Origin of the sequence: Variovorax sp. PBS-H4, assembly GCF_901827205.1 — a bacterium.
Classification (GTDB): domain Bacteria; phylum Pseudomonadota; class Gammaproteobacteria; order Burkholderiales; family Burkholderiaceae_C; genus Variovorax.
The window spans coordinates 4,428,254-4,484,310 of record NZ_LR594675.1; the positions used below are offsets into that span (position 1 = coordinate 4,428,254).

Annotated in this window: 51 protein-coding genes and 3 pseudogenes (2 of these 54 running past the window's edge); 22 read left to right on the forward strand and 32 right to left on the reverse strand. The window is 66.6% G+C overall.

The genetic code is table 11. The features are described from left to right. From trbJ to E5CHR_RS21025, 9 genes and pseudogenes are all read right to left on the reverse strand, one after another. Positions 1-703, reverse strand: partial view of a P-type conjugative transfer protein TrbJ gene (gene trbJ, locus E5CHR_RS20985; protein ID WP_162581640.1) — the 5' portion only. The gene continues 62 nt to the left of window position 1, outside the view; 703 of the gene's 765 nt are visible here — the first part of the coding sequence; the start codon lies at positions 701-703; its stop codon lies beyond the left edge, outside the window. Then, positions 700-3,207 carry a conjugal transfer protein TrbE gene (gene trbE / locus E5CHR_RS20990; RefSeq protein WP_162581641.1) on the reverse strand — a complete coding sequence of 836 codons (2,508 nt, stop codon included), beginning with the start codon at positions 3,205-3,207 and terminating at the stop codon, positions 700-702. The genes trbJ and trbE overlap by 4 nt, the downstream gene beginning before the upstream one ends. Positions 3,208-3,229: 22 nt before the next feature. Then, entirely contained in the window at positions 3,230-3,514 is a 285-nt protein-coding gene (locus E5CHR_RS20995; RefSeq protein WP_162581642.1) for a VirB3 family type IV secretion system protein, read from the reverse strand. Further along, entirely contained in the window at positions 3,511-3,843 is a 333-nt protein-coding gene (locus tag E5CHR_RS21000; protein WP_162581643.1) for a TrbC/VirB2 family protein, read from the reverse strand. Before E5CHR_RS21000 ends, E5CHR_RS20995 begins: the two co-directional genes overlap by 4 nt. Next, on the reverse strand, positions 3,840-4,898 hold the full coding sequence (gene trbB / locus E5CHR_RS21005) for a P-type conjugative transfer ATPase TrbB (RefSeq protein WP_443083087.1): 1,059 nt from the start codon (positions 4,896-4,898) through the stop codon (positions 3,840-3,842). The genes E5CHR_RS21000 and trbB overlap by 4 nt, the downstream gene beginning before the upstream one ends. Continuing rightward, positions 4,882-5,352 carry a CopG family transcriptional regulator gene (locus E5CHR_RS21010; RefSeq protein ID WP_162581644.1) on the reverse strand — a complete coding sequence of 157 codons (471 nt, stop codon included), beginning with the start codon at positions 5,350-5,352 and terminating at the stop codon, positions 4,882-4,884. Before E5CHR_RS21010 ends, trbB begins: the two co-directional genes overlap by 17 nt. Further along, positions 5,349-7,349 (reverse strand): conjugal transfer protein TraG, encoded by a 2,001-nt coding sequence (locus E5CHR_RS21015; protein WP_162581645.1) that lies wholly within the window; start codon positions 7,347-7,349, stop codon positions 5,349-5,351. The genes E5CHR_RS21010 and E5CHR_RS21015 overlap by 4 nt, the downstream gene beginning before the upstream one ends. Before the next feature lie 262 nt (positions 7,350-7,611). After that, positions 7,612-8,508 carry a LysR substrate-binding domain-containing protein gene (locus tag E5CHR_RS21020; RefSeq protein WP_162581646.1) on the reverse strand — a complete coding sequence of 299 codons (897 nt, stop codon included), beginning with the start codon at positions 8,506-8,508 and terminating at the stop codon, positions 7,612-7,614. Between the two features lie 267 nt (positions 8,509-8,775). Next, a pseudogene (locus E5CHR_RS21025) lies at positions 8,776-9,199 on the reverse strand (transposase); the annotation flags it as partial. A gap of 200 nt (positions 9,200-9,399) precedes the next feature. Between E5CHR_RS21025 and E5CHR_RS21030 the strand changes: the two are divergent. The 6 genes from E5CHR_RS21030 to E5CHR_RS21055 are packed head-to-tail and all read left to right on the forward strand — an operon-like array spanning position 9,400 to position 16,453. Continuing rightward, a complete protein-coding gene (locus tag E5CHR_RS21030; RefSeq protein WP_162581648.1) occupies positions 9,400-10,584 on the forward strand; it encodes an alpha/beta hydrolase family protein in 1,185 nt (394 codons plus the stop codon). Positions 10,585-10,611: 27 nt separating this feature from the next. After that, positions 10,612-12,207 (forward strand): ABC transporter substrate-binding protein, encoded by a 1,596-nt coding sequence (locus tag E5CHR_RS21035; protein WP_162581649.1) that lies wholly within the window; start codon positions 10,612-10,614, stop codon positions 12,205-12,207. 22 nt (positions 12,208-12,229) lie between these two features. Then, entirely contained in the window at positions 12,230-13,216 is a 987-nt protein-coding gene (locus E5CHR_RS21040; RefSeq protein WP_162581650.1) for an ABC transporter permease, read from the forward strand. Beyond that, the gene (locus tag E5CHR_RS21045; protein WP_162581651.1) at positions 13,213-14,043 is read left to right on the forward strand and encodes an ABC transporter permease; all 831 of its coding nucleotides are present in this window, start codon (positions 13,213-13,215) and stop codon (positions 14,041-14,043) included. Before E5CHR_RS21040 ends, E5CHR_RS21045 begins: the two co-directional genes overlap by 4 nt. 8 nt (positions 14,044-14,051) lie before the next feature. Then, positions 14,052-15,701, forward strand: coding sequence for an ABC transporter ATP-binding protein (locus E5CHR_RS21050; RefSeq protein ID WP_162581652.1), 1,650 nt, complete (start codon positions 14,052-14,054; stop codon positions 15,699-15,701). A 14-nt stretch (positions 15,702-15,715) separates the two neighbouring features. Then, positions 15,716-16,453, forward strand: coding sequence for a class II aldolase/adducin family protein (locus tag E5CHR_RS21055; protein WP_162581653.1), 738 nt, complete (start codon positions 15,716-15,718; stop codon positions 16,451-16,453). Here E5CHR_RS21055 and E5CHR_RS21060 read toward each other — a convergent pair whose 3' ends face one another. The 4 genes from E5CHR_RS21060 to E5CHR_RS21075 are packed head-to-tail and all read right to left on the reverse strand — an operon-like array spanning position 16,454 to position 20,261. Continuing rightward, positions 16,454-17,017 carry a peptide deformylase gene (locus E5CHR_RS21060; protein WP_162581654.1) on the reverse strand — a complete coding sequence of 188 codons (564 nt, stop codon included), beginning with the start codon at positions 17,015-17,017 and terminating at the stop codon, positions 16,454-16,456. It lies immediately after the preceding gene. Positions 17,018-17,026: 9 nt separating this feature from the next. After that, a complete protein-coding gene (locus tag E5CHR_RS21065) occupies positions 17,027-18,070 on the reverse strand; it encodes a hypothetical protein (protein ID WP_162581655.1) in 1,044 nt (347 codons plus the stop codon). A gap of 48 nt (positions 18,071-18,118) precedes the next feature. Then, positions 18,119-19,078, reverse strand: coding sequence for a PDR/VanB family oxidoreductase (locus E5CHR_RS21070; RefSeq protein WP_162581656.1), 960 nt, complete (start codon positions 19,076-19,078; stop codon positions 18,119-18,121). A gap of 40 nt (positions 19,079-19,118) precedes the next feature. Next, complete coding sequence (locus E5CHR_RS21075) at positions 19,119-20,261, reverse strand: aromatic ring-hydroxylating oxygenase subunit alpha (RefSeq protein ID WP_162581657.1); 1,143 nt, start codon at positions 20,259-20,261, stop codon at positions 19,119-19,121. 144 nt (positions 20,262-20,405) lie between these two features. On the opposite strand from E5CHR_RS21075, the gene E5CHR_RS21080 reads away from it, so the two are divergent. Further along, the gene (locus tag E5CHR_RS21080; RefSeq protein WP_162581658.1) at positions 20,406-21,056 is read left to right on the forward strand and encodes a TetR/AcrR family transcriptional regulator; all 651 of its coding nucleotides are present in this window, start codon (positions 20,406-20,408) and stop codon (positions 21,054-21,056) included. Between the two features lies 1 nt (position 21,057). Here E5CHR_RS21080 and E5CHR_RS21085 read toward each other — a convergent pair whose 3' ends face one another. Together E5CHR_RS21085 and gabT are read right to left on the reverse strand one after the other, a co-directional pair. After that, positions 21,058-22,542, reverse strand: a complete 1,485-nt coding sequence (locus tag E5CHR_RS21085) for an NAD-dependent succinate-semialdehyde dehydrogenase (RefSeq protein ID WP_162581659.1) — start codon at positions 22,540-22,542, stop codon at positions 21,058-21,060. Further along, the gene (gene gabT, locus E5CHR_RS21090) at positions 22,539-23,807 is read right to left on the reverse strand and encodes a 4-aminobutyrate--2-oxoglutarate transaminase (protein ID WP_162581660.1); all 1,269 of its coding nucleotides are present in this window, start codon (positions 23,805-23,807) and stop codon (positions 22,539-22,541) included. Before gabT ends, E5CHR_RS21085 begins: the two co-directional genes overlap by 4 nt. Positions 23,808-23,908: 101 nt before the next feature. On the opposite strand from gabT, the gene pdxR reads away from it, so the two are divergent. Beyond that, complete coding sequence (gene pdxR, locus E5CHR_RS21095; RefSeq protein ID WP_162581661.1) at positions 23,909-25,453, forward strand: MocR-like pyridoxine biosynthesis transcription factor PdxR; 1,545 nt, start codon at positions 23,909-23,911, stop codon at positions 25,451-25,453. On the opposite strand, the gene E5CHR_RS21100 is transcribed toward pdxR, so the two are convergent. From E5CHR_RS21100 to E5CHR_RS21145, 10 genes are all read right to left on the reverse strand, one after another. Beyond that, positions 25,425-26,354: a 2-hydroxyacid dehydrogenase gene (locus tag E5CHR_RS21100; RefSeq protein ID WP_162581662.1), complete on the reverse strand. Its 930-nt coding sequence runs from the start codon at positions 26,352-26,354 to the stop codon at positions 25,425-25,427. The two genes, pdxR and E5CHR_RS21100, sit on opposite strands and share 29 nt — an antisense overlap. Continuing rightward, the gene (locus E5CHR_RS21105; RefSeq protein ID WP_162581663.1) at positions 26,351-27,160 is read right to left on the reverse strand and encodes a class II aldolase/adducin family protein; all 810 of its coding nucleotides are present in this window, start codon (positions 27,158-27,160) and stop codon (positions 26,351-26,353) included. Before E5CHR_RS21105 ends, E5CHR_RS21100 begins: the two co-directional genes overlap by 4 nt. 5 nt (positions 27,161-27,165) lie before the next feature. Then, positions 27,166-27,849: an FMN-binding negative transcriptional regulator gene (locus tag E5CHR_RS21110; protein WP_162581664.1), complete on the reverse strand. Its 684-nt coding sequence runs from the start codon at positions 27,847-27,849 to the stop codon at positions 27,166-27,168. A gap of 5 nt (positions 27,850-27,854) precedes the next feature. After that, entirely contained in the window at positions 27,855-29,558 is a 1,704-nt protein-coding gene (locus tag E5CHR_RS21115) for a hydantoinase B/oxoprolinase family protein (protein ID WP_162581665.1), read from the reverse strand. Positions 29,559-29,584: 26 nt separating this feature from the next. After that, positions 29,585-30,547 (reverse strand): Bug family tripartite tricarboxylate transporter substrate binding protein, encoded by a 963-nt coding sequence (locus E5CHR_RS21120; RefSeq protein ID WP_162581666.1) that lies wholly within the window; start codon positions 30,545-30,547, stop codon positions 29,585-29,587. Next, positions 30,544-32,271 (reverse strand): hydantoinase B/oxoprolinase family protein, encoded by a 1,728-nt coding sequence (locus tag E5CHR_RS21125; RefSeq protein ID WP_162581667.1) that lies wholly within the window; start codon positions 32,269-32,271, stop codon positions 30,544-30,546. Before E5CHR_RS21125 ends, E5CHR_RS21120 begins: the two co-directional genes overlap by 4 nt. After that, positions 32,268-34,265: a hydantoinase/oxoprolinase family protein gene (locus E5CHR_RS21130; RefSeq protein ID WP_162581668.1), complete on the reverse strand. Its 1,998-nt coding sequence runs from the start codon at positions 34,263-34,265 to the stop codon at positions 32,268-32,270. Before E5CHR_RS21130 ends, E5CHR_RS21125 begins: the two co-directional genes overlap by 4 nt. 61 nt (positions 34,266-34,326) lie before the next feature. Continuing rightward, positions 34,327-35,319, reverse strand: a complete 993-nt coding sequence (locus E5CHR_RS21135; RefSeq protein ID WP_162581669.1) for a Bug family tripartite tricarboxylate transporter substrate binding protein — start codon at positions 35,317-35,319, stop codon at positions 34,327-34,329. Continuing rightward, a complete protein-coding gene (locus E5CHR_RS21140) occupies positions 35,316-35,777 on the reverse strand; it encodes an AtuA-related protein (RefSeq protein WP_232062140.1) in 462 nt (153 codons plus the stop codon). Before E5CHR_RS21140 ends, E5CHR_RS21135 begins: the two co-directional genes overlap by 4 nt. Next, positions 35,774-37,168 (reverse strand): acyclic terpene utilization AtuA family protein, encoded by a 1,395-nt coding sequence (locus tag E5CHR_RS21145; protein ID WP_162581670.1) that lies wholly within the window; start codon positions 37,166-37,168, stop codon positions 35,774-35,776. The genes E5CHR_RS21140 and E5CHR_RS21145 overlap by 4 nt, the downstream gene beginning before the upstream one ends. 94 nt (positions 37,169-37,262) lie before the next feature. Between E5CHR_RS21145 and E5CHR_RS21150 the strand changes: the two genes are divergently transcribed. Together E5CHR_RS21150 and E5CHR_RS21155 are read left to right on the forward strand one after the other, a co-directional pair. Next, positions 37,263-38,195, forward strand: coding sequence for a LysR family transcriptional regulator (locus E5CHR_RS21150; RefSeq protein ID WP_162581671.1), 933 nt, complete (start codon positions 37,263-37,265; stop codon positions 38,193-38,195). Between the two features lie 38 nt (positions 38,196-38,233). After that, positions 38,234-38,758, forward strand: a complete 525-nt coding sequence (locus E5CHR_RS21155) for a hypothetical protein (RefSeq protein ID WP_162581672.1) — start codon at positions 38,234-38,236, stop codon at positions 38,756-38,758. 23 nt (positions 38,759-38,781) lie between these two features. On the opposite strand, the gene E5CHR_RS21160 is transcribed toward E5CHR_RS21155, so the two are convergent. From E5CHR_RS21160 to E5CHR_RS21180, 5 genes are read right to left on the reverse strand one after another with little or no spacing between them, the layout of a single operon-like run. Further along, entirely contained in the window at positions 38,782-39,777 is a 996-nt protein-coding gene (locus E5CHR_RS21160; RefSeq protein WP_162581673.1) for a Bug family tripartite tricarboxylate transporter substrate binding protein, read from the reverse strand. Between the two features lie 13 nt (positions 39,778-39,790). Continuing rightward, positions 39,791-40,666 carry an alpha/beta fold hydrolase gene (locus tag E5CHR_RS21165; RefSeq protein ID WP_162581674.1) on the reverse strand — a complete coding sequence of 292 codons (876 nt, stop codon included), beginning with the start codon at positions 40,664-40,666 and terminating at the stop codon, positions 39,791-39,793. Further along, positions 40,660-41,820, reverse strand: coding sequence for an aromatic ring-hydroxylating oxygenase subunit alpha (locus tag E5CHR_RS21170; RefSeq protein WP_162581675.1), 1,161 nt, complete (start codon positions 41,818-41,820; stop codon positions 40,660-40,662). Before E5CHR_RS21170 ends, E5CHR_RS21165 begins: the two co-directional genes overlap by 7 nt. After that, positions 41,817-42,872 (reverse strand): hypothetical protein, encoded by a 1,056-nt coding sequence (locus tag E5CHR_RS21175; protein ID WP_162581676.1) that lies wholly within the window; start codon positions 42,870-42,872, stop codon positions 41,817-41,819. The genes E5CHR_RS21170 and E5CHR_RS21175 overlap by 4 nt, the downstream gene beginning before the upstream one ends. Continuing rightward, positions 42,869-44,035 carry a M20 family metallopeptidase gene (locus E5CHR_RS21180; RefSeq protein ID WP_162581677.1) on the reverse strand — a complete coding sequence of 389 codons (1,167 nt, stop codon included), beginning with the start codon at positions 44,033-44,035 and terminating at the stop codon, positions 42,869-42,871. The genes E5CHR_RS21175 and E5CHR_RS21180 overlap by 4 nt, the downstream gene beginning before the upstream one ends. Before the next feature lie 77 nt (positions 44,036-44,112). Between E5CHR_RS21180 and E5CHR_RS21185 the strand changes: the two genes are divergently transcribed. From E5CHR_RS21185 to E5CHR_RS21235, 11 genes are all read left to right on the forward strand, one after another. Then, the gene (locus tag E5CHR_RS21185) at positions 44,113-44,712 is read left to right on the forward strand and encodes a cupin domain-containing protein (protein ID WP_162581678.1); all 600 of its coding nucleotides are present in this window, start codon (positions 44,113-44,115) and stop codon (positions 44,710-44,712) included. 127 nt (positions 44,713-44,839) lie between these two features. Further along, the gene (locus E5CHR_RS21190; RefSeq protein WP_162581679.1) at positions 44,840-45,796 is read left to right on the forward strand and encodes a helix-turn-helix domain-containing protein; all 957 of its coding nucleotides are present in this window, start codon (positions 44,840-44,842) and stop codon (positions 45,794-45,796) included. Positions 45,797-45,977: 181 nt separating this feature from the next. Then, the gene (locus E5CHR_RS21195; RefSeq protein ID WP_162581680.1) at positions 45,978-47,231 is read left to right on the forward strand and encodes an SRPBCC family protein; all 1,254 of its coding nucleotides are present in this window, start codon (positions 45,978-45,980) and stop codon (positions 47,229-47,231) included. A 34-nt stretch (positions 47,232-47,265) separates the two neighbouring features. Beyond that, positions 47,266-47,658 carry a hypothetical protein gene (locus E5CHR_RS21200; RefSeq protein ID WP_162581681.1) on the forward strand — a complete coding sequence of 131 codons (393 nt, stop codon included), beginning with the start codon at positions 47,266-47,268 and terminating at the stop codon, positions 47,656-47,658. A 42-nt stretch (positions 47,659-47,700) separates the two neighbouring features. After that, positions 47,701-48,144, forward strand: coding sequence for a nuclear transport factor 2 family protein (locus tag E5CHR_RS21205; protein WP_162581682.1), 444 nt, complete (start codon positions 47,701-47,703; stop codon positions 48,142-48,144). Between the two features lie 46 nt (positions 48,145-48,190). Next, on the forward strand, positions 48,191-49,444 hold the full coding sequence (locus E5CHR_RS21210) for an NADH-ubiquinone oxidoreductase-F iron-sulfur binding region domain-containing protein (protein ID WP_162581683.1): 1,254 nt from the start codon (positions 48,191-48,193) through the stop codon (positions 49,442-49,444). 16 nt (positions 49,445-49,460) lie between these two features. Further along, the gene (locus E5CHR_RS21215) at positions 49,461-51,113 is read left to right on the forward strand and encodes a purine-cytosine permease family protein (protein WP_162581684.1); all 1,653 of its coding nucleotides are present in this window, start codon (positions 49,461-49,463) and stop codon (positions 51,111-51,113) included. A gap of 32 nt (positions 51,114-51,145) precedes the next feature. Then, complete coding sequence (locus tag E5CHR_RS21220; protein WP_162581685.1) at positions 51,146-51,484, forward strand: (2Fe-2S) ferredoxin domain-containing protein; 339 nt, start codon at positions 51,146-51,148, stop codon at positions 51,482-51,484. Positions 51,485-51,492: 8 nt separating this feature from the next. Next, complete coding sequence (locus E5CHR_RS21225) at positions 51,493-52,311, forward strand: alpha/beta fold hydrolase (protein WP_162581686.1); 819 nt, start codon at positions 51,493-51,495, stop codon at positions 52,309-52,311. A gap of 10 nt (positions 52,312-52,321) precedes the next feature. Then, a complete protein-coding gene (locus E5CHR_RS21230; protein WP_162581687.1) occupies positions 52,322-53,365 on the forward strand; it encodes a 2,5-dihydroxypyridine 5,6-dioxygenase in 1,044 nt (347 codons plus the stop codon). Beyond that, positions 53,362-53,979, forward strand: a complete 618-nt coding sequence (locus tag E5CHR_RS21235; protein ID WP_162581688.1) for an isochorismatase family protein — start codon at positions 53,362-53,364, stop codon at positions 53,977-53,979. The genes E5CHR_RS21230 and E5CHR_RS21235 overlap by 4 nt, the downstream gene beginning before the upstream one ends. 938 nt (positions 53,980-54,917) lie before the next feature. Here the strand turns inward: E5CHR_RS21235 and E5CHR_RS32155 are convergent. Further along, positions 54,918-55,107 (reverse strand): annotated as a pseudogene (locus E5CHR_RS32155) (IS91 family transposase); the annotation flags it as partial. 178 nt (positions 55,108-55,285) lie between these two features. Between E5CHR_RS32155 and E5CHR_RS31850 the strand changes: the two are divergent. Next, positions 55,286-55,438, forward strand: a complete 153-nt coding sequence (locus tag E5CHR_RS31850; RefSeq protein ID WP_443083120.1) for a LuxR C-terminal-related transcriptional regulator — start codon at positions 55,286-55,288, stop codon at positions 55,436-55,438. A gap of 52 nt (positions 55,439-55,490) precedes the next feature. On the opposite strand, the pseudogene E5CHR_RS21245 reads toward E5CHR_RS31850, so the two are convergent. Then, positions 55,491-56,057 (reverse strand): annotated as a pseudogene (locus tag E5CHR_RS21245) (TrbI/VirB10 family protein); its annotated part runs 139 nt beyond the window's last position; the annotation flags it as partial.

Below are 56,057 nucleotides of genomic sequence, written 5' to 3' on the forward strand. Positions count from 1 at the left end.
GGCGCACCTCGCGCGCACGCTCCTGCACGACGACCTGCCGCGCCTGTTCCAGCGCTGCAGCGCGGTCCTGCGTGATCTGCAGCTGCTGCGCCTGGATCGCCTGGCGCGACTGCAGCGCCAGCAACTGATTGGTCGCCTGCATCGCCTGCAAGGCGCCCGCGGCCGACTGGCTGCGGTTCACGAGATCGGTGAGCGCCCGCTCGTCGGAGGCGAAGTTCTGCATCGCCTGCGACTGCACCTGCGTCGCCGTGCGAAGGGCTTCCAGCGAGTTGCGCCAGCGCTGCCGCGCATCGCCGGCCATCTGCGCGCCGGACATCCCCGCCGAAAAGGACTCGGGATAGAGCCGTTTGAACTCCGCCTCCATGCGCGAGACGTTGAAGGCCAGCCCCTGCGCCTGCTGGATCAGATGGTTCGTCGCCGCCAGCGTCGACTTGAGCTCGGACAGCGCACTGAAGTCCAGCCCCTGAAGGTTCCTCGCCTGGTTGCGCAGCATCTGCGCCTCGTTCTGCAACTGCTCGACCTGGTTGTTGATCTGCTCCAGCGCGCGGGCCGCCGTCAGCATGTTCTGGATGAAGTTGGACGCATCGAACACGGTGTCGCCGACGCCGAAGATGGCATGCGCCGGTGGGGCCACACCGAAGGCGATCGCAGTGACCGCGACCAGCCCGGCGATCCGGGGCTTGAAGGAAGACTGGAGATTCATGGCATTTGCTCCTGTGGGGTTGAAGAAAGAGTTGGAGATGCAGATGGAAACGACGGAATGAGGTCGGCCGCCCAGCCGAGACCGCGATGGCGCAGCCAGGCGGCCGCGAAAACCGAAGGCATGCGCGCGAACGGCGACGCCTCGACCGAGGCCTGCACGCGGTCGATCTCGCGCTGGTCCTCGGGCGACGCCGCGCCCGCAAACGCCAGCGCCACCGGTCCGAGCCCGAGCTCGAAGACCCGGTTGCCCAGGCGCGACTGGTAGTAGTACTCGCGCTTGGGCTGCGCCGTGGCGACGATCTCGATCTGCCGGCAGTTGAGCCCGAAGCCCTCGTAGATCACGCGGATCTGCGGCTCCGTGGCCTGCGGGTTGGGCAGGAAGATCCGGCTCGCGCAACTCTCCACGATGGCAGGGGCAATGCTGGAGTTCTGGATGTCGGCCAGGCTCTGCGTCGAGAAGATCACCGAGACGTTCTTCTTGCGCAGCGTCTTGAGCCACTGGCGGATGCGCGCGGCGAACACCGGGTCGTCGAGGAACAGCCAGGCCTCGTCCAGGATCAGCAGCGTCGGCGCGCCGTCGAAGCGTTCGTCGAAGCGCGCGAACAGGTAGCCGAGCACGGCCAGCACGGCCGCCTTGCTGTGCATCAGCTCCTCCATCTCGAAACACTGGATGGAGGACGCCCCCAGCCGGTCCCGGTCTGCGTCCAGCAGCCGCCCGTGCGCACCGCCGAGCACGTAGGGCGCCAGCGCCTGGCGCAGGGCATTCGACTGCAGCAGCACCGCCACCCCAGTCATCGTGCGCTGTTCGGGCGGCGCAGTGGCGAGGCTGGCCAGTGCCGACCACACCATCTCCCGCTCGGCCGGCCCGACCTCGAGACCTTCCTGGCGAAGCCGTCCTTCCACCCACTCCGCCGCCCAGGCGCGGTAGCCGTCCTGGTCGATGCGCGCCAGCGGCTGAAACGCGATTGCGCCGTCCGAGCCGAGGTCATAGTGCTCGCCGGCCAGCCCCAGGATCGAGGCCCGCAGCGAGCGCCCCATGTCGAAGGCGAGGATGCGCGAGCCGGGATAGCGGCGGAACTGCAGCGCGAGCGTGGCGAGCAGGACCGACTTGCCCATGCCGGTCGGCCCGACCACCAGCGTGTGCCCGACGTCGCCGATGTGCGTGACCAGCCGGAACGGCGTGGCGCCATCGGTGCGCGCGACGATCAGCGGCGCGCCATCGAGATGTGCATTGCGCTCGGGGCCCGCCCACACGGCCGACACCGGCATCATGTGCGCGAGGTTCAAGGTCGAGACGATCGGCTGGCGCACGTTCGCGTAGGCATGGCCCGGGATCGATGAGAGCCAGGCCTCGACCGCATTGAGCGTCTCGGGGATCGTCACGAAGCCCCGGCCCTGGATCGCGCGCTCGACCGCGCGCAGCTTCTCGTCGGCCGCCGCCGCATCGGCGTCGAGCACGGTCACGGTGGCGGTCACATAGCCGAAGGCCACCTGGTCGCTGCCGAGCTCCTGCAGCGCCGCGTCGGCATCCGCCGCCTTGTTCGAGGCGTCCGAGTCGACCAGCGCGCTCTCCTGCTGGAAGATGGTCTCGCGCAACAGTGCGACGATGTTCTTGCGCTTGGCGAACCACTGGCGACGCAGGCGCACGAGCTCCTTCTCGGCCTGGGCCTTGTCCAGGCACAGGAAGCGCGTGCTCCAGCGGTAGGCGAAGCCCAGCCGATTCAGATCGTCCAGCAGGCCTGGCCAGGTCGAGGTCGGAAAACCCCGCACCGACAGTACCCGCAGATGCCGGTCGCCGAGCATCGGCGCCAGCCCGCCCGTCAGCGGCTCGTCGGCCAGCAGCGCATCAAGATGCATCGGCACCTCGGGCACCGTGACGGCCTGCCGGCGCGTCGACACGCAGCCATGCAGGTGGGTCAGCGTCTGCGCATCGTCCAGCCACTCGACCTCTGGCATCACGCCTTCGAGCAGGCCCAGGAGGCGTTCGGTCTCGGCCACGAAGGAATCCAGCCGTGCTCGCCAGTCCGCCCCGTTCGATTCCTCCGATCCGCCCTTCCCATCCTTGCTCTCAACCCCGGCGTTCTCATAGAGCAGCCCCACGGCTCGCGCCTTCGACTCGTCGGGCGGCAGGTACAGCAAGGTCAGGTGGTAGCCGCTCTCAAAGTGGCTGGCGTCCTCCTCGAAGGCGGCGCGGCGCTCCTCGTCTACCAGCCAGGACAGCGCCTCGGGGAACGACGACTCGGGATAGCCGGCCGCCTCGCACCGCCCGGCTTCCACGAACAGCGCCCAGCCCGAGCCGAGCCTGCGCAGCGCGTTGTTCAGCCGCGCCGACGTGGCGATGAGTTCGCCCTGCGTGGCGCTGTCCAGGTCCGGCCCGCGGAACCGCGCCGTCCGCTGGAACGCGCCGTCCTTGTTGAGCACGACCCCGGGGGCGACCAGCCCGGCCCAGGGCAACCAATCGGCCATCAGCGCCGGGCGCTTGCGGTATTCGGCGAGGTTCAGCATGGCATGCTCTCCATGACTCGCCTCAGATGTCCAGCAGCGAACGCTGCTTGATGTGCCGCGCAAAGACCTGCATGAACTGCGGGTCCAGGCGCGCGCCCCAGACCGCCAGCGCATGGCCGACGACCCAAAGCGCGAGGCCGGGCAGCCAGAGCTGCAGCCCGAGGCCGACCGCGGCGGCCAGCGTGCCGTTGGCGATCGCCACGGTGCGCGGCGCGCCGCCCAGCAGCATCGGCTCGGTGAGGGATCGGTGCAGTGGAATCTCGAAGCCGGGTGCGAGGGCGGTTGAGAAAGCAGTCGACTCACTCATGCCAGCACCGCCCCACCCGAGAAGCTGAAGAAGGTCAGGAAGAAGCTGGAGGCGGCGAACGCGATCGACAGGCCGAACACAATCTGGATCAGACGGCGGAAGCCCCCGCTGGTGTCGCCGAAGGCCAGCGTCAGGCCGGTGACGATGATGATGATCACCGCGACGATCTTGGCCACCGGGCCCTGGATCGAGTCGAGGATCGACTGCAGCGGTGCCTCCCAGGGCATGTTGGAGCCGGCCGCCTGCGCGGGCAGCGCGACGGCGAGCAAGAGCATTGCCGCGACAGCCGCGAGAAGAAGCAGCTTTGCGGAACTGCGTGAAATCGTCATGACGGTTCTCCAGAAGACGACGTGATGGAAGGGGCAGGACGAGATGAAGAGAGCAACGGGAAACCAGGCACCGCCGAGGTATCGAGCTGGTAGCCCTTGCTGTCGTGACCAATGACGCGCGCGATCTCGCGCACCTGCCGGGCGCGGCCACGCCCGGCGATGAAGACGATGACGTGGACCGCTTCGGCGATCAGGGCGCGCGGCACGGTCACCGAGACTTCCTGCACCAATTGCTCCAGCCGCGTGAGCGCGCCCAGCGCGGAGCCGGCATGCACGGTGGCAATCCCTCCTGGATGTCCGGTGCCCCAGGCCTTGAGCAGGTCCAATGCCTCGGCACCGCGCACCTCGCCGACCACGATGCGGTCGGGGCGCAGCCGCAAGGTGGCGCGCACCAGGTCGGCCATGGTGGTCACGCCCGGTTCGGTGCGCATGCTCACGTGGTCGTCGGAGCGGCATTGCAGCTCCACCGTGTCCTCGAGAATCAGCACCCGGTCTCGCGTCTCGGCGATTTCGTCGAGCAGCGCATTCGCGAGCGTCGTCTTACCCGTGCTGGTGCCACCGGCCACCACGATGTTCAGGCGTTCGCGCACCGCCTGCCGCAGGAACCCCGCCTGGTCCTCGGTCAGGATGCCGTCGGCCACGTACTGCGCCAGGCTCATGATGCGCAGCGCCCGCTTGCGGATCGCGAACGAGGGGGCGCGCACCACCGGCGGCAGCACACCCAGGAAACGCTCGCCGGTCTCGGGAAGCTCGGCCGAGAGGATCGGCGTACCGGCATGCACCTCGGCGCGCACGTGCGTGGCGACGAGGCGGATGATGCGTTCGGCCACCGGTGGCGGCAGCTCCGCGCCGGTCGGCGCGCGGCCGCTGCCGAGCCGGTCCACCCACAGCGAGCCATCGGGATTGAGCAGCACCTCCACGACCTCCGGATCCGCGAGGGCTGCCGCGATCTCCGGCCCCATGGCCGTGCGCAGCATCCGGATGCGCCGGGCCAGCGCGCTGTCCGCGGCAGCGTCGGTCGTCGAACCGGAAGAACGATCAGACGGCTGGACCATCAGCGGCCTCCTCCGGTTCTCCCTGCCCTGCGTGCGTTGGCGCCGCTTCGGGCTCGATCTCCTCATGAACCTCGCGTATCAGACTGCGCCCGCGCTGCAGGTGCCGCCCGAGCTGCTCGATGAACTGCACATAGCGGGCCCGCCCCTGCGCCCGTGCGGCGTCCTGCTGGCCTTCGGGCACCGGGATCGAGACGGTGAGGAAGTAGCGGACGTACAGCGCCACCGTTTCGATCAAGATGTTCTGGTCGCGCTCGAGCCGGTCGAACTGGCGCGAGAGCCGGTCCAGGCGCTTGGCGATCGCCGCCTCGCGGTGGTCGCCTCCATCCGGCGACAGGAACGAAGCCAGCGCGGCAGCGATCACGGCAGACTTCGACACACCCTTGTGCACCGCCAGCCGATCCAGCCGTTTGGCGTGCTCCGGCTCGATGAAGATGTTCAGGCGAGTCCGGCTCATAGCGCGATCCCGTCGCCAGGGTCCAGCGCGGCGAGGCGCGCCGTACGCGTGAGCTGACGGTCCACGTCGCGCGGCCGCAGGGGCACGTCGTCCTCGTCATCGAGCACCAGCAGGCCATCGTCCTCGGGCAGCGCCGGCGTGTCGCGCACGACCTCCAGTTCGGGCTTGAGCTGGTGGCCGCCCTCGTCGGCGAAGCCACCCGCATCGGCTGACGACAAAGACTCGGGAGCGATCAGCGGCGCCAGTCCGCTCCAATCGTCGGGCCGCGCCATCGGCCGGTCCGCGTAAGAGCCCGCAGCCAGCGCCGGTGGTGCCAGCACACGCCGCGTGAAGTTGCGGTCCTGGTAGTAGCGCAGCTTCCTGGCCTTGATCGGCGGATGGCCCGAGACCATCACCACCGCCTCGTCGGGCGGCAACTGCATCACCTCGCCCGGCGTGAGCAGCGGCCGCGCCGTCTCCTGGCGTGAGACCATCAGATGGCCCAGCCAAGGCGCGAGCCGGTGCCCGGCGTAGTTGCGCTGCGCACGCAACTCGGTGGCCGTTCCCAGCGCCTCCGAGATCCGCTTGGCGGTGCGCTCGTCGTTGGTGGCGAACGCGATGCGCACATGGCAGTTGTCGAGGATCGAGTGATTCGGGCCATAGGCCTTGTCGACCTGATTGAGAGACTGCGCGATTAGGAAGGCGCGAAGCTCGTAGCCGGCCATGAACGCCAGCGCGGACTCGAAGAAGTCCAGCCGTCCCAGTGCCGGGAACTCGTCGAGCATCAGCAGCAGCTTGTGGAGGCGCGCGATGCCGTCGGACCCGTCGAGCGATTCGGTGAGGCGCCGGCCGATCTGGTTGAGGATCAAGCGGATCAGCGGCTTGGTGCGGCTGATGTCCGAAGGCGGGACCACGAGATACAGCGACACCGGGTGTTCGGCAGAGATCAGATCGGCGATGCGCCAGTCGCAGCGCGAGGTGACCTCGGCCACCGTAGGGTCGCGGTACAGGCCCAGGAAACTCATCGCGGTGGACAGCACCCCGGAGCGCTCGTTGTCGCTCTTGTTGAGCACCTCGCGCGCGGCCGAGGCGACGACCGGATGGATGTCCTGGCCCAGGTGCCGTGTCGTCATCATCCGGTGCAGCGTCACCTCGAAGGGGCATGCGGGATCGGACAGGAAGTTGGCGACGCCACGCAGCGTCTTGTCCTCGCCGGCGTACAGAACGTGCAGGATCGCACCGACCAACAGCGCATGGCTGGTCTTCTCCCAGTGGTTGCGGCGCTCCAGCGCACCCTCGGGATCAACCAGAATGTCCGCGATGTTCTGCACGTCGCGTACCTCGTGTGCGCCGAGCCGTACTTCGAGCAGCGGGTTGTAGGCAGCCGAGCGCGCATCGGTCGGATTGAACAGCAGGCAGTGCGAGAAGCGCGCACGCCAGCCGGCCGTGAGATTCCAGTTCTCTCCCTTGATGTCGTGAATCACGGCCGAGGCGGGCCAGGACAGGAGCGTGGGTACCACGAGCCCGACGCCCTTGCCGGACCGTGTGGGCGCGAAGGCCATTACATGCTCGGGCCCATCGTGACGCAGGTAGCCGCGGCTCTCGTCCGAGGTCTCGCCGAGGAAGACGCCGGACGGTCTCGTCAGACCAGTCCGGGCGAGCTCTTCGACTTCGGCCCAGCGGGCGGAGCCATATGTTGTAATTCGGCTGGCCAACCGCGAGCGCCACACAGCCATGGCAATCGCTATGCCTGCCGCCAACAGCCCGCTCGATGCCGCGATGGTCCCACCGCGCAAGAAAATGTCAGGCGCGTACGCATCAAAGCAATACCACCACTCGAAAATCTTCCAGGGCATGTAGACGGGCACGCCCAACGACTCGGACCAGGGTGCTCCGAGCCGCTGCTGATAGTCCAGCGCGTGCGCTGTCCACTGCGTGGCCGCCCATACGCCAGCAATCGCGACGCTCGGCACCGCAAAAATCTGTCCAAACAGGATGCCATTGGCTCCTCTCGGCATTGGTCACCTCCGTGTTCATTCCAGTGCGCGTGCCGAAGCGGCACTGCGATATGAAGTCTGAAATCATTGAGCCGCAGCGCACACCCACCGCAGCGAGGTGGCGAGTACGTGGGCGCATGTGTTGTTCCGGCTTTGAGCCGGTCGATGGCTAAGCGCGAGGATCGCGGCGCCACGCGGCGGGGTAGCATTTCAAAGGATCGACGGCCTGTCCAACGCCGTTGGCGCGACGCAGCATCGCGCCAGCGGCAAAACGCCGTATCGATCAGCGCAGCGTTCTGGCGTGTAGCAGAAAACGTTGCAGCGCTTTGTGCGTTCCGTGGCTCTGACGCTTGTGCAACACGCAGGTCGTGATGTGTATGCTCTCGGCCAGCGGCACGATGACAATATCGGCGCGGCGCAACGTCGCCATATGGCCGGCGTCGGCGACTCCGACGCCCAGGCCCGTCGCCACGCGGGTGACGTACCCGGCGAGCGTCCGGGCTTCGCCTGCGATGACGGGTCTTTCTGCGTACTGCCGACGCACAGCATCCATCTGCAGGCGAAGCCCAGGCAAGCGACCAAGTTCACATGCGATCATTGGGGAGGCAAGGAGCTCGGAAATCGGCAGTACCTCGCGCGTTGCCAGTTCATGCTCTAGCGGCAGCAGCGCCACCAATGGATAGGACCAAGCGGCTTCCTGCACGATCGCGTGGTCGTCCGGAACGCCGAAAGAAAACCCGAGATCGACTTCCTCGCGCCTCAAAGCGGCCACCAGTTCAGCCGCGCGCATCTCCGTGAGCTCGAGCGGGATGTTGGGTGCCTGCGCGCGCCAGTTGGCGAAGCACTCCGAGAGCTTGGGCTGAGCGATGCCGTCGGCCACGCCGATGCGAAGCGGCTCCCTGTGGCGACCATCGATTTCACGCACAACGCGCTTGATCCGCTGCAGCCTGATGAAGAGCTTTCTCGCCTCTTCAAGCAACTTCTCACCAGAGGGCGTCAGAACCAGCTTGCGCGACGGCCGCTCGAACAGCACGACGCCCAGTTTGTTTTCCAAATCGCGAATAGTGCGCGAGAGTGGTGTCTGGTCGATGTGAACCCGCTCAGCGGCACGACGAAAATTCAGTTCCTCTGCGACGGCGACAAAGTAGCGTAGATGACGTAGCTCGGTTCCAGTATCCACGAGTCCGATCTCCAATTGTCGAATGCCGGTGATAGTTCAAGCACGTAGCGGACCTCCTGACTGGAAGCACCAGAGAGCGCTCGGCGCTAGCATGCCGTCAAGCTCTAAAATTGCAAACAACCTACGTCGTATCTTGCGGAACACCGGCGCGCCAGTCACGGACTGAGACGATACGCTGCAGTACGTGACGCGCCTGCAGTGCTGTGACTGTTGATTTCCATCTAGGAAGTGGCGCCACTGGGGTGCGGATAAAAACTTGGGCTGGTTTTATGCCGTAGATCCAAGACTCCCTCGGTATTCGATGGGGGCTGAGAGAGCCAAGGGATATCTTGATCCGCTGTTCGTTGTACCAACGGATGTAGGAGTCCACGGCCTGTATGAACTGCTCAATGGTTGTGGACTGCCAATTGCGAGGATAGAACAGCTCGGCTTTCAACCGACCGAAGAAGCTTTCGCATGCCGCATTGTCAGGCGAGTACCCCTTGCGCGACATCGAGCGAATGAGCATCGCATCAGCGATACGCGAGAGCCAGCCCGGCCAGCGATAGTGGGCACCACGATCGGAGTGAACGACAGGCCGGTCTTCGTTATCGACCACCGTCTCGATGGCCGCATCCAGCATCGTGTTGACGAGCTCAGCGTCCGGGCGCGTACCGAACGACCAGCTGGCGACCATGCCGTCGAAGCCGTCGAAGCCGTCGAAGCCGTCGAAGCCGTCGATCATGAGAGACACCCATCAAATTCGCTTGCGTTTTTGACACCGTTCGGACATCATTCTTTTATACGACCGTATAGAGTTTGAAGTCAATAGGGTTTCCGGCCCGACTTCGACAACCCCGATGCACTGACACGCAAGGACGCTCGAAAGCGTCAAAGTTAAAGGAACGATCGATGACCGAAACCCGCCACGCGGTGAGCTCCACATGGATGCATATCCATTTCAAGGGGTCTCGTGCGTTCACTGAAACCTACGGCTTCGCCGGGAATCAGGGCTCGGTCAATCTCGAGGCGGTGTTGCTGCGGCCCGAGGGCGTTCCGTCGAAGACGCTGATGGTCTTCATGCACCCCGCATCCACCCTGCAGCTGCTGCCCGTGCCCAACGAAATGGCCGCGCTCGGCGTGCACGTGCTGTGCGCCGCGAGCCGCTATGCCAAGAACGATTCGGCCCTGATCATGGAGAACGTGATCGTCGACCTCGGCGCGCACATTCGCCATGCGAAGGAGAAGCTCGGCTACGAACGCGTCGTGCTCGCGGGCTGGAGCGGCGGCGGATCGTTGTCGCTCTTCTATCAATCGCAGGCCGAGCGGCCGACCATCGAGCAGACGCCCGCCGGCGATCCGGTCGATATCCGCGGCGCCGGGCTGATCCCGGCCGATGCAGTGGTTTGCCAGGCGGCGCATCTGTCGCGCGCCGTGATGCTGCGCGACATGATCGATCCGTCGGTCGTCGATGAACTCGATCCCGACGCCCCGCGCACGCTCGAACTCGACATCTACCATCCCGCGAATCCGAACCAGCCACCCTACTCGGCGGACTACGTCGCGCATTACCGCACGGCCCAACTGGCGCGGGTGCGGCGCATCACGCAACGCGTGCAGGAAACGCTCGACCATCTGCGCAAGAAGGGCACGGGCGAGGTCGAACACGGCTTCGTGACGCACCGCACGCTGGCCGATCCCCGCTACCTCGACACCGCGCTCGAACCCAACGGACGGCGCGCGCGCTGGTGCTATCTCGGCAATCCGGAAACGGTCAACACCGGGCCGGTGGGCCTGGCGCGCTTTTCGATGCTGCGCTCGTGGCTGTCGCAATGGTCGATCGATCACAGCCGCGCTGACGGGCTCCAGTGCGCGGCGCAGATCAGCGTGCCTTTTCTCGCGATCGAGAACGCGGCCGACGACTGCGTGCCGCAGCAGCATGCACGGCTTTTGCACGACGCCTGCGCGAGCCAGGACAAGACGATGAAGGTCATCCACGGCGCGACGCACTACTACGCCGGACAGCCCGAGCTGCTCACCGAATCGACCCTGCTCATCAAGGACTGGCTGCGCTCGCGCAAGCTGCTCTCAGACTGATTATTTGTTTCTATCCGAGGATTCCCCATGAAGAAGAGAGAGTTCCACAAGCTCGTGCTGGCCTCCGGCGCGCTCGGCCTGGCGCAGTTCCCGTTCGGCATCGGCAGCGCGCAGGCGCAGACCAAGGGCGGCACGCTCAACGCGATCCTGCAGCCCGAGCCGCCGATGCTCAACATCGGCGTCAACCAGCAGACGCCGACGCAGACCGCGGCCAGCAAGATCTTCCTGAGCCTGCTCACCTACGACTTCAATCTGAAGCCGCTGCCGAGCCTCGCGAAGACGTGGACCATCTCGCCCGATGGCAAGACGTACACCTTCAACCTCGAACGCGACGTGAAATGGCACGACGGTAAGCCGCTCACCGCCGAGGACGTGGTCTACACGGTGACCACATTTTTGCCGCAGACGCACCCGCGCGCTAAAGCGATCTTCGCGCGCTGCGAGTCGGTCACGGCGACCGATCCTTACACGGTGGTCTTCAAGCTCAAGGAGCCCTTCGGCGCCTTCATCAATGCGTTCGACATCTCGAACCTGCCGGTGATGCCCAAGCACGTCTACGCGGGCACCGACATCATGAAGAACCCGGCCAACACCAAGCCGATCGGCTCTGGGCCCTTCAAGTTCAAGGAATGGGTGCGCGGCTCGCACATCCACCTGGTGCGCAACGACGAGTACTTCAAGCCCGGGTTGCCGCACCTGGACGCGATCATCTATCGCATCGTGCCCGACGGCGCCTCGCGCGCGCTCGCGATGGAAAACGGCACTGCCCAGTTGTCGCAGTGGACCGACCTCGAACTGTTCGATGCGCAGCGCCTGTCGAAGATGCCCAAGTTCGGCATGACGACCAAGGGCTACGAAATGTTCGCGCCGATCATGTACCTGGAGATGAACAACCGCACGGCGCCGATGAACGACAAGCGCTTCCGCCAGGCGGTGTCGCATGCGATCGACCGCAACTTCATCAAGGACAAGATCCTCTACGGCTTCGGCAAGCTCTCGACCGGCCCGGTATCGTCCAAAACGCGCTTCTACGAACCCAACACGCGCCAGTACGAGTTCGCGCTGGCCAAGGCCACGGCGCTGCTCGACGAGATGGGCCTCAAGCCCGACGACAAGGGCATCCGCGCCCGCCTGAACCTGCCGGTCGCGCCCTACGGCGAAATGCCGATGCGGGTGAGCGAATACATCCGCCAGTCGCTCGCCAAGATCGGCGTCGCGGTCGCGCTGCAAACGTCGGACGCGGCCGGCTGGGCCCAGCGCATCAGCAACTGGGACTACGACCTGAACCTGACCTGGCCCTTCCAATACGCCGACCCGGGCATCGGCGTGACGCGCAACTACATCAGCTCCAACATCCGCAAGGTGCTGTTCTCGAACACCATCGGCTATTCGAATCCGGAGGTCGACAAGCTGGCCGACCAGGCCGCGAACGAGATCGACGAGAAGAAGCGGCAGGCGCTCTACAGCCAGATGCAGAAGACCATCGTCGAAGACGCGCCGATCGCCTGGCTGGTCGAGATGGAGTTCCCGACCCTGTACGACAAGCGCCTGCAAAATCTCGTCACGACCGCGAATGGCGTTCACGAAAGTTTCGACTCCGTGTATTTCGGCTCGGCCAGCTGAGCGGTCCTTCTCTCGCTCACCCATGAATCCCAACTGGCTTGCGATGGCGGGCACCCTCGGCGTGCGCCTCGCGAGGATGGTGGCAGTCGTGCTGCTGATCGCCGTCTTCAACTTCCTGCTCGTACGCGCGGCGCCCGGCGATCCGGCACTCGTGATCGCCGGCCAGTCCGGCGCGACCGATCAGGCCTTTCTCGATCGCGTGCGCGCCGAATACGGGCTTGACCAGCCGATCGCCTCGCAGCTCACGACCTACCTCGGCAAGGTCGCGCGGCTCGACCTCGGCTTCTCGTACCGGCAACAGCGGCCGGTGCTCGATGTGATCCTCGAACGCATGCCGGCCACGCTGCTGCTCACCGGCACGGCATTTCTCATTTCATTGCTGGGCGGCATCGTGCTGGGGAGCCTGGCGGGCGTGCGCGCCGGCAAGCTGTCGGACACGCTGATCACCATCGTGTCGTTGGTGGTCTATGCCACGCCTGTCTTCTGGCTTGGGCTGATGCTGGTGCTGCTGTTCTCGGTGCAGCTCGGCTGGCTGCCCGCATTCGGTTTCGGCACCATCGGCAGCGGACTCACCGGCGCGGCGGCCGTGCTCGACAAGGTGCAGTACCTGGTGCTGCCGGCCATCACGCTCGGCATGCTGTACCTGGCGATCTATGCGCGGCTCATGCGGGCGTCGATCATCGAAGTGAGCCACCAGGACTACGTGAAGACGGCGCGCGCCAAGGGCGCGTCGGAGTCGCGCGTGCTGTGGCACCACATGCTGCGCAACGCGCTGCTGCCGGTGGTCACTATGGCCGGCATGCAGGCCGGCACGCTGATCGGCGGCTCGGTGGTCATCGAGACCGTGTTCGCCTGGCCCGGCCTCGGTCGGCTCACGTACGAAGCCGTGCTGCAACGCGACTACCAGGTGATGCTCGGCGTGTTCCTGGTGCTGTCGGTGATCGTCATCTTCTTCAATTGGTTGACCGACCTTCTCTATCGGGTCATCGATCCGCGCATTGCAAGATGAACCCCACGCTTCGTTCCTTTCTCAAGCACCCGAGCGGCATGCTGGGCGCGATCGTCCTCATCGCCGTCGTGCTCCTCGCCATCGCCGCACCCTGGCTCTATCCGGGCAGCCCGTGGGATTCGGTGGCGGCCCCGTTCACGCCGCCGCAGACCGACGGCATGCTGCTCGGCAGCGACAGCCTGGGGCGCGACATCGCGGCCGGCATCGCGCACGGCACGCGCGTCTCGCTCGTGATCGGCGTGGTTTCCACACTGGTTGCGCTGCTCATCGGTGTGGTCGTCGGCGCGCTGTCCGGCTACCTCGGCGGGCGCATCGGCGAGGCGCTGATGCGCTTCACCGAACTTTTCCAGACCATCCCGGCCTTCCTGCTAGCGATCCTGCTGGTGGCGATCCTCACGCCGTCGATCCAGACCATCGTCGTCGCCATCGCCGTCATCAGTTGGCCGCAGGTGGCGCGGCTCACGCGCGGCGAATTCCTGAGCCTCAAGGAGCGAGAGTTCGTGCAGGCGGCGCGCTGCCAGGGTGAATCGGCGATGTCGCTCATCCTGCGCTACATCCTCCCGAACGCACTGTCGCCGATCGTGGTGACCGGCTCGCTCGCGGTGGCGACGGCCATCCTCATCGAAAGCGCCTTGAGCTTCATGGGGCTCGGCGATCCGAACCTCATGAGCTGGGGTTTCATGATCGGCGCGGCGCGCACCATGATCCGGCAGGCCTGGTGGATGAGCTTCTTTCCGGGGCTGGCGATTCTGCTCACGGTGCTGGCCATTAATCTCGTCGGCGAAGGCCTGAACGACGTGCTCAACCCTCGTATTTCTCGTCGATGACCGCGCCGATGACTCCTCCGAATTCCAGCCAGCCGTTGCTGTCGATCCAGAACCTGTCGATCCGGCTGCCCTCCTCCGGCGACCGCAGACATGCGGTCGAAGGCCTGTCGCTCGACGTGGCCAACAACGAGATCGTCTGCCTGGTCGGCGAATCGGGCTCGGGCAAGTCGATGACCGCGCACGCGATCCTCGGCCTGCTGCCGCCGCGCGTGTCGATCGATCCTGCGAGCAAGGTGCTACTCGACGGCACCGAACTCACCCGACTCGATGCGCCCGCGATGCGCAAGCTGCGCGGCGATCGCATGTCGATGGTGTTCCAGGAACCGATGAGCGCGCTCAACCCGCTGCAGCGCATCGGCACGCAGGTGACCGAGACGCTGATGCTGCACGGCAACGGCAAGGCATCGCAGGCTGACATCGAGGCGCGCTCGCTCGCAATCATCGAAGCCGTCGGGCTCCCCTCGCCGCCGCAGATCATGCACAGCTATCCGTTCCAGCTCTCGGGCGGCCAGCGGCAGCGCGTGATGATTGCGATGGCGCTGCTCAACAACCCGCGCCTGCTGCTGGCCGACGAGCCGACGACTGCGCTCGACGTGACCACGCAGCGCCAGATCCTCGACTTGATTCAGCGCCTGCAGGCCGAGCGCCACATGGGCGTGCTCTTCATCACGCACGACTTCGGCGTGGTGGCGGACATCGCCGACCGCGTGGTCGTCATGCGCCACGGCAAGGTGGTCGAGCAAGGCACGCGCGACGAAGTGTTGCGCCATCCGCAGCATGCGTACACGCGGGCCTTGATCGCGGCAGTGCCCGGGCGCCAGGCGCGCAGCACCGCGCGCGCAGGTTCGCGCAGCGGGCCGCTGCTGCAGTTGCGGGCGCTGCGCAAGACCTTCGTCACCAAGTCGGGCCTGTTCTCGCCGCCACGTACCGTGGTGGCGGCCAACGGCATCGACCTCGACATCGAGGAAGGCGAGACCGTGTCGGTGGTCGGCGAATCGGGCTCGGGCAAATCGACGCTGGGACGCATGGTCATGCGGCTGATCGAGCCCGACAGCGGCAGCATCGACTTCGCCGGCCGGCCCGTGCTCACGCTGCACGCAGCCGCGATGCGCGACTACCGGCGCGACGTGCAGATCATCTTCCAGGACCCGTTCGCGTCGCTGAATCCGAGGCAGCGCGTGGGCGATGCCATCGCGCGCGGCCCGCAGATCCACGGCACACCGCGACGCGAGGCTCTGAAGGCCGCCGCCGCATTGCTCGAACGAGTCGGACTTCCACCCTCGGCGGTGGATCGTTTTCCGCACGAGTTCTCGGGCGGGCAACGCCAGCGCATCTCGATCGCGCGGGCGCTGGCGCTCAAGCCACGGCTGCTGATCGCCGACGAGGCCGTGTCGGCGCTCGATGTCTCGATCCAGGCGCAGGTGCTGGCACTGCTCGCCGAACTCAAGGCCGAGCTGGGCCTGACCATGATGTTCATCACCCATGACTTGCGAGTGGCGGCCGAGATCTCGCAATCGGTGGTGGTGATGCAAAAGGGCCAGATCGTGGAGCGCGGCGCGCCGGCGCAGCTCTTCAACGCGCCGCAGCACGCCTATACCCGCACCCTGCTCGGCGCGATGCCCGGGCTGGATTTTTTCGAGCACAAGATCGCCGCGTGACGAGGAGCTTTTCGATGAACGACGTGCAAGCACCGCCCTGGAACGAAGCCGAAGGCACGACCCGGCGCGACCTCGCGACGCTGTACCGCCTGGTCGCGCATTTCAGGATGACCGACCTGATCGACACGCACATCAGCGCGCGCATCCCGGGCACGACCGACCAGTTTCTGATCAACCGCTACGGCGTGCTGTTCCACGAGATGCGGCCGGAAGACCTGGTGCTGATCGACCCGACCGGCCGCGCGATCGACGACGTGAAGGGCAAGGACGTGAATGTGGCCGGCTTCACGATCCATTCGGCCGTGCACATGGCGCGCCATGACCTCGCCTGCGTGATCCACACGCACACGGCCGACGGCATCGCGGTGTCGGCGCAGGAACAAGGCCTGCTGCCGATCAGCCAGCACGCGCTCAAGTTCTATGGGCGGCTCGGCTATCACGACTACGAAGGCATCGCGCTCGACCTCGACGAGCGCGATCGGCTGGTGCGCGACCTCGGCAGCTTCGACGCGATGATCCTGCGCAACCACGGGCTGCTGGCCGCGGGGCGGACCATCGCGGAAGCCTTCGGCAACATCTACTTTCTGGAGCGGGCCTGCCAGGCGCAGATCAAGGCGCAGTCGGGCGGCCAGCCGCTCGTGATTCCGCGCCCCACGGTGCAGCAACGCACCGCCGCGCAGTTCGATCCGGCCGGCAGCGCCTGGCACAGCGAGCTGCTGTGGGCTTCGGCGCGCAGGCTGGTCGAAGACTGATCAGTGCCCGTCGAACTCTTCGACGGAATACTTGTACACGCCGCCCTCGCCGCACACCTCCGACACGAAGGCGAAGTCGGTCGGGTTGGTGATGCGCGACGGATAGAGCCGCCCTTCGAGGTGGTCGCATTCGTGCTGCAGCAAAGTCGAGTGATAGCCCGAGCAATCGCGCGACACCTGCTCGCCTTCGGGCGTCTGGAAATGGATGCGAATGTGCTTGAAGCGCGGCACCTTGGCATAGAGTCCCGGCAGCGAAAGGCAGCGTTCCCACAGATAGGCTTCTTCGGTGCCGACCGGCTCGATGACCGGGTTGATCATCGCGGTCCATGGCACCGGCGCCAGTGTCGATCCCTCGGGGATGCGTGACGCCGGGATGCAGTAGAGCACCATGCGCAAGGGCTCGCCGAGTTGCGGCGCGGCGATGCCGATGCCTTTGACGGATTCGAGCGTGTCGAGCATGTCCTGGAACAGCGCGCGTACTTCGGGTGCCTTCGGGTCTTCCACGGGCCGGCTGGTTACCAGCAGCTCGGGGTTGCCCATCTTGAGAATCGGTCGTATCGCCATGGGGTTCTTTCAGTCGAGCCTGCAGCCCATCTTGTCGTAAAGATTCTTGAGTTCGCTCGATCCGACGAAGCGGCCTTCGTCGAGCACCTGGAGCCCGTCGATCCACAGCGATTGGTCGAGCACCAGGCCGTCGGGATGGTTCTCGCCGCCGCCCGGTTCCCACCACGGCAGGCCCATGCCGATCGCATTGCTGCCGGGCAGGCGGATGTCCTCGATGAACTGCCGGCCCGTGAAGCGCGCGGCCGGATGAAAGCCGTAGGTGAAGTGCACGAAGGTGCCGAGGCCGTCCTTGCCGCTCGCGCGGCGCAGCGCCCGGTCGAAGCTCTGGTGGTCTTCGACGCCGGCGCCCGAGAAGCCGGTGATCGTGCCTTCCGATGCGATCGTGATCGGCTTGCGCAGCTTGCGGTAGTGCTCGTCGAACAGGGCCTGAATGACGATGCGGCCCTTGACGCTGCCCTTGGCCGGATAGAGGCTCTGCGCGCCCGGCACGGTCTCCATGCCCGGTGTGTTGCACACCCGCGCGCGCTTGAGCTTGACCTTGTCGAGCACGAAGCTCACGTCGGTGCCAGCCGGGCAGGTGAAGCGCACCGTCTGGCCGGCTGCGGTCGAGATCATTTCCATGAAGGCGATGTTGAAGTCGAGCAGCGCCGCATAGTCGACGCCGCCATAGAGGCGCTCGAAGCTCGCCGCGCTCGACATCGCGAGCAGGCCATAGCGGCAGCGCTTGGCGTCCATCGCCGCGCTGTGGATGCGCGAGCCGGCATGGTACGGAAAGCAGAAGTCGAACCACACGTCGGAAGCGACTGCTGCAGCGGCCAGCGAATCACTCACGTAAGGATCGCTGAGCCCGCCTTGCAGCGGCAAGGTCGGCGCCATCGCGACGAGCGGCTTGGCGCCGAGGCGCGCGGCGCCGTTCGCGAGCGCATCGACCAGTCGCAACTCGGTCGATGCGTCGGCGGTGATGAGCACGCTCTCGCCGGGCGCGACCGCGAACTGTTCGCGCAGCAGGCAGTCGGCAGCGCGGGCGAGCCGCGGGGAAGTCAGGGTTTGCATGGATGCCGATGGAGGTTCTTGTCGTGTTCTTGTTGGAGGGATTGCTCGTCAGAGATCGAGCACCAGCGCAGGCGTCTTGGCGCGCGACACGCACACGGCCATGCAGTCGCCATTGGCCTTGACGGCATCGTTCAGGAAGTCGTCGCGGTGGTCGGGCACGCCCTCGATGACGTCGACCACGCACATGCCGCACTGCCCTTCGCGGCACGAGAACGGCACATCGACATCGTTAGCGAGCAGCGCCTGCAGTATGGTCTCGTCGGGCGCGACCCTGATGGTGCGGTTGGCCCGCGCGAGGCGCACTTCGACCGCGCTGGATTCGCCCGGCGCCGGCAGCACGGCCGCACCGCCGAAGCTCTCCCAGTGCACGCGTTCGGCCGGCCAGCTCGTGGCGGCGATCTTCTTCACGAGGTCGATGAGCGGCAGCGGTCCGCACACATAGACGTCGCTGTCCGGCCGACGCTCGCGCAGCAGCGATTGCATTTCGGCCTCGACCCGCGACGCCTCGTAGCCGTAGTGGGAGCGCACACGATCACCCCATGCGCAGGCGCCGAGTTCTTCGGCGAAGGCCGCCCACGCGGTTCCGCGCGCGAAGTAGTGAAGCTCGAACGAATGTCCGCGTGCAGCCGCTTCGCGTGCCATGCCGATGATCGGCGTGATGCCGATGCCGCCGGCCACCAGCACCAGGTGCGACGACGACCAGTCGACCGCGAAAGCGTTCTGCGGCGGGTTCACCTCGACCTCGTCGCCGATGCGCAGCGCATGCACCGCGGCGGAGCCGCCGGTCGATGCAGGCTCGCGCTTGACAGCGATGACGTACGCATCCCGCTCGTCGGGGCCGTTGCACAGCGAATAGGCGCGGACGATCTCGCGCCCGAGACGCAGGCGGATGTGCGCACCGGCCTCGAAGTCGTGCAACCCACCGGAGACCGGCTGCAGGCGCAAGGACACGACGTCTTGAGCCTCGGGGTTGACCGCGACGACCCGGCAGGTTTGAACGTCTTTCACAAGCGACACCCGCGTGGCGTGCAGCCTTTCTTCGCCAACATCAGCTTCCGAACATGCGATCGACATAGCGACCCAGGAAGTGATGAATCGGCTTCTCCATGACCGACAACTGGCCCGGCTCGTAGTTGGGCAGCTTCATCGCTTTCTGCATCGACTCGATCATGGCACGGTCTTCTTCGTAGATCGCGAGCTGGTACTTGCGGTACACCGACACCTTCTCCTCGAAGTCATCATGCGAGAAAAACTCCTCGGGGAACAGCATGTAGATCGACACTTCGCAGCTGTCCGGGCCGACCGGCCATGCTGTGATGATCTTGACGCAGTCGATGCGGCCGAAGAGCGTCATGTTCGGCGGATAGAAAGCCGTGCAGGCGAAGGTGTTGTCGCGCTCGTCGAGCCATGGCGCCTTGCCGAACAGGCTCTTGCCATCGGGCGTCGAAGGCGACGACTGGTAGTGCATCGTCAGGCCGCCGTTCGGCTTGAGCACCAGATTTTCGGGCGTCCACGAGAAGCGCGCGCCGAAGGTCTTCGCATGGAGCACGCCCACGTGGTAGTAGTCCATGAGGTTCTCGTGGAAGAACTTCCAGTTGCACTGCAGCGTGGTGCGCGTGATGTCCGCGAGGCGGCAGTTCTCGGTGTGCAGGATCGCGAAGTCGCGTTCGAGGTCGGCCACGGCTTCTTCGAACACAGTCGGCTGCTGCGCGAAGCTGATGAAGATGTTGCCGCGCCACACCTGCAGGTGGATCTCCGGCAGCTTGCAGCCCGAGGGGTCGAAGCCTTCGGTGTCCTTCATGTAGGCGGCGCCGACGAGCTGGCCATTCAGGTCGTAGGTCCAGCCGTGGTACGGGCACTTGAACGAGCGTGCATTGCCCTTGCCCTCGGCCACTTCGACGCCGCGATGCCGGCACATGTTGTGGAAGGCATGCAGCACGCCTTCCTTGTTGCGCGCGATGATGATCGGACGGCCCAGGATGCGGCGCGCCTCGTAGTCGCCCGGGTTGGCGAACTGCTCGACGCGGCCCATGAAGAGCCAGTCCTTGAAGAAGTACTCGTCGAGTTCTTTCTGGTACACGTCGGGCGATGTGTAGATCTCACCTTGGATATGCCGGGATTGGGGCAGCGCGGTCTTGCTGATCGCGGGCTTGCGCAGATGAAGCTGGATGGGCTGAATCGTTTCGCTCATGGGGGGGTCCTTGGAATCTTGCAACCTTGGGTGTTGTGGCTCGCTACTTGTCGCAGCACTCTATACGACCGTATTATTCAATGATGCAGCAATTCAACGGTCGAGGCAAGCGCAAACTCCATGCTTTCGAATAAATCAGAACCCATGTCCCCCACCCCCGCGCCGCCACGGCGCTCGTTCCTCAAGAAGTCGCCGGATGTCCGCCGGCAGGAGCTCATTGACGCGACCTTCCGGTGCCTCTGCCGCATCGGTGTGTCGGACACGAGCGTGCGCACCATTGCGGCCGAAGCGGGACTGTCGCTCGGCATGGTGCGGCACCACTTCAATTCGAAGGACGAGCTGCTCGCAGCGACCTACCGGTACATGTCCGACCGGCTCCAGACGCAGTCGCAGGAAGCGCTCGAGGCAGCCGACGACACGCCGATGGCGCAGTTGCTGGCCTTCATCTATGCCGGCTTGCAACCCCCGCTGCTCGATCACGACTATGTTCGGATTCGCTTCCTGTTCTGGGAGCTCACGCACACCAACGCGAGCGTGCGCGAGGTGCACGACGAGATCTACGAGCGCTTCAGCGCGCAACTCATCGGATTGGTCAAGGCCGTGGCGAAGGCCAACGGCTCGCAGGCCGATTGCGCGCTGATCACGCGCACGATCACGGCCTTTCTCAAGGGCATCTGGGCCGAGTGGACGTTGTCGAGCGACGGCTTCGACCCGCGCAAGCTCGTCGACCAGATGATCCCGCTGCTGCAGCATTCGCTGGTCGGTACGACGGCCTTGCGCAAGGCCGCGCGCTGAGTCAGTCCTGCAGGCAGAGGTACTTGAGCTCCAGGTAATCCTCGATGCCGTGGCGCGAGCCTTCGCGGCCGAGCCCCGATTGCTTCACGCCGCCGAAGGGCGCGACCTCGTTCGAGATGAGCCCGGTGTTGATGCCCACCATGCCGGTCTCCAGCGCCTCGCCCACTCGCCAGAGGCGCTTGCGATCTTCGGTGAAGAGATAGGCCGCGAGTCCGAACACCGTGTCGTTCGCCATCGCGATAGCTTGTACTTCGGTCTCGAAGCGGAAGATCGGTGCGAGCGGGCCGAAGGTTTCTTCGTGGGCGACGCGCATGGATTGCGTCACACCGGTGATGACGACCGGACGGATGTAGTTCGCGCCGCCCGAATGCTCGTCGCCGCCGCAGCGCACCGTTGCACCATGGTCCAGCGCATCGGCGATGTGCTGCCGCACCTTGACGACCGCGCGCTCGTCGATCAGCGGGCCGATCGCGACGCCCGGCTCCACCCCGTCGCCGACCCGCAGCGCCTCGACCGCCCGCACCAGCCGCTCGACCAGCCGATCGTGGATGCCGGCCTGCACGTAGATGCGGTTGGCGCTGACGCATGTCTGGCCGGCGTTGCGGAACTTCGACGCGATGATGCCCTCGACCGCGCGCTCCAGGTCGGCGTCGTCGAAGACGATCAGCGGCGCATTGCCGCCCAGCTCCAGCGACAGCTTCTTTATGGTCGGCGCGCATTGCGCCATCAGCGTGCGGCCCACGGCCGTCGAGCCGGTGAAGCTCAACTTGCGCACGGTGTCGCTTTCGCAGAGTACCTGGCCGATGGCGGGCGCATCGCCGGTCACGATCTGCAGCACGCCCGGCGGCACGCCGGCGTCGAGCGCGAGCACGCCGAGCGCGAAGGCGCTGAGCGGCGTGAGCTCCGCCGGCTTGACCACGATGGTGCAGCCCGCAGCGAGCGCCGGCGCCACCTTGCGCGTGATCATCGCCGCCGGGAAGTTCCACGGCGTGATCGCTGCGCAGACACCGATCGGCTGCTTGAGCACGACGATGCGCTGACCGGTGCGCTGCGGCTGCAGCACTTCGCCATCGACCCGTGAGGCTTCTTCCGCGAACCATTCGAGAAAGGACGCCGCGTAGGCGATCTCGCCCTTCGCTTCGGCCAGCGGCTTGCCCTGCTCCAGGGTCATGAGCCGGCCGAGGTCGTCCTGGTGCGCGAGCATCAAGTCGGACCAGCGGCGCAGAATGCGGGCCCGCTCGCGGGCCGAGCGTGCACGCCATGCGGGCAGCGCGGCGGCGGCGCCGGCGATGGCGCGCCGCGTGTCCTCGCGGCCCATCAGCGGCACATCCACAAGCTGTTGGCCAGACGCCGGATTGGTCACGGGCAATGTCCGGCCGTCCTGCGCGGCCGTCCATTCGCCGTCGATCAGGCAAGCGTTCCTCAACAGGTCGCGCCGGGTCAGGCCGAGGTCGCGCACGGTCGGTTCCTTGGTCTTCGCGTTCATGCCGACAGCGCTTCTTCGATGATGCGCAGCGCCTTGTCGAAGAGCGCGTCGGGAATCGTCAGCGGGTACAAAAAGCGGATCACGTTGCCGTACATGCCGCAGCTCAGCAGCAGCAGGCCCTGCGACAGCGCCTTGGCTTGCACTCTTTTCACCGCTTCCGCATCAGGGGCGCCGGTCGCCCCATCGCGCAATTCGACGGCGACCATCGATCCTTTCGCCCGGACCTCGGCGATGCCCTTGTTCGTTTCCTTCAGCCCGAGCAAGCGCTCGGCGAGCCGGGCGCCGAGCATCGCGGAACGCTCGCACAGCCGCTCGTCCTCGATCGCATCCATCACCGCATGCGCCGCGGCCACTGCCAGCGGATTCGCGGCATAGGTGCCGCCGAGGCCGCCCGGCGCCGGCGCATCCATGATCTCGGCACGGCCCGCGACAGCCGACAGCGGCATGCCGCCGGCCAGGCTCTTGGCCATGGTGATCAGGTCGGGCTCGACGCCGTGATGCTGCATCGCGAAGAGCTTGCCGGTGCGCGCGAACCCGCTTTGCACCTCGTCGGCGATCAGCACGATGCCGTACGTGTCGCAGATCTCGCGCAAGCCCTTCAGCAACTCGGTCGGCGCGATGTTGATTCCGCCTTCGCCCTGCACCGGCTCGATCACGATCGCGGCAACGCGCTTCGGATCGACATCGGCCTTGAAGAGGCGTGCCAACGCGCCCAGCGAGTCGGCGGCGCTCACGCCATCGAGCGCGCTCGGAAATGGCACATGGAACACATCCGCCGGGAACGGACCGAAGCCGAGCTTGTACGGCGCGATCTTGCCGGTCATGGCGAGCGTCATGAGCGTGCGGCCGTGAAAGCCGCCACCGAAAGCGATCACGCCCGCACGGCCGGTGTGGGCGCGCGCGATCTTGACGGCGTTTTCGAGCGCCTCGGCGCCGGTCGTGAAGAAGGCGGTCTTGACCGGGCCGCCGATCGGCACGGCCGCGTTGATGCGTTCCGCGAGCGCCACGGTGCTTTCGTACGGAACGACCTGGTAGGCGGTATGGGTGAACTGCTTGAGTTGCGCCTCGATCGCCGCGACCACGCGCGGATGCCGATGGCCGGTGTTGACCACCGCGATGCCGGCGGCGAAGTCGATGTATTCGCGGCCTTCCACATCCCAGAGGCTCGCGTTCTCGGCGCGCTGGGCATAAAAGTCGCACATCACGCCGACGCCGCGCGGCGTGGCGGCGAGACGGCGGGCCTGGAGTTCACTGTTGGAGGTCATGTCGAAAGCTCTTGCCAGAAAGTTGGAGCATTCGATTGGACTTTCTATTGGCTCCATCCGAAAGATCCGCTTCTGGTTAAAGTCATGGAGCCATTAAGCCCATGAAATCCATCTGCGCCGATCTCGTCTTCCAGCGCCTGCGACCCGCCGATGGCGCGGCGCTCAACCGTCAGCTCTTCGATTGCCTGCGCGATGCCATCCTCGACGGCAGCCTGCCGCCGACCAGCGCGCTGCCCGCGTCGCGCGACCTCGCCAAAGAGGTCGGCATGTCGCGAAACACGGTGCTGCATGCCTACGAGCAGTTGCGTGCCGAGGGCTATGTGCATTCCAGGGTCGGCAGCGGCACCTTCGTGGCGGCCACCACGCCCGAGAGTCAGTTGAGCACCGGCAGAGCGCGGGCAGTGCGGCCTGTCGCATCGACCGCCGTGCGCCTGTCGAAGCGGGCTCAGGCGCTGGTCGCCGATGCGGCTGCGTCGCCCATGCAATGGGGCGCCTTCATGCCCGGCGTGCCCGACGTCACGCAGTTTCCGCACCGCACCTACGCTCGGATCCTCGCGCGGCTGTGGAAGTCCCCGCCGCCCGAAATGCTGACCTATGCGCACGGCGGCGGGCATCCCGCCTTGCGCGAAGCCATCGCGGAGCATTTGCGGGTCGCGCGGGCGGTGCAATGCGACGCCAGCCAGGTGCTGATCACCGAAGGCGTGCACCAGGCGATCGACCTGAGCCTGCGCATGCTGGTCGATCCGCGCGATACGGTGTGGGTCGAAGAGCCGGGCTACTGGGGTTTTCACAAGGTGCTGCAGATGGGCTCGACACGGGTGCGGCCGATGGAGGTCGACCACCCCGACATCGACAGTTCGCAGCCTGGCGCGGGATGGCCGCGCGGCGGCAAGCCGCCCCGCCTGATCTTCGTCACGCCGTCGCACCAATATCCGCTCGGTTCGGTGATGAGCCTGGCCCGGCGGCGCGAGTTGTTGGCCCACGCGCGCGCGTGCGGCGCGTGGGTGGTGGAGGATGACTACGACAGCGAATTCCGCTTCGCGGGCCGCCCCGTTCCGTCCGTGCAGGGGCTGGAGCCGGACAGTCCGGTCATCTATGTCGGCACCTTCAGCAAGACCCTGTTCCCCGGGCTGAGAGTCGGCTACATGGTGCTGCCGCAAGTGCTCGCGGACCCGTTCCGCGCGGCGCATGCCGATCTCTATCGCGAAGGGCACATCGTCACGCAGATGGCGCTGGCGGAGTTCATCGAGCGCGGCGCGTTCGCGGCCCACATTCGCCGGATGCGCGTGGTCTATGCGCGGCGGCGGGCGCGTCTGGTCGAGCTGATCTCGACGCATCTCGGGCCGCAGTATTTGCATCAGCAGACGAGCAACGCCGGCCTGCATCTGGTGCTGCGGCTCCCCGACGATTGCGACGACGTGGCCATCGCGCGCAGGGCCGAATTGCGCGGCGTGCTCACGAGGCCGCTGTCGCGCTACTACCAAAGCCGACAGGGCCGAAAAACTCAGTCGATGCGACGAGGATTGCTGCTCGGCTATGCCTGCGTCGACGACGACGCGATCGAACCGGCCTTCATGGCGCTGCTCGAATGCCTTGAGCCACCGTCGACGATGTCACTCAATACTTCGACACATCGACGGCGTTGACGAGCGCTTCACCGCTGCCCAGCCGTTCGACGTTGCCGACGATCTGCGACAGGATGACCTTGGTCGATGCCATCGTCGCCATGTGCGGCGTGACGACGATGCCGGGCGTGCGCCACAGCGAATCGTCCGGCGGCAAGGGTTCTTGCGGAAACACATCGATGATGGCGCCACGCAACTGGCCGCTCGCGATGGCGTCGCGCAGATCTTCCGGCACCAGTTGCTCGCCCCGCCCCGCATGGATGAGCCCGGTGCCGCGCGGCAGCAGGTCGAAAGTCTTGCGGCCCAGCACATGGCGGGTCGCCGGGGTGAGCGGCAGCATGCACACGAGGATGTTGAGCGACGACAGGAACGGCGCCCACTGCGCGTCGCCCGCGAAAGTCTCGACGCCCTCGACCGACCTCGGCGTGCGGCAGAACCCACTGACCCGGTAGCCGTTCGCGGCGAGCGACTGCGCCACGGTCGCGCCCGTGGCACCAAGGCCCATGATGCCGACACGGCAGTCCTCCGCGGCGCGCAACACGGGCCGCTTCCATTCGCTGCGCGCCTGCTGCGCCAGCACCCGGTCGAAGTCGCGCTGGAAATAGGTCACGCCCCACTGGATGTATTCGACCATGCCGCGTGTCTGCGCGGTGTCGATCACGCGGCAGACGCGTGTCTCCCGCAGGTCGTGGTGCTCGACGATGTTGTCGATGCCGGCCGCGATGCCATGCACCAGCGCGAGGCGGGGCATGCGCGCATAGACGCCCGGCGGCGTGTTCCAGCACACGGCGACCTCGGCTTGGTCCCAGCCGTCATCGGGCCAGACGAGGACCTTCCAGTCCGGGCGCAGGCTCTGCAGCTGCCCGGCCAGTGGCCGCATGTCGAAGGAGGAGCTGATGAATGCGATGCCGGGCGTCGTCATGCCTGCGCGAGCGCTTCGTAGGTGATCCCTGCGCGGCGGAGCAGCGCCAGGAAAGGCAGCTCGCCCCGGCGTGTGCCGCCCGCGGCTTGCGTCATCGCCTTCATCTGAATCGGCATCGCGGCCAGCACGGAGTCGGGCACGACACGGTTCGGGCCCTGCATCGAGTCCGCGGCCATCTGCACTTCGCACGCACGCTGCGTGCTCCACATGCGCGCGAAGGCGCCGGGGATATGCGGGCCCAATGTGAGCAGGCCGTGGCTGCGCAGCACCAGCACCTCGCAGTCGCCGAGGCTCGCCACGAGCCGCGGCTGCTCGTCCGCGCTGGTGGTCACGCCTTCGAAGTCGTGGTGGGCGACGAGTCCGTGCAGGTTCGCGCTGTAGAAGTTGTCGCTGCGCAGGCCGTCGTGCTTGCAGGCCACCGCCATGCCGGCCGTGGTGTGGGTGTGCATGACGCAGTGCGCATCGGGCCGGGCGCTATGAATTGCGCTGTGGATCACGAAGCCAGCTGGGTTCACCGGCCAGGGCGATTCGCTGACCTTGTTGGCTTCCACGTCGACCTTCACCAGGTTCGCCGCCGTCACCTCGGCATAGTGCAGGCCGTACGGGTTGATCAGGAAAGTGGGCGACTGGCCCTCCACGTCGGGCAGGCGGACGGTGATGTGGTTGTAGATGCTCTCGGCCCAACCCAGCCAGTCGAAGAGTCGGTAGCAGGCGGCGAGTTCGAGTCGCAAGGCCCATTCGTCCTGCGCCAGGCCTTCGGGCGCGGGATAGGCCGGAGCAAGCGTGTTCGGGTGTGTGAAGTCCATCGGAATCAGTCCTGTTGCACGGAAGGCGCCTTGCCGCGCAAGCGGGCCGCCGTGTCGAGCGGCCGGGCGGCGACGGCTTCCATCATGTCGGCCATCATGCGGCCGTCGCAATCGCCCCTTTCGCGCAGGCCGGCGATGGCGCCGCGGCGGTCGGCATCGGCGTGGTGCTGGCTCAGCTTGAACTTCTCTTCCATCCGAGACACGTCGAGGGCGAAGCCGAGGATGTGCGGAGTGAGCGTGGCGCGCCGAGTCGGGCTGTAGCTGTTCAGGTCCCATTGCCGCGGCAGCCGGGATTCGTTGATGACGATCAGCTCGTTGACGATCTGCGTGGTTTCCTCCGGCGTGTCGAGGATGCGCACCACGCCGCTCGCATGCACGGTCGCGTAGTTCCAGCTCGGCGCGGCCTGGCATTCGGGCGTGTACCACTGGGCCGAGATGTAGGCGTTCGGTCCGTTGAACACCACCGTGGCCTCGGGCTGCTTCTCCAGCGCGCGCCAGTGCGGGTTCATGCGCGAGAAATGGCCGCGCAGGCAGACGATGCGGTCGCCTTCCGAATCGACGATCAACGGAAGATGCGAAAAATGCAGCTCCCCGTCGAGCTGCGACACCAGCAGGCCAAAGCCGAGCTGGCGAGCGAACTGCGTGGCCTGGGCATCAGTCCCCAGATAACGGTCTGGACGAAACAGCATGGCGTTCAGGCGACTTCAGTCGCGGTGGGTTCGGCGACCTGGGCCGCGTAGTGGCGCCGTGCGAACGCCGGTGTGATGAGCCCGTCGGCCAGATCGCTCTCGACCGCGGTCGGGCCGCGGTCGGCCGGGTCGCCCCAGCCTGCGCCGCCGCCGACCGTGAGTTCGACGATGTCGCCCTTGTTCAGCTTCATCACTTCGGTGTTGGGCAGGCGGATCGTCTGGTCTCCGCGACGGACCACGAGCGAGCCGCATGCCGCGTCGCAGCCGCCCTCGCGGCCGCGCGGCGGGTAGCGGAAATGCTCCGAGTAGTAGCTGAGCTCGATGCCTTCCTCGAGGATCTCGATCGCGCGCGAGAAGCCCAAACCTCCGCGCCACTTGCCTGCGCCGCCCGAGTCCGGCACCAGCCGGTAATGCAGCATGCGCAGGTGCGAATGGATTTGCTCGATCGATTCGATCGGCGTGTTGCGGCTCGAACTCAGGATGCCGGCCAAGGCATGCGCCCCGTCGTAGCCCGACGCGGCGCCGTAGCCACCGCCGAGCACGTCGGCGTAGATGCGCGTCCGGCCATCGGCCCGCTTCTGCACCAGGTACAGGCCAGTGGTCGAGTTGAAGCCCTGCGCCGGCACGCGCAGAGGCACCGCCTTGGCGAGCGCATCGTGCACGGCATCGAGCAGGCGGTACGAGGCCAGCATGCGGGCTCGCACCGGCAGGCCCGCATCTGGATTGAGGATCGACCCTTTGGGCAGCAACACGCGCAGCGGCCGCATGCAGCCATCGTTGGCCGGGATGTCCTTGTCGACGAAGGCGCTGCGCACCGCGCACACCGCCGCGGCGAGCGCCGACGACGTCGAGCAATTGAACATGCTCTTTACCTGCGGCGCCGAGCCCTCGAAATCGAGTTCGATGTTGCCGCCCGCCTCCACCGTGACCTTGGCCTTGATGACCATCGGCTCGGTGCCGCGCACGTCGTTGTCGATGCGTGCTTCGCCGCGCCAGGTGCCCAGCGGCAGCGATCCGATGGCGGCCCGCATGCTGCGCTCGGCATGCGCGAGGCTCGACTGCATCGCGAGCCGCAACGTGTCGGTGCCGGCCCGCGCCGCCAGTTCCTGCATGCGCGCGACGCCGGTGCGGTTGGCCGCGAGCTGCGCGTAGAAATCGCCGCGGCCGAGCTCGGGCGTGCGCACGTTGGCGAACACCAGCCGGTCGATCGGGCCGCCATGCAGGTCTTTCTGCACGTCGATCAGGAGCGGCGGCAGGATGATCCCTTCCTGGATCAGTTCGCTCGCCTCAATGTTGATGCCGGCACCGCCGCCGCCGATGTCGAGGTGGTGCGCCGTGTTGCCGGCCCAGCCGAGCAGTTCGCCTTCCACGAAGATCGGCTGGAACAGGATGATGTCGTTGAGATGCTGCCCGCCCGCGTACGGGTCGTTCAGCAGGATCGCGCTGTCGGGCCCCACGGCCGACAAATCGAGCTGTGCCGCCGAGGCACGGAACGCCTGCGACAGGCCGCCGTTGTGGATCGGGATCATTTCCCCCTGCGCGACCACGTTGCCTTCGGCGTCGAGCAAGGCGGTGGCGCAATCGCGAGCCTCGCGCACGATGGTCGAGAAAGCCGAGCGCACGAGGATCGCGCCCATCTCGTCGGCGATGGCGCGCATCGCGTTCGCGAGGATGGCCAGGCGCGTGAATTGATCGGTGCTTGCGGTCATGGGTCTCCTTTTCTTGTTCGCGTGTCTTACTGGGCCACCAGTCCGAGTTGCTTGACCAGCGCACCCCACTTCGCGTGTTCGCCCTGGATCATGGCGCCGAGTTCGGCCGAGGTATTGGACGCCGGCTCGAAGCCGAGGCCCAGCAACCGGTCGCGCACGTCGGGCTTGGCCATGATCTGCCGGATCTGCGCGTTGAGCTTGCTCACCACGGCCTCGGGCGTGCCCTTGGGCGCCATGAAGGCGCTCCAGCCCACGGCCTCGTAGCCGGCGATGCCGGATTCGGAAACGGTCGGCACATCGGGCAGCACCGTCGATCGCTTGCTGTCGAGCACCGCCACCGGCCGCAGTTTGCCGGCCTTGATGTTGGCCTGCTGCGCACCGATGACATCGACCATGAGCGGCACGCGGCCGGCGATCACGTCGATCGACGCCTGCGCGCCGCCCGGATACGGCACCGAACCCATCTTGACGCCGCCCATGACCTGGAACAGCTGGATCGCCAGCTCGAAGGCCTGGGCGCCTGAAGCGAACATCACCTCGCCCGGCCGCGCCTTCGCATCGTCGAGGATCGCGGTGACGCTCGGCGCCGCGTACTCGGGCGACGCGAGGATCGCCATCGGCGTGCGTGCGACGATGCTGATCGGCGTGAAGTCGGCCAGCGGGTCGTAAGGCGCGCCCTTCTGCAGATGCGGGCCGGTGACGAGCGTGCCGCTCACGCCGAGGCCCAGCGTGTAGCCGTCGGCAGGCGCTTTCGCGACCATGCCCAGGCCCAGCATGCCGCCCACTCCCGGACGGTTCTCCACCACGAAGGGCTGGCCGTTGAGATTGGACAACTCGGTCGCGACCATGCGGCCGACGATGTCCGCCGAGCCGCCGGCCGTGTAGCCTATGATGAGTTTCACCGGCTTGTTCGGATAGGACTGCGCGCCGGCGGGGAGCGCGAAAAGCAGCGATGTCGCGAGCGCGGCGATGGCGGAGACGAACTTCATGACGTCGCCTCTGCGGCAAGCGCCGGCGTCGCGTGCTTGTCGGCATAGCTCGGATAGTGCTGGCGTGCAAAGCCTTCGGTCACGATGCCGTCGGCCACATCGGCCTCGACGTCCTGCAGGCTGCGCGCGCTCGGCTGGCCCCACCCGGCGCCACCGCCGACCTTCAACTCCACGATGTCGCCCTTCTGCAGCTTCATCACGTCGGTGTTGGGCAGGCTGAAGACCTCCTTGCCTCGCGTCACGGTGAGCGAACCGCGCGCCGCATCGCTGCCGCCTTGACGGCCGCGCGGCGGATAGCGGAAGTGGTCCGAGTAGAAGCTCAGCTCGATGCCCTCTTCGAGGATCTCGATCGCGCGCGAGAAGCCGAGTCCGCCGCGCCATTGGCCCGCGCCGCACGAATCCGGCACCAGCCGGTAATGCAGCATGCGCAGCTGCGAATGCACCTGCTCGATCGACTCGATCGGCGTGTTGCGCGACGAGCCGAGGATGCTGGCGAGCGCGTGCGCGCCGTTGTAGTCGGAAGCGGCGCCGTAGCCGCCGCCGAGCACGTCGGCATAGATGCGCATGCCGCCGCCGGGGCGCCGCTGCGTCAGGTAGAGGCCGGTGGTCGAGTTGAAGCCCTGCGCGGGCACGCGGTCCGGGATGATCTGCGCGAGCGCATCCTGCACCGCGTCGATCAACCGATAGCACACGTTGGCCCGTGCCCGGACCGGAAGCCCCGGGTCGGGGTTCATGATCGATTGTGGCGGGAACACCACCTTGATCGGCCGCAGGCAACCTTCGTTGGCCGGGATTTCCTTGTCGTTGAGCAGGCTGCGCACCGCCGCGATGGCAGCCGCCAGCGCCGACGAGGTCGGGCAATTGAACATGCTCTTGGTCTGCGGTGCCGAGCCCGTGAAGTCAAATTCGATGTTGCCGCCTTCGCTGACCGTCACCTTGGCCTTGAGCACCAGCGGCTCGGTGCCGCGCACGTCGTTGTCGATCATGGCCTGCCCGTGCCAGCTGCCCTGTGGAATCGTCGCGATCGCGGCCCGCATCCGCCGCTCCGCGTACCGGAGCGTCTCGTCCATCGCGCGGCGGACGGTCGCCACGCCGACCCGCGCGGCCAGCTCCTGCATGCGCGCGATGCCGGTGCGGTTGGCCGCGAGCTGTGCATAGAAGTCGCCACGGCCGAGTTCGGGCGTGCGCACGTTCGCGAACACCAGCCGGTCGATCGGGCCGCCGTACAGATCCTTCTTCACGTCGATCAGCATCGGTGGCAGGATGATCCCTTCCTGGATCAGCTCCGACGCATCCATGTTGATGCCGGCGCCGCCGCCGCCGACATCGAGGTGGTGCGCGGTGTTGCCGGTCCACCCGAGCAGTTCGCCATCCACGAACACAGGCTGGAACAGGATGATGTCGTTCAGGTGCTGGCCGCCCGAGTACGGGTCGTTCAGCAGGATCGCGCTGTCGGGCGTGAGCCTGGACAGATCGAGCTGCTTGCTCGATTCGCGGAAGGCCGCAGACAACCCGCCGTTGTGCATCGGGATCATCTCGGCCTCGGCGACGACGTTGCCCTTGGCGTCGAGCAGCGAGGTCGCGCAGTCGCGTGCCTCTCGCACCACGGTCGAGAAGGCGGAACGCACGAGGATCGCGCCCATCTCGTCGGCGATGGCGCGCATCGCGTTCGCGAGGATGGCGAGCTGCGTCGGGTCGTCGTGCCGTGTCGTGTCTGCGGTCATGCGGATTTCTCCAGCATCAGGTCGCCGCTCGGCAGACAGGTCGCGGTCCAGGTAGGAGGTACGACGACGGTCGAGGTGTTTTCTTCCAGCACGGCGGGGCCGGCGATGCTCTGGCCGGGGGCCAGCGCGGCGCGCGGCATGAAGATGGCAGAGCGGGTTTCACCCGCGAACACAATGTCTTGCATTTCGCGTTCGGCGCCGGATGCGGCGGCCACTGGTGTGGTGAGTTGCGCTGCGTTCTTGCGCACGATGCGTCCACGCAGGTTCACGACCTGCATCGACAGCGACGAGCGCGCGTAGCCGTAGCGGCGGGCATGCTCAGCCTCGAACAATTCGCGCAGCTGGGTGGCCGTCGCGGCGCCGTGCGCGCTCCATACGGTGATCTCGAAACCCTGGCCGGTGTAGCGCAGGTCGGCGCCGACATCGACGGTATAGCTGTCGGGCGGGAGGTCGAGCTTGTCGGCTTCCGCGGTGCACAAGGCCTTGACCTGCGCGACCGATTCATCGTCGAGCGATACGTCTGACAGCGGCTCCATCTTCGCGCGGACCACATCGACGATCAGGTCGGCGACCAGCAGGCCGAACGCGCTGGAGATGCCTGGCGACCAGGGGATGAGCACCCGGCCCATGCCGACCTCGTCGGCCACCATCGCGCCATGCACCGGCCCGCCGCCGCCATAGGCCAGGAGCGTGAAATCGCGCGGATCGATGCCGCGCGACGTGGACACCAGACGCACCGCAGCGGCCATGTTGCTGTTGACCATGCGCAGGATGGCATCGGCCTTTTCACCGACGGTGCCCGGCAGTTGAAGGCTTTCGAGCGCCTCGGTGGCGAGGTCCGCCCGCAGCGCCATGCGCCCGCCGAAGAAGCGTGCCGGCCGCAGCAGGCCTGCGATGACCTGCGCGTCGGTCACCGTCGGCAGCTTGCCGCCGCGATCGTAGCAAGCCGGACCGGGCACCGCGCCCGCCGAGGCCGGGCCGACGTTGAGGAAGCCGCCCGCGTCGATGGACGCGATGCTGCCGCCGCCCGCACCGACCGTCGCCATGTCAACCGCTGTCGTGCGGATTGGGAGACCGTCCACGGTAAGCTCGGACACGATGCGCGGCTCGAGCTTGGGTGCGACCGCGACGTCGGTGCTGGTGCCGCCCATGTCGAGCGTGAGAATGTCCTGGATGTCGTTGCGGCGCGCAAACCAGATGGCAGCGCGCACGCCCGCCGCCGGGCCCGACAACAGCATGCGCACCGCGTTCGATCCGGCGGCGGCGGCGGGCATGATGCCGCCGTTCGATTGCATGAGGCGCAGCGCGCCCTTGTAGCCGTCGCTCGCGAGGCCGGCCGCCAGACGGTCGACATAGCCCTTGACGACCGGGCCGACGAAGGCATTGACCGTGGTCGTCACGGTGCGCTCGTATTCGCGGAACTCCGGCGACACCTCATGGCTCGCGAACACTTCCAGCTCCGGCGCGCGCTCGCGCAGCATCGCGGCAAGCCGGGCCTCGTGCTCGGGGTTGCGGTAGGCGTTGAGCAGGCAGATGGCCAGCGAGCTCACGCCCTGCTCGATCATCGGCCGGATGGTCGCCCAAGCGGCGTCGAGATCGAGCGGCTGCGTGACCTTGCCGCTCGCGTTGATGCGCTCGTCCACCTCGCACACGTTGCGGCGCAGCACCGGTGCCTTGGGCTTGCGATAGAAGGCCGTGTAGATGTTGCCGACGCGGTCGTGCGTGCCGATCTCCACCACGTCGCGGAAACCCAAGGTGGTGACCAGGCCGGTGGAGCTGCCGCGCCGCGTCAGCAACGCGTTGGTCGCGACCGTCGAGCCGTGCGAGAACTGATCGACCTTGGCGAGCGGAACGCTGGCCGTGCGCACGGCGTCGAGCACCGCCTGATGAATGTTCCCGGGGGTCGAGGGCACCTTGCCCGTGGCGACCGTGCCGTCTTCCTGCAACCACACCAGATCGGTGAAGGTGCCACCGATCTCGACTCCTACTTGCATGTTAGCTCCTGTTTACATCGACTTCGTATGCGCACGGCGGCATCCGGCGGCCCGGGTTGACTCAGCTCTTCAAGAGCAGGCCTGCGCGGCTCACCCGCTCTTTTTCCAGTTCATAGGACTGCCGGATCAACGCGGCAAAGGCCGCGCCGTCCTTGTAGTACACGTCCATGGCGTTGCGCTCCAGGGTCGAGACTGTCAACGGCTCGGCCAAGCCTGCCTTGAAAGCGTCATGGAGCTTCTTCACGACCACCGGCGGCATGTGCGCAGGACCGATGAGTCCGGTCGGGCTGCCCACAGGGATCTTGTAGCCCAAGTCGTAGAGCGTCGGCACATCGGGCCATTTCTTCATGCGTCTATCGGAGAACACCGCCAGCCAGCGCGCCTTGCCGCCGTCCACCAGAGCGCCCAGGATCGTGCCGCCGGCGTGCGCGTCGATGAAGCCGCCAAGCAACGCCGCCGTGGCTTCGGCATCGCCCTTATATGGAACGTGGTTCAGCGTGATGCCCTCCTGCGCCGCCAGGGTGATCAGTGCCAGGTTCTGCGAGGTCGCCTGCCCGTTGGTCCCATACGTCACCTGGCCGGGCCGCTTGCGGGCGTCGTCCAGGTAGTCCTTGAAAGTCTTGTAGGGCGAATCTGCGCGCACGAGGATGCCGACGTCCAGTGCGCTGATCTGGATGATGGGCGTGAGATCAGTCAGTGCGTTGTAGTTCGTTTTTTGCATCAACTGCAGCCGCAGCACACCCGAATGCATCACCGCGATCTGGTAGCCATCGGGACGCCCGAGGGCCACGGTCGATGCGCCCAGGGTCGCGCTGGCTCCCGGCTTGTTCTCGATCACGATCGTCTGCCCCAAGTGAGGTTCGGTCGATCGGGCGAGGGCCCGGTAGACAACATCGGCCGTGCCGCCTGCTGGGAACGGCACGATCAGCGTGACCGGCTTGGTCGGAAACGCAGCATCCTGAGCGGACGTCAGCGCAGGCCAGCCGATGGCGGCGCTGCCCAAGGCTGAGGCTCCGGAAGCGAGAATGGCGCGGCGCGTCCTGTCGATGTTCATGAAAGACTCCTGGCGGGTGAAATAGGCTGGGAATGGTCGGAAAGGGACTTGCTCGGAGGATTGAGCAGGGCTCGGAGCGTGGGCGGCACCTCGACAGGCAAAGTCAGCAGGAAGAATGCGAATGACTTGCCGTGCGCGTCAAGGTTGAGCGCACTGTTCACGCCTCCGTCCAGCGCGTCCTCGAGCACGATGTTCAGCGCATTGAGCCGCGGCAGCAGGTAGCGGCGCACGCTGCCCAATCGCCGGTGGCGGTAGTGCGCGCGCAAGGCGTCCTCCGTAACTTGTTCCACGAGCAGCGGGTACAGCTCGGGCGCCCATGCGACCACCGCGATGCTGGAGATGTCGCCCTTGTCGCCTGTGCGGGCGTGGGCGACATCGGCCAAGGTGAATCTGCAGGAACCCCGCCCCGTGGCTTTGTCGCCATCCGCCTGCCCGAGCAAACTGCTGGTTTCGCTCATGCTGCGACTCCCGCCTTGCGGGGAGCGGCCCAGGACCACGTCACGCGTACCGATTCGCGTGGCACCAAACAGGAAGTGGTTGCCAGTCGGGCGGTGACGTTCGTCCGAATGCCGCCTCCGCCGGCGGGCCCGCAGGTGTACAGCGCGGCAACCTCCTCGGCGAGTTGCTCTGCGCGGACGCGGTTCGTGTCCGCGGTCGCGACGCGCAACCGGACATCCTGCGCCCCGCCGTCCTCGACGCCGGACAGCAAGTGGCCCGCATCGTCTCCAAACAGGCTGACGCGTCCGATCAGATCGAAGCGCAGCGGGCGGCCCTGCAGGCGTCGGGCTAGGATCTGCGCGGCGAGTCGGGCGCGCGCTTCCGCCCCCGGACCGGCATAGGAAATCTCGCCCTCGGCCAGCCAACCGCCTTCATGGCAGACGTTCACCTTCAGGCGCTCGGGACGCGGATGCCCGCGCACGCCCTTGACCGCGACCCGATCGTCGCCGAGTTCAACGACGCTGACTTCCGTGAGATCGGCCACGACGTCAGGCGTCACGTAGGCGGCGGGATCGTGGATCTCGTAAAGCAGTTGTTCGGTGACCGTCCGCGCGTCCACCCGGCCGCCGGTCGCATCGGCCTTGCCAATGATGCAGTGGCCATCGCTGTCGATCTCCGCGATCGGGAATCCGACTTCGGCGAGGTCCGGCACGTCCTTGCGCCCAGGGTCGGCGAAGTAGCCGCCCGTAACCTGCGCGCCGCATTCGAGCAGGTGGCCTGCGATGGTCCCGCGTGCGAGGCGATCCCAATCGTCCATGGCCCAGCCGAAATGGGCGATGGCCGGCCCCAGCGCGAGTGACGGATCCGCCACCCGTCCGCACACCACCACCTGCGCGCCGGCGCACAGCGCGGCCGCGATGGCTTCGGCTCCCACGTACGCATTGGCGCTCACCGGCGCGGAGGGCGGCGCCGAAGCCCCGAGCGCGTCGCACAGCAACGCGCGATAGGGCTCGCCCGAGAGGTCGTCGCCCTCCACGACGGCGATGCGGGGTACTTCGAGCCCCAGGGAGGCGGCCAGCGTGGCGATTCGCCTGGCCGCGCCACGCGGATTGGCCGCACCGAAATTGCTCACGATCGCGATGCGGTGGGCCAGGCAATCGCCCAGGACGGGCCGCAGGAAGCCTTCAAGCCGTGAATCGTGACCGGCGTCCGGATCAGTGCGGCGCCGCAGTTGCGCCAAGGCCAAGGTGCGCTCGGCCAAGGTCTCGTAGATCAGGCAAGCGGGACCACCCCGCGATACCAGAGTACGAACCACGGCGACCGCCGCATCGAGCCGGTCGCCCGAAAAGCCCGCTCCGCAGCCGATCAGCAACGGTGAGGGAGACGGACGGGAGTAAGAAGGAATGGACATCGCGTTACAAACTTTAGACCGCGCGGTCAAGTCTGTAAAATGGAAAGAATCGAACATTTATTCGATTTTTTGGTGCAATCGGAGGACGCCGCTCATGAACATCTCCACCCGCGACCTCGAGGCGTTCCTCGCGCTGGCCGACTTGCAGAACTTCACGCGGGCGGCAGCGCGCACCCACCTGTCGTCGTCTGCCTTCAGTACCCGGATCTCGACGTTGGAGACCGCCTTGGGTGCGAAGCTGTTCGATCGAACGACGCGCTCGGTCGAGCTGACGCAAGCCGGCACGCTTTTTCTGGAATCGGCGCGGCGGCTGCATGGCGATTTCACTGAAGTTCTCACGGATTTCCGCGACCACGCCAATCGCCGCAAGGGGCGCGTTTCCATTGCCGCGCTCCCTTCGACAGCGGCGGCCTGGCTGCCGCACGTGTTCTCCCAGTTCCATGCCGAGAATCCCGGCATCGAGCTGACCCTGCACGACGTACGTGCCGATGCATGCATTGCGCTCGTGCGCGCGGGCACGGTGGATTTCGCCATTGCCTCGCGTCCGGCCGAGGGCGAAGACATGGAAGCCCACCGCCTGAGCGAAGACCGGTTCTGCCTCGTCTGCAGCCATTCGCACCCGCTTGCCCAGCAACCCTCGGTCAAGGTGAAGGATCTCGCCGCTCACAGGTTCATCCACCTCTCGCGGGACAGCAGCGTGCGCCAGCATCTGGAACGTGCCTTCGATCCATTGCCCATGAACACGGTGCTGCAGCTCGACCACCTTGCGACCGTGGCCGGCATGGTGCAGGCGGGGCTGGGCATCACCGTGGTGCCGGAGCTCACGCTGTTCCAGTTCACGCGGCCGGGGCTGGTCATCCGCCCGCTCAAGATCCCGGGCTTGTCGCGTTCGATCTACATCGTGCGCCGCCGCGGAAAAAGCCTTTCGTTCGCGGCGGTCGCGCTGTACGACCGCCTCATGGCCGAGCGCGGCCGCATCCACGACTTTCTGCGCTTGCAACTGGCGGCGCGGGAGAGCCCCGGGTGATAGGAGGTCATCGCACCGCATGAGGCAGTCGGTACAGCATGCACCTCATGCACTGCGCGCGTCTTCTTCCCGGTGCGGTCGCACCTGCAGGGCAACTGCGCGGTCGAGCCAACGATGAAAGTGCAGCACACCGCCCAGAGCACGACCATGTAGCCCTCCAGACCACCGCGTGGCGCTGGGCCAGCAGTCTTGCCATCACATCCGTTGCACCACGTGCTGCAAATGGCACCACCAGCTTCACCGGCTTGGACGGCCAGCCAATCGTCGGCCCGTCCGGCAAACGGCAGGGCCATGAAAAGTATGGGGAGAAGATGGCGAGCACGCAGTTTCATCGTTTGTCTCTTTGCGACGAATGGCGCGAGCCGCCTTGTCGCTTTGGTCTGGATGAATTGTTGGTGCCGCAACTTGTCGAGGCAAATGAAGAATTGAACGGCCGAATAACCGTGGGTTATAGGCTGGGGAACTCGAATGGACGCAAGCCAAACCACGGGTGGTCGCCATGTGCATCTGGTGCCGCAGTCCGATTCGACGGAGCGCCCCCGGACTGGTCAACCGATCGGTGACAAGATCAGGCCGCCCTCGGGGCTCACTTCGGCGAGTCCGCCTTGACTTCCGCTGCCCGCACCACCTTGCCCCAACGGTCATACTCCGCATTGACGTGAGCGGCGAACTCTTCCATCGTCGCGGTGTAGGGCGCGAGGCCCAGCGTCGTCAGGCGTTTCTTCGCCTCGGGGTCGCGCACGATCTCGCCGACGATCAGGTTCACTTCGCGCAGGATCTCCGGCGGCGTCCTGGGCGGTGCCATCAGGCCGATCCATGCGGGCTCCAGACCGATCGGGAAACCCTGTTCCGCCAGCGACGGAATGTCAGGCGCGCCTTCAAACCGCTTGTCCGAAGCGACACCGAATACCTTCACCTTCGAGCGGTTCGCCAACGCGATCGCGATCGGCAGCATGACCAGGTCGACCTGTTCACCCATCACCGCCGCAGCCGCGGGGGCGGAACCGCCGAACGGGACATGCAGCATCTTCAGGCCGTAGCGCGACTTCAGTGCCTCGGTCACCACCTGCGCGGACGAACCCACGCCGCTCGATGCGAAGGTCAGCTCGCGCTTCTTGCCGAGCTCCGCGAGCTCCTTCATGCTCCCGGCCTCGAGTCCGGGGCGGCCCACCAGCATGTAGTCCAGCGTCGCGATCGGCGCCGCAGCCGCGAACTCCCGCGCGTTGTAGCGGATGTCCGCGTAGACATGCGGATTGATCGAATGGGTGTCTGCGCTGGCCACCACGAAGCTCAGGCCGTCGGGCGCCGCGCGGTAGACGTTCTCCGAGCCGATCATGCCGACCGCGCCGCCGCGATTCTCGATCACCACGGGTTGGCCCAGCCGCTCCTGCATCCGCGGCGCGATGAAGCGCGCGACGATGTCGATGCCGCCGCCAGGCGGGTAAGGCACGACCAGCCGCACGGGCCGCGTCGGTCGCCAACCGGTCGCTGCGGGCTGGGCACCTGCCGGCAGCGCCAACCACGTGGCCGCGGCGCCGGAAGAAACCAGGAATGTGCGCCGTGAATACCGAATGTCGTTCATGGTGAAAGGTCCTTCAGAGTGGGGAATCGATGCGCGCGTCGGAGTCACGGGGTGGGTTCGACAGGAAGGCGTGCATCAATTCGGCGGTCTGCGCGGGATGCTCGAACATCGGGAAGTGCCCACAACGTTCCAGCGTCGCAAGATGTGCCTTCTGCATTCGCGTGAGCGCGGCGCGCGCCGCCGCCACCGGGGCGCCCGGGTCATCCAGACCCCAGACCAGCAGCGTCTGCGCGCGGATGTCCTCGAGCCGCTCCAGCACGCGGTACGGGCGGAACTTCACCGGGTCCGACATCGCGGCGATGGTCGCGTGCCAATAGGCGTGAATCCAAGGCTGCGCATAGGTCAGCGCGAGGACGTGCGGCAATGCCGGCGGGATCGTGTCGCCGTCGAAGACCGATCCGGCCAGGTGATGGCGCCAGCCCGCTGGTGCCGACGCCGACAGCAGACCGGCATAGGTCGCATGCGCACGATCGACGGCCTTCCGCAATTGCGCCTCGTCGTTGAAGCAGGAGCCGCTGCCGTGCAACACCAGGCGCCGCACGGAGGCCGGCCGTCGCAGGTACATGTTGCAGGCGACGAGCGCACCATAGGAAGCGCCGCAGACATCCATGGTCGGCACGTTCGCGACGACCTCGACGAAGCGCGCGAGATGCGCAGCCTTCGCGCCAACGTCTACTTCCTCGGCCGGCACCGAGGGTCGCGTGAATCCATGGCCCAGCATGTCGGGCGCGAGTACGCGGTAGTCCGCGCCGAGCCGATCGGCGATCTCCATCCAGATGTCGCAGGTCAGCGTCAGGCCATGCACCAGCAGCAGCACGGGCGCGTCCGCCGGGCCGGCTTCCATGTAGCGCGTCGGAACGCCGTCGACGTTCGCGAAGCGCATCAACATGGCGCCTCCGCGTCAAGGAAGGCGGCCAGCCGGGCGAGGTATTCGGCTTCGATGTGGTGCACGCCCTCTTCGATGTGGGCCATTCGGCCAGGCCTGTACAGGCGGGAGCCGAGGCCGCGCTGCATCATCTCCAGCACCTCGCGGTCCTCGGAGATCACCTTGTTCTGGTACTCCTGGTACGCCATCGCGCGGTCGGCGAAGTCCGGTGCGTCGAAGTACATCTTCGGCAGCAAGGTATAGACGGTGACGCGCGTTCGCTTCAGGCCGATCGGCCAGATGCACAGCGCGTGCGCCGTGTCGATGCGCGCGAAGAACGTGAAGTTCGGGCGCAACCGGCCGGTCGCGGCGAAGTTGTCGGGCAGCTCGGCGAGCCATGGCATGCGGCCGAATACAGGCTGGCCCGTCAGCGTGGAGGGGCCGGAGTTGAACGTCGCGTAGTAGCCGCCATCATTGCGTGCCTGGAACTTGAATGCCTCGGAGGTGAACTGCCGGCCGTTCGTAGTCTTGTGCACCATGTTCACGTGGTAGAGGTCGATGACGTTCTCGACGACGAGCTTCCAGTTGCAGTCGATCTCGTTGACCGTGGTCACGGCGAGCCGGCAGTCCTGCTGCCGCATGAAGCCGAAATCGCGCTCCAGCGTCGCGACGTGATCGGCCAGCGGCGGCGGGTTGTCGTCGAAGCAGATGAACACCCATCCTTGCCACTCGTCCACGCGCAACGGTGGCAGGCGGCAATCGCGCTTGTCGAATTCTTCGGCCATGTCCATGCGCGGCGCGCCCAGCAAGCGCCCTTCGAGGTCGTAGGACCAGCCGTGGAATGGACAGATGAAGGCGCGCTTGTTGCCCTCGCCCGGCGGCGCGACGGCAACGGCGCGGTGCAGGCATGCATTGGAGAATGCGCGCAGTTCGCCCGCGGCGGTGCGCGAGATCACGAACGGTTCGCCCATCAGGTCGAGCGACAGGTAGTCGCCCGGCTTCTCCAGCGCTTCGATGCGGCCGCAGCAGATCCAATCCTTCATGAAGATGCGCTCGCGCTCGAGGTCGTAGATCTCTTGCGAGGTGTAGATGTCGCTTGGCGAATGGCGGGCCCGGTCCACCGGCACGGCGGTCGCCCGGGCGGCATGCTTGATTCGGATGACTTCTTTGGGATTCATGCGTGTGGTTCCTCTTGGTTCTGAATGGGTGCGTGCGTGGTGCTCGCTTCGACGGCGGCTAGCAGGGCTGCCAGGGGATGGCCGGCGACAGGACGGCCGTCGGCCAGCACGGGCTGGCCGGCAAGCCAGAGCGACTGGCGCGTGACGATGCCGTCCGGATGGTTCTCTCCGCCCCCGGGCACCCACCAAGGCAGGCCAAGGCCGATCGCATTGCGGCCGACCGCGCGGATGTCCTCGATGAACGATTGCCCCTGGTCGGCGGCCATGGGGTTCAGGCCGATGGTCAGGTGGATGACCTGGCCGAACTCGCCGCCGCCGGCACGCCGCAGCGCGCGCTCCATCGGCTCGCGGCAGGGGCCAGGTCCCACGCGGCGGATGCGGCCGTCGATTTCCAGCAGCAGGGGCCGGGAAAGCCGCTCATAGTGGTCGTGGAACGCTGCCTCGAGCGCGATCGTGCCGCGCACCGTTTCCACTTCGGGATAGAAGATGGCGGAGCCGGGAACCGTTTGCGCACCAGGGCCGATCGCCTGCCGTGTCTTGCGCGTCGCGGGCTTGCCGATCCGGAATTCGATGTCGGTTCCCAATGGCGTCGTGATGCGGCCCCATTGGCCTTGTGCGTCGCGCAGCATGCGGTCGGCTTCTTCCTGCAGGTCGAACAACGCGTCGTAGTCCACGCTGCCGTACAGCCGCGCCAGGCCATCGAGACGCACGTCACCGAGCAGCAGGTAGCGCGTGCGGCCGTTTTCCATGGCGCGGGCGAACGGTGTCGAACCTGCGAGATACGGGAAGGTGAGGTCGAACCACACATCGCAGGCGCCGAAGGCCGCGGCAGCATCAGGCGGAATGTGGGGATCGGCCAGCAGGCCCTGCAGCGGAAGCCGTGGAAGGTCCAGCACCGAGGCCACGGCACCGGCTTCGCACGCGCGCGCCGACAAGCGGTCGACGAGGATGCGGTCGCTGGCCTCGTCGGCGGTGATCAGCACGACGGTGCCGGGCCGCACGGCAAACTGGCGGACCACAAGCGTGTCTAGCGCACGATCGATTGCGCTCATGGCTGCAATGCGAGAGAGACGTTTCGGGAGACCGGACGCAGGAGCGTTTCGGCGATCAAGCGCAAGTAGATCCGCTCGGCTTCGAAAATCTGGCGGGTCTCGCAGTACTCGTCGGTCTGGTGCATGAGGCGCGGGCTGCCGGGGCCGAGGATCACGATCGGAGCCCCACCGACCGCCATCGACAACGCGCTCGCATCGGTGAAGTAGCTCGCGGTCTCGTGGCCCGGGGTACGGCCCGTTTCCTGCCGCACGATCTCGAAGACCTCCTGAACCCAGGGCGACCGTGGATCGGTGAACACGCTGGACATGCTGACGATCGTTTCGATGTCGTCGATGTCCGGAGCGAGTTCCTCGAGGACACGCCGGCGCAGCGTATCGTGATCGAGGCCGGGCGTCGTGCGCAGGTCGACATCGATTTCGGCGAAGTCCGGCACGACGTTGACCGCATGACCCGCGCGAACCTTGCCGATGCTGAGGGTCGGCGAACCCAGCACGGGATGCGCCGGCATGTCCGCGCAGAAATCCTGCAGCCGCAGCACCATGTGCGCGGCCTTCACCGCGGCATTCACGCCGATGTGCGGCATCGCACCGTGGGCCGCGACGCCGCGAGCGCGGGCGCGAAGCCACAGCGCGCCCTTGTGGCCAAGCAGCGGCTTGTTGTCCGTGGGTTCTGCGACGACGATGCCATCGAAGCCCGTCAGGTCCACGCCGCTGCGCACGAGAGCGCTGGAGCCCTCGCAGCCGGTCTCCTCGCCACCGGGGAAGACCAACGTCAGCGAAGCATCCTCGCCGAGCTGCGCGGCAGAACGCATGGCCGCCACGACGAACGCCGCAACGCCGGACTTCATGTCGCACGATCCCCGGCCGTAGAGGCGTCCTCCCTCCTGCGTCGCGCGAAACGGCGGATGGCGCCACGGCATCGCGCCAGCCGGCACCACGTCCAGATGGCCCACGAAGCACAGCGACCGTGTCGCACGCGCGCCCGGCTTGCGTGCGACGAGGTTCACCCGCCGTGGACCGAACGAATGCTCGGCGACCTCGAATCCCGCGTCGGCCAGCGTCCGGCCGAGGAAGCCGGCACAGCCCGCCTCATCTCCCGGTGGATTGCTCGTATCGAATTCGATCAGTCGGCTGCATAGCGCGACGGCATCCGTTGGATTCATGTGCAATTCCTACGATTCAAGTTACTTGAATTCTACTGTGTGTTGGCTGTATTTCAAGTACAGAGCACAATCGGGCCATGGAAAACGCCTCAGCCATCGAACGACCGAACAAAAAAGGGGGGGAACTCCGCATAGGACCGAAGCTCAAGGCCGCCCGGCGCGCGCGCCGCTTGAGCATGAAAGATCTCGCGGAGCGGGTCGGCTGTTCGGAGAGCCTGATCTCCAAGATCGAGAACGACCACGTGTATCCGTCGCTGCCGACACTGCACAAGCTCGCGGCGGAGCTGGGCAGTTCGATCGGCAAGCTCATTGCGGAGGGCGGCGATGGCGACTTCATATCGCGTGCGGGCCAGCGTCCGATCATCAGCGTGGACGCGATCGGGCGCAACGGCAGCGTGGGCATCAAGCTCGAAGGGGTGGCGCTCAACGGCGAACTGCTCTACGCCTCGATCCACGTGATCGATGCGGGCGGCAGCAGCGGCGGCTTCATCGAGCATGTCGGCGAAGAGCTCGCCTACGTGCTCGAGGGCGAAGTCGAAATCGCCATCGGCGACAAGATCCATCGCCTGGGGCCGCACGATTCGATCTTCTTTCCCTCCGAGATGCCTCACGGCTACCGCAATCCCGGCGAGCGTGTGGCGCGCATCCTCTGGGTCAACACGCCGCCGACGTTCTAGGGCCCGACACGATGGCGCACGCCCTGCGGTTCGGCGCCGGCGTGCATCGGGGAACCTCCCTTGACAGGCACGTGGCTTGCTTCAACATTGCCGCCGCCTTTGCCCCACGCTCTCCGCTTCATCCGCGATGCACAAGAGATACACCACCACCGACGGCGCCCAGCGCAACCAAGAGGCCGACTACTGGCGCGAGGTCATTTCCGAGGCGCTGTTCAACCTCCAGGTCGCCTTCAACGACGACGGGGCCGTTCGCGGCCAGCTCGACCAATGGGACCTGGCTCCGGCTTCCCTGTCCCTTCTGGTTTCCGGCGGCCTCGATTGCAAGCGCCTGCGCCAGCACTGCGACAAGGAAGAGCGCCAGCTGCTGCTCACCGTGCCGGTGCAGGGCGACGTCGAGTTCTCGCAGCTCGGTCGCACGACTCGCTGCGCGCCCGGCCAATTCGTGCTGGAGCTGAGCGAGGAGCCCTACGAGTTCGGCTGCGGTCAGGACAGCACCATGTGGGTGCTGAAGGTGCCGGTGTCCGCCGTCAAGGCCCGTATCGGCGAGCCGCGCCGCTTCTGTGCGCGCCAGTACGACGGCAGCCAGGGCGTCGGCCGCCTGTTCCACGACTACCTGCAGCTGGTGACGCAGCACTGCGAGCTGGGGCACAGCCACCAGTTGCTCTCGATGATGGGCACGCATCTGATCGACCTGCTGTCGCTCAGCCTGCAGCAGCATCCCGACGCGCTGCAGTCGGAGCAGTCGGCGGTGCGGGACGCCCACCTGGTCCGCATCGAGGCCTACGTGCGCCGGCACCTCTCCGACCCCGAGCTGTCCCCCGGCACCATCGCCGAGGGCTGCGGCATTTCACCGCGCTACCTGCACCTGCTGTTCAAGGACACCGGCGAGCCGGTCTCGCAGTGGATCCGCGGCCTGCGCCTGCAGTTCGCCCATGAAGCGCTGAACCGCGCCGACCGCAGCACCTCGGTCGCCCAGATCGCCTACGCGGCCGGCTTCGGCGACCACGCGAAGTTCACCCACGCCTTCAGCCGCAAGTTCGGCCACGCGCCGAGCGAGCTGCTGCGCGCCGCGCGCGCGAAGTAGGCCCCCTCCCCTCTCTCTCCCTCTTGCAGATCCGCGCCCCGTGCCGGGCGGCCGGCGCGCACCCGCGTGCGCCCAGGATTTTCCCGGTGTGCACTCCACGGCAAACGCCTGTACGCGCAACGACAAGAGCATTCGCGCCGCACGGCCTAGATTTGCGCCATACCAAAGAACGCCGGAATCCATGATGAAACTCAGTGACCTGCAGAACACGCGCTGGACGCTCGACCATCCCGAGCTCGGCACCGGGCCGGTGACCATCGAGTCCTATCGCTCGCCCGAGTACTTCGGGAAGATGCGCGACAAGGTCTGGAAGAAGACCTGGATCGCCACCACCAAGCGGATCGACGAGATCCCCAACCCCGGCGACTACTTCGTGGAGGAGGTCGCCATCGCGAACGCCTCGGTCGTCATCGTGCGCGGGCTGGATGGCAGGATCCGTGGCTTCCACAACGTGTGCATGCACCGCGGCACCCAGCTGGTGTTCCAGAGCTACGGCAACGTTCGCGGGCGCTTCACCTGCATCTATCACGGCTGGTCCTACGGTCTCGACGGCAAGAACGTGCTGGTGACCGAGAAGGAGATGTTCTTCTGCCCGGAGCACATGGAAACCGACCTGGTCCCGGTGGCCGTCGACACCTGGAAGGGGTTCATCTTCCTCAACCTGGACCCCGAGCCGAAGCAGACCCTGAGCGAGCACCTGGGCGAGGAACTGCCGGCTCTCTACAACGCTTATCCGTTCGAGCAGACCAGCGTGCAGGTGTCCTACCGCGCCGACCTCGAATGCAGTTGGCCGGTGCTGCGCGATTCGCAGCTCGATGGCTACCACTTGAAGTACCTGCACCGGCGCTCGGCGCCCGGCTTCATGGAAAGCGAAGACGCGCCCACGCGCCACGCCTGGGACTTCAAGCTGCTCGGCAAGCATGGCTCCGGCAGTTTCTACGGCAACCGCGCCAGGATCGGTTCCGACCTTTCGAAGGTGGCGCCGGTGGCCGCCCTGGCCAGCCGCGTCGGCCAGACCCTCGCCAGCAACACCGCGGCGCGGGTGCCGCTGGAGGCCTGGGCCAAGGGCGTGAATCCGGCCCGCAGCGAGGACTGGTTCTTCGACTACCTCTACATCTTCCCGAACATGCACATCGTGTTCCTCGGGCACAGCGCCTACATCGTCCACAAGATGATGCCGGGCAAGACCCACAACACTTCGAGCTGGAACGCGCGCTACTTTGCCCCGCCCGTGAACACCAACGACCTGGTCTCGCGCTGGGCCGCCGAGTACATGAAGTACAGCCTGCGCGACCTCTGGCGCGAGGACGGCAACACCACCCTGGGCGCGCAGCGGTCCATCGATTCCGGCGTCTTCAGGCGCATGTACCTGCAGGACCAGGAGGTCCTGATCCGGCATGCCGAGAAGGTGCTCAACGACGAAGTCCTCTTCTGACTCGCCCCCATCCCAACGAATCCAAGGAATCCTCATGACCACCAAGAAGCTGCCGCCGGCATTTGCCGAGCTCGAGGAGTACCTCGCCTGGGCGCTGCCCACCGAGACGCAGCGTCTGCAGAAACGCGAGACCTCCACGCTGCCGGAAATCCGCGCCTTCTATGACGCCGTGCTGCCGCACGCGGACGCGATCATGGAGCACTTCCGCTGCGTCGACCGCGCAGCCGCCGCCGGCACGGCGGTGCCGGCCGAGACCCGCCATCTGTTCACGCTGATGCTGGCTTTCTCGGATGCGTCGTTGTCGGTCGAACTGCACCGCAGCCCCACCGTCCCCGACGGCATGCACTGGGACCTGTGGAAGCCCGAGCACGAGACGAGCGGCTGGCAGCAGAAACCCAGCATCCGACTCTTTCCCGCCGCGGCTTAACGCCGCGGCACCACCCCATCGAGAACAAGAGAGGAGAAACCCATGACCCCCAAGGAAGTCGTCCGCGCCTTTGTCGATGCCCACAATGCGCATGACCTGGACCGGCTGATGGCTTGTCTCACCGACGACAGCGTGATGATCGATGTCGCCGCACCGATTCCCCTGAACAGCAAAGCAGACGTGCGCAAGCTGTTCACGATGATCTTCTCGGCCCTGCCGGACATCCACTTCGAGATCACCGGGATGATCTCGGAAGGCGACAAGGCCTTCGCCGCGCTGCGGACCACCGGCACCGGCCACGGTGACTGGGCCGGCCACGACATCACGGGCAAGCGCTGCGACGTGTTCGAGAGCATGTTCGTCGACGTGCAGGACGATCGGATCAAGACCTGCATGTTCTACAGCGACACGGCCACGCTGTCGCGGCAGTTGGGCGACTACGCGCCGGCGTTGGACATGAAGCCAGGGACCGCCAACATCATGTAAGCCGCCGTCGCGGCCCCCGCGCGCCGCGGCCCCGGCACGAAGCCAGATGCTCAATATCTTTGCCCGCGCGGTCTTGTCCGCCGCCGCCACCACCGGCGCCCGCGACGCGGCGCTGCCTGCCTATGCGCGCACCCGGACGCTGCAACCGGGTCAGCTGCTCGGCCAGTTGCGCGCCGCCGGCCTCGCCGGCAAGGGCGGCGGTGGCTTCCCGGCCGACCGCAAGATGGCCCTCTTCCAGGCCCGGCCCGGCGCGGTCAAATACCTGGTGGTCAACGGCAGCGAGCACGAGCCCGGCTCGCTCAAGGACCGGTGGCTGCTGGAGCGGCATGCCGACACCGTGCTGGAAGGCGCGCTGTGCCTGGCCGCCGCGCTCGGAGCGACGCACCTGTGCTTCGCCGTCAACGCGCACAACGCGGCAGCGCACGCTGCACTCGAAGCGGCGCTGGCGCAGGTCCGCGCCCAGCCGCTGCCGTTGCCGCAACTGCGGATCGCGGCGGTGCCTGACGTCTACATCGTGGGCGAGGAGACGGCGCTGCTGGAAGTGCTGCAGGGACGCGAGCCTCTTCCGCGCCGGCGGCCTCCGTTCCCGATCGAGCAGGGCCTGCATGGCGCGCCGACCCTGGTGCACAACGTGGAGACGGTGGCCCATGTGCCCTACATCGTGCTGTGCGGTGCCGAGGCGCACCGCGGGCTCGGGCCCGCCGGCAAGGGAGCGACCCTCTGCACCTTCGGCGAGGAGTTCGTCCACGCGGGCGTGCGGTTGGTGCCGATCGGCATCACCGTGCGCGAGCTCGTGGAGCGCTGGGGCGGCGGGCTGCGCTGCGGCCGCGCCATCAAGGCGGTGCAACCCGGCGGACCGTCCTCGGGTTTCCTGGCGGCGCAGCAGCTCGACTGCGTGTTCGACGCCGCGTCGCTGGCGGCCGCCGGCTCCGCGCTCGGTTGCGCCGCGGTGCGGGCCTTCGCGGAGGGTGAGGACATGGTTGCCGCCATCGGTCGCATCGCCGATTTCTTCGAAGCCTCTTGCTGCGGCCAATGCCCGCAGTGCCGGATGGAGACGCGCATGCTGGCCGCCGTGGTGCGCCAGGTGGCGGCCGGCAAGGGCAACCGCAAGCTGCTGGAACAGGTCCCGCTGATCGTCAAGGCCAACGTCGACAAGGGCATCTGCGGGCTGATCCGCATGCCGGTCGCGCCGGTCCGGAGCCTCCTGCAGCACTTCGATGCCGATGTTGCCCGCCATCTCGAAGCGGCCGCGCCCGCGGCGCCCGGTCCGGCCGGCACACCGACCCTCACCGCCCACTGATGAAAAAGAGAGCACCATGAGTTCCACCCGCGAATTGGGCCGACTGAAGCTCGGCGACGTCCTGGACACACGCGACGCCGTGCACCGGGTCGAAAACGAAGGCGCCGCCACCGAGGACTACTCGCTGCGGCGCGTGCCCGCCACCTGGCGCTGGTCCGCCTGGAGTGCCCTCTGGAGCTACTCCGGCTTGAGTACCTGCATGGCCTTCCCGCTGACGGCGGGCCTGCTGTCGCTGTACTACGGCGCGCCGGCGACCCTCGTGGCCTTCCTGCTGACCGCGATCTACACCGGCTTCGGCGTCTACTACTTCACCAAGAAGTCGGCCGAGGAGGGCACGCTGGAAGTGCTCATGAGCCGCCAGTCCTTCGGCTTCATCGGCGCCTCCTACCAGCTGATCGCCTATGGCCTGCTGGGCGCCCTGTACTTCGCGCTGGAGGGCCACGTGATGGCCAGTGCGCTGACCGAGCTGACCGGCTGGTCGCACTGGGCGACCGCCGCCATCGTCTGCGTGGTCTTCCTGCCGCTGTCCATCTATGGCATGCGCTTCCTGGCGGTGTTCCAGGGCGCCACGATCTGGCTCTATGTGCTGGGCATGCTGGCCGTGCTGTACGTGGCCGCGGCGGGTTCCAATCCCGAAGTGAACGGCGGCCTGGCCGGCGGCGCTTGGTGGCGGGTCAACCCGAGCAACGCGCCCCTGAACTGGGTCACCGTGCTGAGCGCGTTCGGCGCCACCTCCGGCGTGCTGGGTGCGATCCTGATCCTGCTGTGCACCGAGCAGGCCCGCATGGCGCGCCGGCGCGAAAGCCGCAAGGCCGCCATGCTGTTCGCCGGCGTGGGCACCACCTTCGGCCAGTTGGTTGCGCCGCTCCTGGGCATCTACCTCCTGGCCGCCACGGGCGGAAAGATCCCCGACCCGGGAGTCTCGATCACCAAGCTGCTGGGCGGCTTCGGCCTGGCGCTGGTGGTGCTCACGCAGTTGCGCATCAACGTGATCAACGTCTACTTCGGCACCAATGCGCTGCAGAACTTCACCGCCACCGCCACCAAGGTGGGCTGGGGCCGTACCGCGTACCTCCTGCCCTTCCTCGTGATCTGCTACGGCATCATCGTCTCGCCGTGGCTGTCGAAATTCGGCACCATCATGACCATGGTCAGCGTGTTCCTGGTGAACTGGGCCAACGTGATGCTGGGCGAGTTCTGGCTGGTGCGCCGCCGCTACGGCCTGCCGGCCTGGAGCGAGATCCGCCGCGGCTACCTGCCGAGCTACAACCGCATCGGCCTGCTGTCCATGTGGGTCCCGACGGCCGTCGGCGTGGCCATGGGCAGCGGCAGCTTCGGCGCGGAGACCGCGGCCCTGGCCGTGCCGGTCACCGGCCTGGCCGCCTTCTTCATGCCGCTGCTGATCGCCTTCTTCATGGGCGAGGCGGGCGTGGTGAAGCAGTACTTTCCACGCGCCCCGGTTCCCACCAGCAACCTGCCGGAGATGGCGCTGTGCCCGATCGAGGGCGTGACGCACCATCGCAGCGACTTCGTGCAATGCCCGTTCCACGGCAACCAGTTCATCTCGTCCACGGCCTGCGCTGCGGAGCGCAACTGCAAGCAGGTTTGCCAGCGTGCCGAAGCCACCGTGGCCCTGGCCGGCAGCGCCACCCATCCGGTCACCCCCTGAGCCTTCTTCCTCGACCCAACTTTCCGTTCCCGATGTCCGCTGCCCAGCCTTCCGAGATCTACATCTGCAACAACACCGACTGCCGCAGCCGCGGCGCCGACCGGGTGCTGGCCGCCCTGCGCGAGGCGTGTGGCGCGGCGGTGCAGGTCCACACCTACATGTGCTTTTCCGCCTGCAACAGCGGGCCCAACGTGGTGATCCCGCAGCGGCGCTGCTGGCTCTCTTCGGTCACCCCGGAGGACGCGGCCATCGTGTGCGCGGTCGTGGCCGGGGCGGAGCCGCCGGCGAGGCTGCGCGAAAAGAACGACGCCGACCTCGAGGCGCTGATCCTCGGCATCATCGACGCCGGCCTGCTGGCGCCGGAGCAATGACCGTAGGCGTGGCATCGACACTGCGCGGCGGCCATGTGCACGCCAACGGCATCCGCCAGCACTACCTGCACTACGGGCCTGGCGACAGCGCCGCGGGTCGGCCGCCATTGGTGCTGATCCCGGGCATCACCAGTCCCGCGATCACCTGGGGCTTCGTGGGCGAGCGCTTCGGCCGGGCCGCCGATACCTACATCCTGGATGTGCGCGGGCGAGGCCTGTCCGCGGCCGGGCCGGGCTTGGACTACTCGGTACAGGCGCAGGCTGCCGACCTGCTGGCCTTCGTCGAGGCGCTGGCGCTGGAGGAGGTCGACTTCGTCGGTCATTCGATGGGCGCGCGGATCGCCGGCCATGCCGCCGCCTGCCGCCCGCGCGCCCTGCGACGGCTGGTGCTGGCCGACCCGCCGGTCTGCGGCCCGGGCCGACGGCCCTATCCGGCCCACCTGGACTGGTACCTGAAGTCCATTGCGCTCGCCGCGCGCGGCTGCGACGCCGAGGCGATGCGCGAGTACTGCCCCACCTGGAGCGACGAGCAGCGCGCCCTGCGTGCGGAATGGCTGCACACCTGCGATCCGCGTGCGGTCGCCGTCTCCTTCCAGGATTTCCACGAAGTCGATTTCCATGCCGAGCTGCCGGCGATCGCCGTGCCGACCCTGCTGCTCACGGCCGAGCGCGGCGACGTGGTGCCGGATGCCGACGTGGCGGAGATCCGGCAACTGAATCCCCTCGTCGCGCACCGCCGGGTCCCGGGTGCGGGCCACATGATTCCCTGGGACAACCCCGAAGGCTTCGACGCGGCGGTCAGCAAGTTCCTGGGCTTTTCCTTTTGAGAGACAAACGATGGCAGTCAGCGACCAACAGTTGATCCAGGCCTGGAGCGAGGTCCTGCGCCTCAGCCGGACGGCACCCGGCCAGTCCGTTGCCATCCTGTGCAGCGTGGTGACGCATCCGCAGACCCTGCGCTGCGCGACGGTGGCGGCCCAGGCCGCCGGGGCGATGGTCACCCGGATCGAGCTGCCGCCCATCAACGCCGACAAGGCCTTGAGCCGCGACGTGTTCGGCTACCTGGGCGAGACGCCCCTCACCGGCAACGCGACCGCGATAGCCGCCCTCAAGGCCAGCGATCTCGTGATCGACCTGATGGGCCTGCTGTTCTCACCCGAGCAGGCCGAGATCCTGGCTTGCGGCACCCGCATCCTGCTGGCCGTCGAACCGCCGGAGGTGCTGGTGCGCACCGTGCCGACCGCTGCCGACCGCGAGCGGGTGCTCGCCGCCGCCGAGCGGCTGCGCGGCGCCAGGACCATGCACGTCACGTCGCCGGCGGGGACCGACGTGAGCTTCCGCCTGGGCGAGTTCCCGACCATCTGCGAATATGGCTTCGTCGATGCGCCGGGCCGCTGGGACCATTGGCCGAGCGGTTTCTTGTTCACCTTCGCCAACGAGGGCAGCAGCGAGGGCATCCTCGTGATCGACCGCGGCGACATCGTGCTGCCGCACAAGCGCTATGCCAACGAGCGCATCACGCTGCAGGTGCGCGATGGCTACGTGCAGTCGATCGAGGGGGGCGTCGATGCCGACCTGCTGAAGGAATTCATGCGCAGCTTCCAGGATCCGGAGGCGTTCGCGATGTCGCATGTCGGCTGGGGCCTGCAGCCGCGCTGCAACTGGTCCACGCTGGCCCTCTACGACCGCGAGCAGACCACCGGCCAGGACGCGAGGGCCTTCGAAGGCAACTTCCTGTTCTCGCTTGGGCCAAACAATGAGGCGGGCGGCAAGAGGTCCACGCCCTGTCATATCGATGTGCCGCTGCGCCACTGCACTGTGAGCCTCGATGGCGAAGTCGTGGTGCGAGAGGGCAAGGTCCTCGACGGGAACCTGCGATGACGCACGACGTCTATGAGCGCCAAGGCTTCGGCGCGGCACTGCTGCCCCAGCCGCCCTTCGGGTTGCTGGTGGTCGACTTCGTTAACGGATTCGTCGACCCGGACCGATTTGGCGGCGGCAACTGCGCGGAGGCGGCCGACCGCGTGCAAGAGCTCTTGCGACAGGCGCGCGCGCGGCGCTGGCCGGTGGCCCATAGCCGGATCGTGTTCCAAGACGACGGCGCTGACGCTAACGTGTTCGCAGCCAAGGTGCCGAGGTTGTTGGGACTGACGGAGCGCGCCCCTGCCAGCGCGATCATCGATGCGTTGACGCCGGCGGCCGGGGAGTTGGTTGTGCGCAAGACCGTGCCTTCGGCCTTTTTCGGCACCGGCCTGGCGGCCTGGTTGGCGGGGCGCGGCGTGCGCACCTTGCTGGTGGCCGGCGCAACCACCAGCGGCTGCGTGCGCGCCAGCGTGGTCGATGCGATGTCCTGGGGATTCCGCCCCATCGTGGTGACGGACTGCGTCGGCGACCGGTCCCTGCAGGCACATGAGTCGAGCCTATTCGACATGGGCCAGAAGTACGCGACAGCGCTTCCGCGCGATGATTTCCTTGATGCACTTCTCAAGGCTTGAAATTTTGACCGACTGTACTACGGGTGCAGTGTTGCTCTACGATTCTTCGGCCGGAGGCCCGCGCGGGGCCTATGCAGCTATGCCCGAGGCGGTCGGCCACGATCCTATCTTTGCTTGGCTTCATCTTGGACTTGATGCGCTCTATCAGGACGTAGTCGGAAATCGCGCGCAGCCTGGATTCGACGAGCATCCAGGGCATAGCAGTGGCCGCGTGCCGCCGAACGGCGCGTCGTGGTCGCGACGGTGCGCTGCAATATGACACTCGCGCGCATGTTCGGCTTCGAGATCGCGCCCCGATCGACATTCAAACTCCCCGCCTGTGGACTCTCAAATTCCTCTAGGGATTGTATTGTTGACCGATCGCGCCCCGGCCGTGATCGCAAGACATGCGGCAGCCTCGTTCAGCCGGTAGCGCCTACCTTCGAACTCAAGCATGACGGCGCGACGCGTCAGTCTACCGAGGATGCTGCCCCCCAACCGCTCACCTTTCTCGAGACGCTGTGAGCGGTCAGACTTTGCCGAACCGGTCACTGGCCGACTATCGCAAACGGCGAGCCCACTCAGCATAGTTAGGCGATCGGCGTAATGCAGAGAGTCTTTAGCCGAGCGGCTGCGGCGCGCAGTCGTTGTTGCGAGAGGACGCGCCTCGTCCGCGGGCGGTTGGCTAAAGATCCCGCTGAACTGAACCGCCTGCGCAGCAGTGGTGCGATGGGAATTGAATCAGCGCCGACCTGTTGAAGTCGCAAAAAACTGCGCCGTGATGGCAGCCCGGTTGATCCTGACTTTGAGGGCGGGCGGCAGTGACGTATGCGATGGCAATGCCATGGCGGGTACCGACTGATCCCTTCACCGATCATTGGCGCGAACACGCAAAGCGAGACCTTTTGCTGCGCACGACGCAGGCGAGAAGTGCTGGCACTGACGGTTCAAGATCAAGTTCATGGCGGCATGCACGGCGGACCCGTGGCAAGGCGCCAGCCAGGAAGGATTTGATGCGCACCGTCTGACCCCGCCCGCAGTGCGGGCAGTCTCGCAGCGACACGCCCGTGAGGTGGTGATAGTGGTCCCGATAGTCCATTGGTTCACCGGCAACTCGACGACCGGTGCGGGCTCAGCCAACAATTGCCGCGCGGAGCATCTCGGCCGCCGTGGCGCCCCATTCGAAAGCGATCACCTTAATGGGCCTCGCAGCGCCCGTCGTCACGCCTGTTTCGGCCCGATGCACGCCAGCGCATTGAATACGATGGCCGAGCGCGCACCGGCCGGAGCGCAAGCGCCTCTCGAGCTAAGCTAGCGCGAGGAAGAGATCGCTCAGTTGCTGGCCCTGCCCATCAAGGAGATCGCGCGCGAACTCGGCCTGTCGCCCGAGGCGGTGAAATGGCACCTGCGCAATGTCTTCGCCAAACTGGGCGTCGGCACGCGCTACCAGGCGCTGTCTCTACTCCGCGAAAGGCGGTAAGCAGTCACCCAAATTCGCCTTCCTGCTAGCGGTCAACGCGATTTGATCTTGGTTGCGGGATCAGCAGGCACTTGCCCGTCGCCGTGTCGTAGACCGGCTCAGTCACCGTGGCGATCACGTCGCCCGGCAAGTCCGACTTGATGCCTGTCACCAGCGCCCCGGCGATCACCGTTCCGGCCATCACCTGATACGGCGAGGCAGGCATTTGCAGGTTGCCGAAATTGCGGGTTTCCGTAGAGCCGCCTTTCAGGAACGCCTCTTTCTGGTCTTGCTGGTTCTGCGTTGCGGTCGGGTCGGCGGGCTGGGCCCGAGCGGAAGAACACCGTCGAGGCCGCCGGTGCGTCCGCCTCCTTGCGCATGGCATCCTCGGGGTCATGGCCTGGCGGCGCATAAGTCGGCGTCACGTATTGCTGCGACTTGACGATGGCCGGGCCGAGATCACCCGGCAGCGGCGACCCCAGTTCGGGCACGTTCGGCGGCAGCTTGGAGTAATCGGTCGGCAGCGCGTCCAGCCCCTCGGACTTGGAGACGCGATCGACGTTGTAAAGCTGGGTCTGCTCATTGGCGCCGCGCCTGTGCGGCTGAAGCGACCAGATAGTCGCGCCCAGCACGGCGACTG

Coding starts and splice junctions, on each gene's coding strand:
- E5CHR_RS21200 (WP_162581681.1), top strand. CDS start 47,266: ATGACCACCAAGAAGCTGCCGCCGGCATTTGCCGAGCTCGAGGAGTAC.
- E5CHR_RS21230 (WP_162581687.1), top strand. CDS start 52,322: ATGGCAGTCAGCGACCAACAGTTGATCCAGGCCTGGAGCGAGGTCCTG.
- E5CHR_RS21160 (WP_162581673.1), bottom strand. CDS start 39,777: ATGAACGACATTCGGTATTCACGGCGCACATTCCTGGTTTCTTCCGGC.
- E5CHR_RS21190 (WP_162581679.1), top strand. CDS start 44,840: ATGCACAAGAGATACACCACCACCGACGGCGCCCAGCGCAACCAAGAG.
- E5CHR_RS21140 (WP_232062140.1), bottom strand. CDS start 35,777: ATGAGCGAAACCAGCAGTTTGCTCGGGCAGGCGGATGGCGACAAAGCC.
- trbB (WP_443083087.1), bottom strand. CDS start 4,898: ATGGTCCAGCCGTCTGATCGTTCTTCCGGTTCGACGACCGACGCTGCC.
- E5CHR_RS21080 (WP_162581658.1), top strand. CDS start 20,406: ATGTCCCCCACCCCCGCGCCGCCACGGCGCTCGTTCCTCAAGAAGTCG.
- E5CHR_RS21050 (WP_162581652.1), top strand. CDS start 14,052: ATGACTCCTCCGAATTCCAGCCAGCCGTTGCTGTCGATCCAGAACCTG.
- E5CHR_RS21100 (WP_162581662.1), bottom strand. CDS start 26,354: ATGACGACGCCCGGCATCGCATTCATCAGCTCCTCCTTCGACATGCGG.
- E5CHR_RS21125 (WP_162581667.1), bottom strand. CDS start 32,271: ATGACCGCAGACACGACACGGCACGACGACCCGACGCAGCTCGCCATC.
- E5CHR_RS21195 (WP_162581680.1), top strand. CDS start 45,978: ATGATGAAACTCAGTGACCTGCAGAACACGCGCTGGACGCTCGACCAT.
- trbE (WP_162581641.1), bottom strand. CDS start 3,207: ATGCTGAACCTCGCCGAATACCGCAAGCGCCCGGCGCTGATGGCCGAT.
- E5CHR_RS21145 (WP_162581670.1), bottom strand. CDS start 37,168: ATGTCCATTCCTTCTTACTCCCGTCCGTCTCCCTCACCGTTGCTGATC.
- E5CHR_RS21135 (WP_162581669.1), bottom strand. CDS start 35,319: ATGAACATCGACAGGACGCGCCGCGCCATTCTCGCTTCCGGAGCCTCA.
- E5CHR_RS21155 (WP_162581672.1), top strand. CDS start 38,234: ATGCACCTCATGCACTGCGCGCGTCTTCTTCCCGGTGCGGTCGCACCT.
- E5CHR_RS21210 (WP_162581683.1), top strand. CDS start 48,191: ATGCTCAATATCTTTGCCCGCGCGGTCTTGTCCGCCGCCGCCACCACC.
- E5CHR_RS21060 (WP_162581654.1), bottom strand. CDS start 17,017: ATGGCGATACGACCGATTCTCAAGATGGGCAACCCCGAGCTGCTGGTA.
- E5CHR_RS21075 (WP_162581657.1), bottom strand. CDS start 20,261: ATGAGCGAAACGATTCAGCCCATCCAGCTTCATCTGCGCAAGCCCGCG.
- E5CHR_RS21220 (WP_162581685.1), top strand. CDS start 51,146: ATGTCCGCTGCCCAGCCTTCCGAGATCTACATCTGCAACAACACCGAC.
- E5CHR_RS21185 (WP_162581678.1), top strand. CDS start 44,113: ATGGAAAACGCCTCAGCCATCGAACGACCGAACAAAAAAGGGGGGGAA.
- E5CHR_RS21215 (WP_162581684.1), top strand. CDS start 49,461: ATGAGTTCCACCCGCGAATTGGGCCGACTGAAGCTCGGCGACGTCCTG.
- E5CHR_RS21170 (WP_162581675.1), bottom strand. CDS start 41,820: ATGAATCCCAAAGAAGTCATCCGAATCAAGCATGCCGCCCGGGCGACC.
- E5CHR_RS21085 (WP_162581659.1), bottom strand. CDS start 22,542: ATGAACGCGAAGACCAAGGAACCGACCGTGCGCGACCTCGGCCTGACC.
- E5CHR_RS21165 (WP_162581674.1), bottom strand. CDS start 40,666: ATGTTGATGCGCTTCGCGAACGTCGACGGCGTTCCGACGCGCTACATG.
- pdxR (WP_162581661.1), top strand. CDS start 23,909: ATGAAATCCATCTGCGCCGATCTCGTCTTCCAGCGCCTGCGACCCGCC.
- gabT (WP_162581660.1), bottom strand. CDS start 23,807: ATGACCTCCAACAGTGAACTCCAGGCCCGCCGTCTCGCCGCCACGCCG.
- E5CHR_RS21105 (WP_162581663.1), bottom strand. CDS start 27,160: ATGGACTTCACACACCCGAACACGCTTGCTCCGGCCTATCCCGCGCCC.
- E5CHR_RS21205 (WP_162581682.1), top strand. CDS start 47,701: ATGACCCCCAAGGAAGTCGTCCGCGCCTTTGTCGATGCCCACAATGCG.
- E5CHR_RS21015 (WP_162581645.1), bottom strand. CDS start 7,349: ATGCCGAGAGGAGCCAATGGCATCCTGTTTGGACAGATTTTTGCGGTG.
- E5CHR_RS21035 (WP_162581649.1), top strand. CDS start 10,612: ATGAAGAAGAGAGAGTTCCACAAGCTCGTGCTGGCCTCCGGCGCGCTC.
- E5CHR_RS21110 (WP_162581664.1), bottom strand. CDS start 27,849: ATGCTGTTTCGTCCAGACCGTTATCTGGGGACTGATGCCCAGGCCACG.
- E5CHR_RS21030 (WP_162581648.1), top strand. CDS start 9,400: ATGACCGAAACCCGCCACGCGGTGAGCTCCACATGGATGCATATCCAT.
- E5CHR_RS21130 (WP_162581668.1), bottom strand. CDS start 34,265: ATGCAAGTAGGAGTCGAGATCGGTGGCACCTTCACCGATCTGGTGTGG.
- E5CHR_RS20995 (WP_162581642.1), bottom strand. CDS start 3,514: ATGAGTGAGTCGACTGCTTTCTCAACCGCCCTCGCACCCGGCTTCGAG.
- E5CHR_RS21010 (WP_162581644.1), bottom strand. CDS start 5,352: ATGAGCCGGACTCGCCTGAACATCTTCATCGAGCCGGAGCACGCCAAA.
- E5CHR_RS21175 (WP_162581676.1), bottom strand. CDS start 42,872: ATGAGCGCAATCGATCGTGCGCTAGACACGCTTGTGGTCCGCCAGTTT.
- E5CHR_RS21040 (WP_162581650.1), top strand. CDS start 12,230: ATGAATCCCAACTGGCTTGCGATGGCGGGCACCCTCGGCGTGCGCCTC.
- E5CHR_RS21065 (WP_162581655.1), bottom strand. CDS start 18,070: ATGCAAACCCTGACTTCCCCGCGGCTCGCCCGCGCTGCCGACTGCCTG.
- E5CHR_RS21000 (WP_162581643.1), bottom strand. CDS start 3,843: ATGACGATTTCACGCAGTTCCGCAAAGCTGCTTCTTCTCGCGGCTGTC.
- E5CHR_RS21120 (WP_162581666.1), bottom strand. CDS start 30,547: ATGAAGTTCGTCTCCGCCATCGCCGCGCTCGCGACATCGCTGCTTTTC.
- E5CHR_RS21045 (WP_162581651.1), top strand. CDS start 13,213: ATGAACCCCACGCTTCGTTCCTTTCTCAAGCACCCGAGCGGCATGCTG.
- E5CHR_RS21180 (WP_162581677.1), bottom strand. CDS start 44,035: ATGAATCCAACGGATGCCGTCGCGCTATGCAGCCGACTGATCGAATTC.
- E5CHR_RS21150 (WP_162581671.1), top strand. CDS start 37,263: ATGAACATCTCCACCCGCGACCTCGAGGCGTTCCTCGCGCTGGCCGAC.
- E5CHR_RS21235 (WP_162581688.1), top strand. CDS start 53,362: ATGACGCACGACGTCTATGAGCGCCAAGGCTTCGGCGCGGCACTGCTG.
- E5CHR_RS21115 (WP_162581665.1), bottom strand. CDS start 29,558: ATGACCGCAAGCACCGATCAATTCACGCGCCTGGCCATCCTCGCGAAC.
- E5CHR_RS21055 (WP_162581653.1), top strand. CDS start 15,716: ATGAACGACGTGCAAGCACCGCCCTGGAACGAAGCCGAAGGCACGACC.